Below are 57671 nucleotides of genomic sequence, written 5' to 3' on the forward strand. Positions count from 1 at the left end.
AAGGCGATGGAGGCCGAAAGCCTGATCGCCTGGGAGATGAACGGTAAGCCGATTCCGATGCTCAATGGCTACCCCCTGCGCCTGGTCTTTGGCGGCTATCCGGCCTCGGCTTCCGGAAAGTGGCTCTCCAAAATCGTCATCCGGAACCAGGTACACGACGGTCCGAAGATGACGGGGCAGTCCTATCGGGTGCCCTGTAAACCCGTGGCTCCCGGCACCAAGGTGCCCGACGAGGAGATGTGCATCATCGAGGGGATGCCGGTAAAATCGCTCATTACCTTCCCGAAAACGGGGGCAACACTCCGGCAGCGCCAGGCGCTGCCGATCCGGGGGAAAGCCTGGACTTCGACCGAAAAAATTACCCGGGTGGACTACTCCATTGACTTCGGGGCGACCTGGCAATCCTGCACCCTGGAGCCGGCCGCCAACCGCTATGCCTGGCAGCAGTTTTCGGCCGACATTCGGTTCCCCGAAATAGGCTACTACGAGGTGTGGGCTCGGGCCACCGACGCCAACGGCATCGCCCAGCCGATGCTCCTACCCGGTTGGAATCCCCGCGGATACCTGAACAATGCCTGCCACCGGATCGCCATTAAAGTCACCGCCTGATGAGGGAGCCATTCGATAACTTAAGACCGATTCTGGTCACGCTGAACCTCTCCGTCCTCGTCCTGATCTTCTGCTTTGGCTACCTGCTCATCGGCGATCAGGTCGTTGCGATGTTTGACCAGCCGAAACCGATGGACATGGATGCCTACCGCGCCTCCGCCGCCACGGCGGCCGCGGAAGATGTCGATCGCATCGAAAACGGCATTCACGTACAGAGCGGGCTGATCTACGCCGAGGGCTTCGACATCGTGCGGGGCACCTGCACGGCCTGCCATTCGGCCAAGCTCGTCACCCAGAACCGGGCTACCCGCGAGGGCTGGGAGCAAATGATCCGCTGGATGCAGGAAACCCAGGGCCTCTGGGACCTCGGCAAAAATGAAGACGCCATCCTGAGCTACCTCGCCCAGCATTACGCCCCCGAAGAGGTGGGCCGCCGGGCAAACCTGGACGTGGAAGCCATTGAGTGGTACGTGCTGGACCTGGAGTAGGGAGGAAGAATTAGGATTTAGGCTCAAGGAATTAGGCTTTAGGATTTAGCTTAACAAGGAGGAACTGGAATAGGCTTGCTCCGCAAGCCGGTCTACGCCCAGCCTTATGCCCCAAAGAAGTGGGCCTCCGTAGCGGCAAGACATGTCTTGCCGGAGACTAGGCACCCCATCATCGGAGCGCGATTCCATCGGAATCGCGTGGCTCACCTGCGTAATCAATCGGGGCTACCGGAATAGAAAAAGTTGGATAACAAACTACGGTCGGCGGACTACCCCCTTCGTTCCTCGCGTTTCGGCCGACGACCTCGCCCGCTCCGGCCTGGAAGGCCGTTCCTAGCTGCGGAGCGTGGTCTGCCGCCCGTTCGCAGAACGGCCAGGGCCACGCGACCATAGCGGTGCCCGGTGTGCCCACTATTTCAATAAAATAATTGGAATATTTTCGAGAGGTGCGATATTTAAATATGGCCAAACATGAAGCGAACTTGAGAGTAATACCTTTGAATGCGAGTAATGTATGATTACTAAATTAAATTATGGTCATGGATAGGTTGAAATACTTTTTAATTGGTTTGCTGATCATTGTTCCATCCTTCCTACTTTATTGCCAGAATTATACCGTAAAATCTTTTGATTGTGTAGATGTCGTCGGTGTAGGACAGTCCTATATACAAGCAGGCACGCAAATGGGGGAGGGGAGGTTAGAAAATCTACCTAATAGGTTTTTTAAGCTTGATAAAATAGGTAGGGAAGGTTTTCATTATCTAACCATTAGTGTCGATAGTATTGTTGGTGAAAGTTGCTTGTTTATATCGTTTCCTTTGTCTTCACCAAGGTTGCTTGTATCAGAGTTGATACAAAGTTTGTCAGACAGTCTCAGTATTAGTTATTCAATTAAGGTAGATACTTTTAAAGCTGTCGAATTTTCGAATGAGGAAAATCTTTATAACCTTAATGAAGGAATGGTTAACTGCCTATATGGAGGAACAGATAGAGGAATATTGGGACCAACCCCGGTTTTCTTGCGGATGGTAGAGGATAGGAAACTAAATTTTCGAGTAATTAATAGCGTAATTGAAGCTCTTCACCAAAACTTTACTCCTGCTACTCTCGAGTGGATTTCTAAGGAGTATGCCCTAGTAAAAAGAGAGGTTAAATATAATGTTCTACATGCCCGCTTTTTTAAAAATAGTTGTAGGCAGGAATAATTTGGGATTTCTTGGGTTTAGGCATAATAGATTATCCTTGTAGGTAATTATTGGGACAAAGCTTTAGAAAACTTCATTGAAAGGGAAGTGCACTAGATGCAAAAAGCGGGGCTACGTCAAGACGCACTATGCAATCGTCTTTCCGTAGCCCCGCAGTAATTCCCAATTACGAGCTATATAAAATCGTAGCTTAACAGTTTAAAGTTCGGTGGTTTGCTCCACGTAGTCGGTCCGTTCCAGGTCCGTTTGCTTCAGGGCGTCGAAGCCGCCCTGGATGTTAACCAGGTGCTGGAAGCCCCGGGCCCGCAGGATGGAGGCGGCAATCAGGGAGCGGTAACCACCGGCACAGTGCAGGTAATACTGCTGCGCGGGGTTGAGGTCCTTCATGCTGGCGTTGATGAAGTCAAGCGGAAAGTTGACCGCCCCTACGAGGTGCTCGGCGGCAAACTCACTGGCCTTGCGGACGTCGACCACTTCGGCGTCGCCCAGGGGCATCGTCGCGAACTTCTCCGCGGAAACTTCCTGGATGATGTCAACGTCCTCTCCGGCCGCTTTCCAGGCGTCGAAGCCGCCCTTAAGGAAACCGATGGGGTTGTCGTAACCCACCCGGGCCAGACGCGTAACCACTTCTTCCTCATCGCCTTCGTTAGCGACAAAGAGAATGGGCTGCTTGAGGTCCGGGATGAGGAGGCCGACCCAGGGGGCGAAGGTACCGTCCAGTCCGATGAAGATGGAGCCGGGGATGAATCCCGCACCAAAGTCCTCCTTGGTCCGGGTATCAATCACCAGAGCCTCTTCTTCGGCCCAGGCGGCCTTGAAGGCGCGCACGCTCAGGGCCTGGGTGCCCTGCTTGCGGACGTCCTCAAAGCTGGTGTAGCCCATCTTGTTCATCATGGCATTTTTCGGGAAGTACTGGGGCGGCGCCACCAGACCCGTAAGCACCTCTTTGACGAATTCTGCCTTGGTCATGTCGGCCCGCAGGGCGTAGTTGAACTTCTTCTGGTCGCCCAGGGTGCCTTCGGTTTCCTTGCTCATCTTCTTCCCGCAGGCAGATCCCGCTCCGTGACCAGGGTAAACGATAACGTCATCGGCCAGGGGCATGATCTTGTTGCGGAGGCTTTCAAACAGGAAGCCGGCCAGATCCTCTTCCGTGATTTCGCCCTGCTTGATGGCCAGGTCGGGGCGGCCAACGTCGCCCAGGAAGAGAGTGTCTCCGGTGAAAATGGCGTAATCCTTGCCGTTTTCGTCCCGTAGGAGGAAAGTGCTGGATTCCATGGTGTGGCCAGGAGTGTGGAGCACCACGATGGTCACGTCGCCCACCTTCAGCTCCTCACCGTCTTTGGCAACGTAGGCATCAAAGTTGGGCTCGGCGGTTGGGCCATACACGATGGTTCCGCCAGACTGCTTGGCCAGGTCAAGGTGACCGGAGACAAAATCGGCGTGAAAGTGAGTCTCCAGGATGTACTTGATGGTGGCACCGTCTTCGGCGGCACGCTCCAGATAGGGCGCCGTCTCCCGCAGGGGGTCAATGATCACGGCCTCGCCCTTGCTTTCAATGTAGTAGGCGGCCTCCGCCAGACATCCGGTATAAATTTGTTCGACTTTCATGCTAAAGGTTTTTAAAATATTTAGGGTGGTGGAAGGGGAGAATCCCTCCCGATTACCTTAGCAAAATTAGCCTGCTGACCCGCCCGTGAATGTGTATGCGATCACACAAGGAAGTGATTGAAATCATCTCCGGCAATGACAAATGCCGCAGTTTAATCATGGGACTTAACCAATACTGCTAGACAAATGGCCGTTTCGGTTCCTCTCCAGCGTAGCGAAAGGGAGAGGTCAGGAGAGGGAGAAAACGCATTTGTCTAGCAGTGTTGGGCTTAATCCTATAAGTGATGCTACCGGAATCGGCCCCTCAGGAGCTCCCCGGCGCTGCTTTTGGATTGATGAAAAACCAGAAATAGGCCAGGCCGATGAGGTAGAACGGATAGTCCCAGGGATCGTGTACGAACGCAGGATCCAGGATGGGGAAAATGATTTCTCCCAGTACGATAAAGAATGTTCCGGCTACCAGCGTGAAGGCGGCCGTTAGTCGTGGTCGGCCAAAGAGCCAGCGTAGGTCAATCAGCCAGAGGGTGAGGAGGATGGGCAGAAAGCAGAGCGGGTCGAGATAGTGGTCAAGGAGTGTCCAGTGAAGGCGCAGTAAACGCTCGAGGATCAGGTGGCCGCCAAAGAGCAGGAACGGAATGGCCGCAGCGATGAGGTGTTTTTGATTCATCTACAGCACCGCCAGGAAGGCAACGATCAGGCCCAAGATTAGGAGGGGAGAAAGGATAATCAAAATTAGGATGCCTACGCCCCGGATCAGTAATTTCAGGCCACCGAGCCACCAGGGGTCTTCGGGGTGAAAGGTGGCCAGGTGATCCCACCACTGGTAAGCGGCCTTGGCTTTATCCGCCATCGCTTCGGCGGCGTTCGGTTTTGGGTCTTCGGGTGCTTCGTTGGTCATGGTGGCACGGTGCGGGGGCAGAGAAATGGCTGGTACGATTCAACATTGATACAAAATACATCCACCCGGAGTTTTCTTTCCGATCATCGTTTGGGCACTTTGTTTGGCGTCGGAGCGCAGGTGCAAAGCGGAATATTCAGCTACTGTCGCTGCAGCAGGGAATCGAGCTTTTGCTCTACCGAGTCTAATTTCCGAAGCAAAGGTTCGGGGCTTTCGGGCCTCAAACCCTCCCGGATATACTGAAACAAGTTGCGGATGGTGGAATCCGCGAACATACGCCGTGGATGGACCAGGAGCAGGGTGTCTCCTTCCCGCAGGTAGTCGGCCGCATTTCCGTTCGATAATTCGAGCGCAGTTTCTCCGAGTAGACTAATGGTCTGGGAGGCCATCTGCGCATCCCTGCTAATGTTGACGTCCAGGATAATCTTCAGTTCGGAAACCACCGTCAGGTCGGGCTGCAGGTTTATCTTGTCTAGATACCCGATCTCAATGCCCGAAGCGTAAACACTCATGCCTTCCTTCAGTTGGTGCGCGGTCTCCGATTGTAGATATACCGTCTTTTCGCCCGCATCACAGGAGGTCAGGAGAAAAAGCAACGGGAGCGAAAAAAGGAGGGCGGGTTTCCGGCGCAATGGTTCGGGAAGTACTTACGGCACCAAGATAGGGAAGCTCCGTGAATCACTTTGGCATACTTACCACCCAAAATCCCCGCAGTTCGTTGGCCGCATAGAATAGGGGACGGTGGTTGTAACGACAAAGGTATCCGGGGAAATGAAGTAGTCGCATGACCAGTATCACTCAGGCCGTTGCCGGATAGCTAAATGTTGTATCTACTCCGAAACCGTTATCTTGTATTGGTTATCAATCATCCCACCTATGTATTATCCGTTATTGTTTACCGCTATTTTTGGGGTATTTTCTTCCCCAGGCCCAGAGACTATCTCCCCGCGGCCCGATCGTGATCGAGCGCTTTTTTTTGCGGTCAATGAATACGATAATTTGTCCGATTTGAACTTCCCCATCTCGGACGTAGAAACCATTGCTGGGGAGCTGGAGGAGCATTATGGATTTACGGTGGAGATCGTCCATAATCCTACCCGAAAGCAAATCCGGGATAAAATTCTGGAGTACGACGGAAAGTATGCTTCCGGAGAATACGAACAGGATGGTCAACTGCTAATTTACCTGACGGGGCACGGTATTTCTAACGAGTCATCCGGTAACGGATATTTCGTGCCCAAAAACGGGGATGAGGAAGACCTGGCGGCTACGGCCATCGAGTACGATTGGTTAAGGAGTGAAATTGACCATATTCCTTGCCGCAGAATTCTGGTCACCATTGATGCCTGCTTTTCTAACAGTTTTGACGAGAATTGGCCTTCCAAGAGTAGCCGACGCTTTGGCCGTCGCGGTAGCCAGGATAAGGACCAAATTATGGTGGATTTCGATAATTATCGCACCCGAAGGTACCTGACGTCGGATGCCGAGGATAACGAAACCCCCGACAAGTCTCAACTGGCTAATCGGATAATCGAGGGGCTCCGGTTGTCCAATCCCGCTAACGGATACTTTACCGTGGAGCAATTGCACGCCAATCACCTGCGTAAGGCCGCCCCAACCCCCGGCCTGGGTTCCTTCGGTTCCCACGAACCAGCGGCACGATTCCTCTTTTTTCGGGACGGAAGTGCCCCGCCAATTCAGAAAAGCCCGGAGATGCTGGCCTGGGAGGAAGCTCAATCAGTCAACAGCTGCGAGGCATTTCAAAAGTATTTAGATGAGTTTCCGGAGGGCAATTACAGTATCCTGGCGAAGAAGAAAATGGAGGCCTGCGCCCTGGCTAAAAAAGAGGAAGATGCCTGGGCCATCGCGAAGCAACGGAATAGTTGCCTTTCCTACCTGGCTTTCCGCCAGGCCTACCCCAAAAGTTCCTACGGTGAGGTCGCCGAGGCCAAAGAGGAGGAGCTGGACTGCGCGCGGACTAACCCTAAGAAAAGCCAAATCTACGTGGCGGGCGGAAGCTTTAGGATGGGAGATTTTTCCGGAAACGGAAGTGAGTTCGAGCGGCCAGTGCGCACGGTAAAAGTGAAAACCTTTTACCTCAACCGGACGGAGGTCAGTAATGCGGAGTTCGCGCAATTCCTCAACGAAAAGGGGAATTTGTCAACCGGTGGAGGCCCCTGGTATCTCATTGACAATGCCAGAGCTGCGATTAAGAAGTCCGGAACTAAGTACGTGGTGGACTCCGGAAAGGAGCAGTATCCAGTCAGTGGGGTTAGTTGGTATGCCGCGGTGTATTTCTGTAACTGGAGAAGCGAAAAAGAAGGGTTTACGCCCGTTTATTCCATCATTAAAACTAGGGCCGGAATTGCCGTTAAGCCGAACTGGGCGGCAAATGGATACCGACTACCGACGGAAGCAGAATGGGAGTATGCTTCCCGGGACCGCGGAGAGGACCTCCGCTGGGCTGGCACTTCCTCCCAGGACTCCCTTCACTTTTTTGCCAATTTGACGGGAGGAGCGGACGGTCATCGCTACATCGCCCCCTCCGGCGCGCTCCTCGCTAACGATCTGGGGCTCGCCCATATGAGCGGTAATGTATCGGAATGGTGCTGGGACTATTTCGACGGTAAATATTATCACGAAGCCCCGAGTGACGATCCTCGGGGACCAAGTTCTGGAACTAAACGGTCCTTACGAGGAGGGAGCTACAGCCATGCCGTTAACTACGGACGAACCACCACCCGACAGGGCTGGCAACCCGCCGTACCTAACGGAATGATCGGTTTTCGATTAGCCAGGAACTGGTCTTCAACCCTGAGACGGAGTGATCCCAGAGCTCCAAATGGAGGTCGCCAAAGGGTTGGCGGCAGGGGGGAGTGAATATTTGCCTGGCTGGTGGTATCTGGATAAAATCTTGACGGGGGGACTTGAAAAATGTGCGCAAAAGTTATCGTACCAGGATCAGTTGACTGTCCTGCATGCCCTCCACCCAGTGCTTAATCATTGGCGGTATTTCCTGAAATTCACCCGCCCGAAGTTGAAGGTTTTCGCCTAGTTCAGACCCGTAGATAACTTCCCCGGAAACGCACAATAGCCAGGCCCTGACTTTTGATACGTGTTCCCGCAGCAATTCTCCCTGAAGAATTTGCAGGGAAGTGACAGTAGCCTGATCGGACCTGAATACGGGTTTAGCGGAAACTCCTTTTTCAGTTGAGTGAAATTGGTCAAGGGTCATTGCGGTTCTTTTTTCCGTAGGTACAGCTTTATTTTGGCATCCTCACCACCCAAACTCCCCGGAGTTCGTTGGCCGCATAACCGGTGGCCCGATCATCGGGGTAGCGCTCCTGGAGTACGGCCAGGGTACTGGATAAAACCTGTTCTTCTTTTTTTCCGTGGCACTGCAGGCACATGTCGTTGGTGACGATGGGGTAGTAGCCGAGGTAATGCGTAGTGGTTTCGTCCAGGTAATGTGCCTCCTGATTACCGGCCGCTAATTCCGTCCGGATATTCTCCAGGATGACTTGTTCTTCCTCGGTGGCCGCATTATCGGGGTTGCGGGGACGGTCACTAATTCGGCGGATGTCTACTCCCTGAACGCTGGCCATGCTGTCCGTCAGGGGAATGGCCCGGGTGTTACAGAAATCCACGGCGTAGGCGGCACCGCCCCGCTGGATTGCGCCCAGGAGGTTTTTGCCGAGTTGTGCTTTAGTGGCGAGCGCATACTGCCGCCCACGGGCGGCAGGGGAGAATTGGCCGGTTTCCTGCCCCATGCTTTCCCGTTCCTGCCGCTGGTGTTCCCGCAGCCACTCCGGACTATCCATCTGCGCATAGAACACGTAGGTGGCAATGTCCGCTAGTTGATCGTCAGGCAGGGGAAGGGCGGGCATCAAGCCAAAGCGGCGAATGGCGCCGGGCATCTTGGCGTAGTAGGGGTTGGGTTTTTGGACCGACCGCGTAAACGCCCACGTAAAGCCCTCCAGGGTGGAGGTGTCACTCAGGTAGTGGTCCTTGACCGCCACCATCGGTGGCGCCAACCGGCCGCCCAGCGAGTCGCTGGGGTGGTGGCAACTCTCACAGTTGATCCGCAGTAGTTCCTGGCCCCGGTCCATGGCCGCCAGGATGGCCGGATCGGAGGGAAGCTGGGCTTCTCCGGCGGGATCGGTTTCGGAGCAGGAGAAGAAGACGAGGAACAGGAGAAGGAAGGAGAATAGTTGCTTCAACATGGCTGGGTGGTCATTGTCCGGTAAAGTTACCCGCCTACCGGCGCGCCATCGGTGACCAGGATCACGGACCCATCATCTTTAGAACTTTAGGGTATACTTGAGCAAATCACCTCTTTGCTGCTCATAAATGATTGGGTTCCCGTTGATGAAGTATTGATTTTTTGTCCCCCCGATAATACCCCCCAGAATGGCTCCGGGAAGCACTCCGGTGATGGCACCCCCTGCGGCCAGGAAGTCGGGATCACAAAACCAACCCGTGCATCCTGAAGAAGAAGAGTACCCGAGAATGGCTCCCACCGTGGCCCCCGAAACCGCTCCAATCAATATTCCCCTACCGGTTCTTCCCTTACGTCGGAATTTGAGGTACTCAATATTGCGTACCCGCAAATCATTTGGCTCCAGGTCCAGTCCCGTTCCTATGACGATGATGCTGTCTTCCAGCTGGAGCAAGTAGCCCTGGATACGTGGAGAATCATCCTTTGAATCCACCCAGAGGTTGAAGGGTTTCTCCCTGACCTCGGTGATGGTCTGGGCCATCGAGAAATAGGGCAGGGCGAAAAGTAGCATCAGGGATAAAGTGACCCACTGCTGTTTGGCGTTGATGTGCATGATGACCTAATTAATTTGAATAGTAATGGAGGGACTGACCTAAAACTCGAGGGTATACCGGACCAATTCTCCGCGTACCTGCTCGTATACGGCCGGATTGCCGTGGAGGTGGATCACGGTTTTGGGTTTGCTGATGGCCGTACCCATTGCCGCGCCAAGTGGCGTAGTAATGAGCGGCAGGGCAAGAATCAGGGGGCTAGCTTGATTTACTGGCGTTGCGGCCAACACGGCTAAACTTATGGCCAGCCCGCCGGCGGCTCCTCCCAGCAGGGCAAAACCATTGCCACGTGCTTTTCTGAACTCCAGGTAATCAATATTCAGAACGGGAACGTAGGTCCGGAAGGATTCCTGATCATCCAGAAGAACAAGTCGGTCTTTCTCTGCCTGGAGTAGGAAAGCCTTTCGCATTAAGTGCCCCTCAAATTGCTTGACCCGGACGTGATACTTCACGCCCGGAGGTGCTTTGGTCTCCTGGGCTTTGCCGGGGATCACGCAACCGATGACCAGCAAAAGGCCCAGAAATTTACCCGGAAGTAATTTCATTGCTTACCCTTTTGGTTGCCAAAAAGTAAGCGTGATCAGGGGCGCTCCCGGTGATGAAGGTCATCCCGTAAGAGGAAATTTCGCAGCCTGTCGGCTGAAGGAGGCTGGCTAAAAAGTCTTCCCTACTCCCAAAGCAAAATTCCACGTATGGTAACCATCCCCGAGCCGCTGATCGTAAAAGATGCTGGGCGCCAGGTCAAAGTGTCCGCCGATGGGGATTTCGTACTCTACGCCGAGGCGAAAGAGCGCAAAATTATTTTCCCGCTCCAGTTCAATGCCCGGACCGGCAAGCAAAACTACGCCACTGCGGGTGCGATACAGGGCGTCCAGGGTGATCACCAGTGGATTGATCCGCTCAATTTCTTCCCCTTCTTCGTCGAGAAAAATGAAACTTTCGATTTCAATATCGTTGTGTAGCCCGACCCCCAGGCGGGAAGAAAACCAGTATTCCACGTCCAGTCCCCAGGAGGGCACGAAAACGTGGGCGTCAGCGCTTTCGGTGGGAACGAGCGTATGCCCGATCAGGGCGGCTACCCGAAATCCCCGGTGGTCGTCATCGTGGTGATCAACCGAATGGTGCTGGCCGTGGGCCAGTGAACTGCCGAGCAGGACTAATAGAAAAAGGTAGGGGTACTTCACGGTAGTTCTTTTTGCGTCTGATTAGAGAATGATCACCCAACCCGCGCCCACATAACTGCCCCGTGCAATGGTACCGACGCCCGATTGGAAATAGAAATTGTTGTTGATGTCCTGCGGGCCTACGGCACCCATGCTCCCGTGCCGGTGGGCATAAAAGAGGGAAAGCTTGGTGTTGGGGTTGAAGTAAAGGTTGGCCCCGATATCCAGGCCGCCGTCCCCGCCGGCAAAGGACCGGAGTGCATTGGCGGCCGCCACGTCTTCTGCTTCTTCCGGTCCCCGGAAGTACCAGTAACTCACCACCGGTTCCAGCACGTAGCCCCGGAAGACCGGTAGGTTTTTTCCTGCGCGAACGTAGCCGGTAGCACTGTGGGTGGAGGTGCCCGTCAACCCCGTTCGGTGGAGCTGAAAGTATTCTCCGTCGAGGTGGAACCCATGGGTGTTGTAGAGCCATTCGATGCCGTAGGCGGTGTTCTCCCGAAAGAGGTCAGATTTTCCCTGTCGGGCGGCTGCCACCCCGAGGGTCAGGCCGTGTCGTTTCCCAAAGTAGTTGACGCGGTGGCCAGAGGCATATCCGGCGCTTTCCGGATCCCCGAAGTGGACCGCCATGCGGCCGACCAGTAGGGGGCTATAGGCCGCTCCGGTAGAGTTTCCGGACAGCGATTGGAATACCGGGTTCAATACGGCGGCTTCATACGTCAGGTGCAGCGGGTGCTGTTTTCCGGTGAACTGTCCGGCGAGCATCACCCCCGTAGCCCGACCGGGACCGGTTCCCACCAGGTGGCGGCGCAGGTAATTTTGCGACCAGGCCTTCTCAAAGGAATTGCTGCGCAGGGCCGCCGTGGTGCTCTCCCGGCCGATCGGTGCCGCCATGTAGCCGGCCAGGAGGTTGAGGCGATCGTCTTCTGGCCGGATTTGCCACCGAACGATGGCGTTCCAGAGGCGAAAGCCGGGGGAGGATCCATTGTTCGTGCCACCCTCCGTTGCGGCCAGGAGGTCGTGACCGACGAGGTCCAGGGCCGCGGTGAGCTTAAAGCTCAAGGTTTGGTAGGGTTGACCGGAAATACTCAACCGACTGCGGCGGAGTTGAGGAGTGAAGCGATTGTCTACCGGCAGCAGCTCCCCACTGTCCTCGTCCAGCACGCGCATCCCGTGGGTATAGGTTCCCCACAGTTGGAAGCCCACGCTTGCCCGGATGTTGAAGTCCTCGAGCACTTTGGTAAAGGCAGAAGAATCGGTTTGGGCATAGGAAGGACTGCCCATCAAGATGATGGGAAAAAGGAGAAGTACTACACGAAACATGGTTATTCAGGTTAAACCTGGCACCTGCGCTACGTCGCATTCTATTAGAATCGACGATCCCGACGAGCTGAGTGGAACTCGGGAACGTCGCAATACTTATTGGGCGCAAACGCGCAGGTGCCAAGTTGATTAGTGCGGCAGTTTTGGTCGGAAGACGCCGTAGAGATAGGTGCCGAGTACCGCGCCGAGAATGACGATGCCGATCATCCATACCCCGTGACCGAGGAGGGTGAACATCGGCCCCGGACAGGCACCCGTCATGGCCCAACCCAGGCCGAAAATGGTGCCCCCGAACAGGTAGCGGGGGATACTCATATTCTTAGGGTTGAGCTTGAGTTCATCCCCGGTGATGGCTTTGATCTTGAGTTGCTTGGCGAGAAAAACCCCCAGGGCACCCGTCACGACAGCCGTGCCGATGATGCCGTACATGTGGAAGCTCTCGAAGCGAAACATTTCCTGAATGCGGAACCAGGATACGGCTTCGGATTTGGTCATGATGAAGCCAAATACCGTACCGATAAAGAGATAGAAAAGCGTACGCATGGCTCAGATTATAGTTGAAGGATGAAGGGAAGGATGAACCAACTCATCAGCAGTCCGCCGATGAAAAATCCGATGACGGCAATCAGGGAGGGAAGCTGGAGGTTGGACAGGCCGCTGATGGCGTGTCCACTCGTACATCCACCCGCCCAGCGGGTACCGAAGCCAACCAGTAGGCCGCCGATCAGGGCGTAAAGGATGCCTCCGAGTGAGAAGATTTTCTCGGTGCTAAACAGTTCGGCGGGAACAAAGTCGCTTTCCGCCGTTGGGCCATCAATGCCGATGGAATTCAGGTAGGATACCGTTTCGGTGGATACTTCCGCCGGAGCACTGGCGGGAAGGACCGAGGTGGCCAACCAGCCGCCAATCACGGCACCGCCGATGAACAGCAGATTCCAACGTTGGGCTTTCCAATCGAAGCGGAAAAACTCCACGTTCTTTCCGGCGCCGGCAATACTGCACATCGTACGCAGGTTGCCCGAGACACCAAATTCCTTGCCGGCGTAGAGCAGGACAAACATCACCGTGGCAATGGCGAATCCGCTTACGGACCAGTGCCAGGGTTCTGAAATTAATTCTAGCATAGTTTCTTTTTTGAGGGAAGGGTGGAGGCCGAGGCCTCCACCCCTATGTTGTTGTGTTGTTGAATATGATTAAACAACAGCGGCAAGGGCCTCATCGATGACCTCCTGGGACATCTTGCTGGGGCACAAATAGTCGGTTTTTGACAATTCGGTCTCTTTTAGGCCCTTCCAGCCTTCCCGAATGTTGACCAGGTGCTCAAAACCGCGGGCCCGGAGGATGGAGGCGGCGATCACGGACCGGTATCCACTACCACAGTGCAGGTAGTAGGTTTTGTCCCGGTCCAGTTTATTCATGTTGCTGTTGATGTAGTCCAGAGGGAAGTTGGTGGCATCCGTAAGGTGCTCGGAGAGGAACTCCGTGGGCTTGCGGGTATCGAGGATTTCTCCGTCCAATTCCTGCTGGGCCTTCTCCACGAAGGCTGCGGGATCGATGTTGGCGATGGTGTCGATTTCCTTGCCCGCGGCCCGCCAGGCTTCGATGCCTCCCTTCAGGTACCCGAGGCTGTGGTCGTAGCCCACGCGGCTGAGCCGGGTGACGACCTCTTCGGCACGTCCCTCGGGAGCTACGATCAGAATGGGCTGGCGAATATCAACGATCAGCGCGCCCACCCAGGGAGCGAAGCTACCGTCAATCCCGATGAAAATACTGTTCGGGATGTGGGCCTCGGTGAAGGCCTCGCGGTCGCGGGTGTCCAGAATGAGGGCTTCCTCCGCTTCGGCGATGGTCTCGAATTCTTCGGGACTCAGGGCACGGTCTCCCCGTTGCAGCACCTCAGTGAAGCTGTCGTAGCCGGCCTTATTCATCATGGCGTTTTCGGCGAAGTACTGAGGGGGAGGTAGCAGGCCCGCCGTAACCTCCGCGATAAATTCCTCCCGCGTCATGTTCTCGCGGAGCGCGTAGTTGGTTTGCTTTTGTTCTCCGAGCAGGCCGAAGGTTTCCTTGCTCAGGTTTTTACCGCAGGCAGATCCCGCCCCGTGGGCGGGATAAACGATAACCTCGTCGGCCAGGGGCATGATCTTTTCCCGCAGGCTGTCGAAGAGGTATCCGGCCAGATCTTCTTTGGTCACCGAACCCTGCTTGATGGCCAGGTCGGGGCGACCAACGTCACCCAGGAACAGGGTGTCACCGGTGAAAATGGCGTAATCCTTGCCGTTTTCGTCCTGCAGTAAGAAAGTGCTGGACTCCATGGTGTGACCCGGAGTATGCAGTACTTTGAAACTGATGTTGCCTACTTTAAGAATTTCTCCATCCTTCGCGGAGTGAATATCATAATTGGTTTCGGCCATGGGGCCATACACGATGGTTGCTCCCGTTGCTTTGGCCAGGTCGAGGTGACCGGAGACAAAGTCGGCGTGGAAGTGCGTCTCAAAAATATACTTGAGTTTGGCCCCCGTTTTTTCCAGTTTATCCAGGTAGGGCTTGGTCTCCCGGAGGGGGTCAATGATAACGGCTTCTCCCGCACTTTCAATGTAGTAAGCTCCCTGGGCCAGGCAGCCGGTATAAATTTGTTCAACTTTCATGGTTAGTCATTATTTGATTGAATACTGCAAAATTATGGGTGACGGAATCCGGGAATCGGTGATGCCCGTCACATTAGGCGATCGGATCGGTAATTATTTGATGAATGGGGACTACACTCCCCTTAGAATCACCGAACCGCTACGTGCCTAAAGGTTGGCTTGGGTCGCGTATTGGGGGGGCAGACGGGTTTCGGCAACCTTATCCACGGCGGCACCAACACTGAGGTAGAAGTTCTCCCGACCGACGATGTCCGTCAGGCCGTCGCGGGCGAACAGGTCCCGCACCGGGCCGATCAGCCCGGCAAAAACTACCCGGAAGCCCTTAGCCTTTTGGTCGGAAACGAAGTTGTGCAACTCGTGGAGCGCACTGCTGTCGAGGCTGGAGATGCCCTCCCCGTTGATGATGATGGTGTGCAGGTCATCCTGGCGTTGTTCCACCAGCGCTTTGAGCTGACTCTGGAAGTAGGCAAGGTTGGCGAAGTAGAGACGACCATCAAAGCGGACGATCAACGTCCCGGGAATCTCCCTGGCGTCCGTAAAGCGCGTGACGTTGCGGAAGGCATCCGTTTCTCCGATCCGACCGAGTACGGCCAGGTGAGGACGCATACTGCGGTAGATGTGGACGGCAATGGACAACGCCACCCCCACACCAATGCCCTGTTCAATACCCAGACTGAGGGTGGCCACAAAGGTTACGGCCAGCATCCAGAAATCGGAGCGGTGGACGTGCCAGAGGTGTTTGGCCTCCTTCCAGTCGATGAGGCCGAAGACGGCGACCATGATGACCGACGCCAGAATGGCTTTGGGCAGGTAATAGAACAGGGGAGTGAGGAAGAGCAGGGTCAGTACGATCAGGGCGGCACTGACCAGGCTGGCCAGACCCGTCTTGGCGCCGGCCTGATCGTTGACGGCGGTGCGACTGAAACCACCCGTGACCGGGTAGGATTGAATTACTGCTCCGGCGAGGTTGGCCGCGCCCAGGGCAATGAGCTCCTGGTTGGGGACGACCTCGTAATCTTTATGTTTGTTCTGTACGGCTTTGGCCACGGCAATACTCTCCATGAAGCCCACCAGAGAGATGGTCAGGGCGGTGGGAATGAGGGCCTCGATTTGATCCCAGCTAAAGGTGGGGAAACTAAAGGAAGGCAACCCGCCCGGTACGGAGCCAACAATTTTGACGCCCTGGTCGTACAACCCAAACCCAAAAACGGCCAGAATCCCGAATACTACCGCCAGTAGCGGACCGGGAATTGCCTTGTTTACCTTCTTGATGCCGATGATGAGGCCGATACCGACCAGTCCGATCAGTAGGGTCATGGGATTGGTTTCGGCGATCCGTTCGCCGGCGGCAATCAGAATTTCGTGAATATGGTGGCTACGGGCCAGATCAATACCCAGCAAATGCTTGAGCTGACTCAAGCCGATGATGAGGGCGGCCGCCGAGGTGAAACCACTGATTACGGGGTGGGAAAGTAAATTGACCAAAAAGCCCAGACGCAGCAATCCCAGTAAGAACTGAATGACGCCCACCATGAGGGAAAGGACAATTGCCAGAGTGAGAAAAGCTTCGGTGCCCACCTCGGCAATGGCGCCAACTCCGGTAGCGGTCAGGAGGGAAACCATGGCCACGGGACCAACGGCCAGTTGCCGACTGGTGCCCAAAATGGCATAAATGGCCAGGGGAAGGGTGACCGCATACAAACCGTGGATCGGGGGAAGGCCCGCCAGCATGGCGTAGGCCATGCCCTGTGGAATCAGCATCACACCCACGGTGAGGCCGGCAGAAATGTCTCCCTTTAACCAGGAACGTTGGTAATTTTTGATCCATTCAAGGGCGGGGATCCATCGCGCAACACTATTCATTATTTCTAAGCTTTGCGCAAAGATCAGGCGCCAAACTTCCGCAAATGGTGATCGTAGTCACACTGTAGGACGCGCGTAATTGGGCCAGCCTTGGGAATGATTCCGGATTGCGGTTTGTACCACGGCAACAACAAATGAGGTTAGAATTTTTTTACTCATCCAAAGATTTCTTACTTTGTCAACATTCAAGTAATGTTCGGACACCATTGCACTTGGCTACGCCTTCGCGAAACGGGCTTCCGATCACGGCTTTGCCCTGGTCAGGACAGTGGATTTTTATCACCCTGGTTCAGATGAGCACCGGAGATAACGACTGCCTTCATTCCCGACGAGCTTCCTTGCGAGCGCGTTTTTCCTGCTTCTTAAAGTATCCGCGGAAGAACCAGTTCGATTTGAGCGCTTCCATATTGGTGACAAACTTTTCGGTGCCGACATCCAGGTTAGCGAGGGTGGCGCTGAGGTGGTTGGCGGCGGTAGAGTCACGGAGTAGGGTAGTGATGACCCCTTCCCCGGTATTGATTTCCATCAGTAGGCTTTCCACCTCCTTGCTGGAGGCCAGCAGGGAACGGGAAGTGTGTTCCAGCTCTTCAAGAATGGGTGCCGTGCGTACGCTCACAAGGGTGTCAAGGTTGTTGCTCAACTGGTTTATTTCTGCCTCCAGGGTGTTGCCTTTCAGCAAATACCCCAAATTTCCCCGTCCGTCATTGATGCCGCTAACCAGGGAGGCAAAGTCCCGGGAAACCTGGTTTACCTGCTGCGTACTCTGGCGTAAATTGAGGGTGGTAGTGCTCAATTCCCGAGCCAGCTGACCATCATTCAGAAGAAGGGAAAGCGTGCCCTCCCCTTCGTTCATTTTCTGGGTGATGGCCAGTAGATTTTCGGTGATGGCGGCAATTTTTTCGTTGGTGGCGTCCAACTCGTCCAGCATGCCCGCAATGGCCATCCGGGGTTTATGAACCAGAAGGTCTCCGGCCTCAACCGCCGCCGCTTCGCCCTCGGCCGGACTAATGGAAACAATCATGTTCCCCACCAGGCCGTCGGTGGCGATGTCGACCGTGGCATTTTTGCGCAGGTATTCCTTCACTTTGGCGTCGAGTTCCAGTTGAACCCGAATGGTGCGTTCGTCCCGAATCACAATGTCCTTCACCTCCCCGACACCGATGCCGGCGAAGCGGACGTTGTTCCCCACCTGCAAGCCCTTGACGTCCTGAAAGTGAACGTAAACGGGAATGGTTCTGCCAAAAAGGTCAAACCCCTCGCTGATGCGTAGCAGGCCATAGATGAAGAGTACGGTGGCGATGGTGACGAAGATGCCCAGCTTGACGTTGTTTGCTTTAGCCATGTAGTCGTTCGTTGATGTCTTTGAAAAATGCCCGGACCTTCGGGTCCTGCGACCGGGAAAGTTCATCGTAGGTGCCCTCGGCGTAGTTGATGCCATCAAAGAGAATGATGACCCGGTTGGAGATTACCCGGGCGCAGTCCATGTCGTGGGTGATGATCAGGGAAGTAGTACCCAATTCCTTCTGCAATTGCAGGATGAGTTGGATGATTTCGTTGGAGGTGATGGGGTCCAAACCGGTGGTGGGCTCATCGTAAAGAATGATTTTAGGGCGAAGAATCAGCGTCCTGGCCAGGGCCACCCGGCGCTTCATGCCCCCCGATAATTCGGCGGGCATCAGGTCGATGGCGTCCTCCAGTCCTACACTGCGCAGGGTTTGGTGGATCAGTTCTTCCTCCTCCTGTCCCCGCTTCCGTTCCGGGTGCCGTCGCAGGGGGAAGCGTAGATTTTCTCGTACCGTCATCGAATCGTAAAGGGCACTTCCCTGGAAGAGGAAACCCACCTCGGTACGCACCTGGTCGAGGGTTTTCTGATCCAGGTGGATGACGGACTTGCCCAGGATGGTAATTTCTCCACTATCCGGCTCCATGAGGCGGATCAGGCACTTGATTAAGACGGATTTGCCCGACCCGGACTTCCCGAGAATTACGACGTTTTCACCCGGAAAAAGCTGCAGGTTGAATCCGCACAACACCTGATTATTACCGAAGGACTTGGTGAGTTCCCGGATCTCAATCAGGGGTTTCTGGCCGGAGCTATGTTCGTTGGCTTCCATCATATGGCGTAGAAAATGTCCGCGGCAAGTACGGCGATGAAATCCACCAGGAAGAGCAGCAGGCTGGAAATGACTACGGCGGAGTTGGCGGCCGAACCGACGCCGGCGGTTCCCTTGCTGGAAAAGTACCCCTTGTAGCAACCGACGATTCCGATCACCAGTCCGAAGAAGAAAGTTTTTATCGTGGCGGGAACCAGGTCCCCGACGGCCATCGCGTGGAAAGCCCGGTTGAAGTAGAGGGCCAGGGTGACTTCTCCCCGGGTGGATTCAATGAAGTAGGAGCCCAGCATGCCGACGGCATCGGCGGCAATGACCAGCAACGGAATCATGATGATGCAGGCCCACACCCGGGTGACGACGAGGAACTTGAAGGGGTTGGTCCCCGATACCTCCATCGCGTCGATTTGTTCGGTCACCTTCATGGACCCCAGTTCGGCGCCGATGCCCGAGCCGATTTTACCGGCACAGATCAGTGCCGTAACTACCGGACCGATCTCCCGCACAAAAGCAATGCTTACCATGTCCGGCATGTAGGCCGAGGCCCCGAAGTCAATCATGGTTGGTCGGAGCTGGAGGGTGAGCACCAGTCCCATGATGAAGCCGGTAGCCAGTACCAGGAAGAGGGATTTGTAACCGATCTCGTAGCACTGCCGGATCAGCTCCTTCCACTCGAAGGGGCGGCTGAAGGCCGCCCCAAAGAACCTTCCCGTAAAGGAGGATAACTTTCCTACTTCCTCAAAAATCCCCAACAAGGAATACCGAATCTTCTCCATATGGTGGTATGCTAACGCTACAATAATGGGTGGGAAAAGGAAAAGGAAGGGTGATGATTGTCACCGCTACGGCTGATCTGTCTCCGCCCGGCGGCCGAAAGTCTGGCATTGGGACTACTATTTTGGCGGATGGTGGAAGGGAGATGCCTCCCTCCATGCGTTATCTGCATATCCAACCTACCGACGCTTATGACCAGATTCTCATTCGCTCTTTCCCTGTTCCTCCTGGCGGGATGTACGGCTTCCCCCGATGAAGTTCCCACGGTTGCTCCGCAGACTGCGGAGGTCTACCCCCGCTACTCCCTGGGGCAATGGTCCTTCCACCGGGAACTCTTCTCCGGGGAAATGACCAGCATCGATTTTGTGGAAGCGGCGGCGGAATTGGGCTTCGACGGCGTAGAGTACGTCAATCAATTCTTTCTGGACCGGGTGGAAGACCATGCTTTCCTGGACAGCCTGGCGGCCGCCGCCGCGGCGGCGGATATTGCGGGCGTGATGCTGCTGGTGGACAATGCCGGCAACCTGGGCGCCTCCGATCCGGGAGAACGACAACGGGCCATCGAGCAACACCTGGCCTGGGTGGGCGCAGCCCGCCAGCTTGGTTGTCCGATCATGCGCGTCAACGCCCACGGAGACGGAACGCCCGACGAAATTATGGCGGCCTGCGAAGCCGCCATCCGCCCCCTGGCGGTGGCCGCCGGTAGGGAAGGAGTGCAGATCGTGATCGAGAATCACGGTGGAATATCGAACGATGGGGAGTGGTTGGCGGAACTCGTCGGCCGCCTGGCGGACGTTGGTGTGGGAAGCCTGGCCGATTTTGACAACTGGTGCGTAGAACGGGAAAACGGACAGCTGTGGGGAGCTCCCTGTACCAATCGCTACGATCGGTATCGGGGAATGATGGACCTCATGCCAACCGCCGTTGGCGTGAGCGTGAAGGCCTTCAATTTTGATGCGGCGGGAGAGGAGCCCGACATCGATTTTGGCACCATGTTCGACATCATTCACGCCCACGACTACCGGGGATTCCTCGGCATCGAATACGAAGGAGACGCCTTACCGGCCAGGGAGGGCATCGCGGCCACCCTGGCACTGGCGAAGCAATCGTGGAAGCGGCGACCGGTAGTGGACGCTGCGGCCGTTTCACGTCTGGACAGCACCCTGGCGCGATTTGTCGAAACGGGCGGCGTGGCCGGGGTCTCTTCCCTAATCTACGAGAAGGGAGAGGAGGTGTACTTCAAGGCCGTGGGAATGGCCGACCGCGAACGGTCGGTACCGATGGATCGCAACACCATCGTGCAGATATATTCCATGACCAAACCGATTGCCGGAGTGGCCCTGATGCAACTCTACGAAGCGGGAAAGTTTAGTTTGGACGACCCGGTGGATAAATACGTACCCGAACTGGCGGACGTCCGGGTGTTTGACGGACTTGACGCCTCCGGAAAGGTGAAGACGGTGGCTCCGGCCCGGCCGATGACGATCCGGGACCTGACCCGGCACACGGCGGGTTTCTACAACGGCAGTGACGTTCCGGGCTTACGGGAAGTTTGGGCGGCGGCGGACGTCCGCAACCCGGACGTTACCCTCACCGGACTGGCCGAGAAACTGGGAAAAATTCCCCTCTTGTTCCATCCGGGGGAGCAATGGGAATACGGCATCAGTGTGGATATGCAGGCTCTGGTCGTGGAACGTATTTCGGGTCAACCCTTTGGAGAATACCTGCGGGAGCACGTGCTCGATCCCCTGGGGCTTGAGGACACCCGGTACTTCGTTCCCGAGGAAGATCGGGGGCGGATGTCGGGAGCATACCGTCGGCAGGAGGATGGCTCCCTGGTGCAGTTGCCGTCGGCGGAAGCTCACGCCTTCAACGTCAACCCACAGACCTATACGCCGGGAGGATTCGGGCTAACGTCGACGCTGGGCGATTACGCCCGTTTCGGACGGATGTTGGCCGCCGGCGGAAAACTGGAGGGCGTACGAATCCTCGAACCGGAAACCGTTCGACGGATGGCGACGAATCACCTCAGCAGCGAGGTGACGGAGCGCTTGTGGCTCCCCTCCAAGGGACAGGTGGGCTTTGGGGTTGACTTCGCCGTGCGCCTGCGGCCCCCCGTTTCGGCGGAGGAAAACCCTGGCACCGTAGGTGAATTCTTCTGGGATGGGGCGGCCAGCACCCTCTTCTGGGTCGATCCCGCCAATGATCTCGTGGCCGTGTTTTTTGTACAGCTTTTCCCCTACGACCCCATCGGCTTGCACCACGGTTTCCGACGGGCGGTGTACGGGCCGTTTAAACCGATCGAATAACTAAGAGCTTGTTTGGCCACACCCGGGGCAAGGCACCTGCGCTTTTGCGCCCTCCTGATCGGCTTCCTTCTGATGGCGTGACCGCAGGTGCCGAGAATGACCCAGGACGGCCGTGGTCTTCAGATGCTTAAGGATACTTATCTTGTTGGCAACAAAGCGTCTCAGGTGTTTAGAAAAATTTTTCTGTTTGCGGCCATCATCTTTTGTCCTGGTTGGTCTCTGCTGGTGGCCCAGAACGTGCTGCGGGTTCCGGCCGGCGAAACCCACAACCTGAAGGGGGAATATCATGCGATTGACACGCTTTATCTGGGAGCTGGGGCTACCCTGGCACTTGATCAACCGACAGTGAGGCTGCTCATTGAAGTTGCCTATCTGGAAGGAGATGCTACCATCGACGGTCGGGGGGAACCCGGAGTAGACGGAAAGGATGGTCAACGCGGCAGGGATGGCACCGCTGAAACGCCGGCGACGAACGGTGAAAAAGGGGAAAGTGGTGGATCGGGTGGTCGAGGAACCAACCTGGATCTTTACGTCTCCTTTGCTTCCGTGGCGGGTCAATTAACGATTGACCTCAGCGGCGGATCGGCTGGCAGCGGCGGCAATGGTGGTGACGGCGGTGATGCCTACGTTTTCTGCGGGCAATATATCCGGGGGACTTCTGGAGGAGATGCCGGAGCGGCCGGATCGTCTGGAGTTCCCGGAAATCTGCGATTAATCGTCACCAGTGAGCTGGGGCGTGACAGTATCGTCCACCAAAAAAGGTATGGATGGCTGGGAGAGGAGGGGGAAGCCGGCCAGCCCGGCGGTTTCCTGCCGTACAACTGCAATAAGGATGACGGTCAACCGGATCTCGTGTACGGCCAACCGGGAGAGGTTTCGGGTAGCTTCCCCTCTATTGGGCCAGAATCAAATCTCCCCGACGATCATCTGAATTTCGGCACCTTTCCGGAAAACCCACCGGCCGCTTCCGACCGATTGGCCAATTTGCCCATGGGGTTGCCCCGCGGGGCAACTTTTGGTGACGTCTACCGCAGGATTATGTCGGCTCTCGAGTACGGGCGGTATCGCCCACCCAGCGTTCAGCGCTGGCGGGATGGTTTTGCGCTCATCACCCAACTGGAGCAAATTTATCCCGACGGCCGGCCGCTGGATGGCCGGGAGCGGTGGAGCCAAAGTATCAAAGTGGCCCATTCGCCCTCCATTCTCAGTTACCTGAAGTCGCTCATTTTTGCCCGCCGGGGATACTTTCGGGTCATGGTCTTCCTCGTGGGAAAACGGGACGGACTGCTGACTACCTCCCGACCGGTGAGCAGGGAGGAGGCCCTGGCGTGGTTCAAGACGAGTGTTGGAGAATTGCCTTCGGATCTGCAGAGTAAAAGCTTTGGCCCGGATCATCGCGTATCCGTCCTGGTTTACGAGTTTGTCAAGCGGGAAAACTACGAAGAAGCCTATATTACCGAGCCGGTGCGCCTGCCGGTAACGGATCACCTGGAACGGTCTTACTTACTGGAACGACTCCGAAAATCAGAATAGGAATGGCCAGAAACATTAGCCTGGGTATCTTGGGATTGTTGCTGATTTTTCTGCTCCTGCAACTTATCGGAAGCAAATATAATCCGCAACCCTTCTGGGGCGTGGCGTGGATTGTGCTGGCCATTGCTCCCGTTTTCCTTTCGGTGCTGTTGGAGCGACGGTATTTTTCGGCCCGCTACCTGTTGTTCTACGCTTTGTTGCTGCTCGTAACCATGATCGCTCAGGGACCCCTTTACCAGTTGCAGGGCCTGGATGCGCTGCCGTACCTCAAGATGTCCTTCGCCTGGGTGCTTCCCGCCCAGGGGCTGCTCTGGTTTGCCGGAAGGGACCTTGGACGTAAGCGGCCGGCCACGGCCCGGCCGGCTCCCCTGGACCCGGAGGTGGTCCGCACCATCCACGAAGAATTGCTTCCGCAGGATTTGACCGAGGAAGCCCTTAAACTCCTGGCCGCAGAGGATGGCCTGTTCCCGGACGAACGGAAGACCCTGAAACTCATCCAGGCCCGGAACTCGGCCCTGCAGCAAAAGATCATCAAGAACCTGATTGAGCCCTCCGAAGCGGGAAGGGAACGGGCCAAGATCAATGACGCCCTGCTCACCTTGATTGAGCACATGGGGTAGGGAGTGGGCGCGGGGGTTCCCTAGAAGCGTCAGGTCCTGGCCCTGCACTACCAATGAAATAAAGAACCTGAAGGGTGGAGAGACCGTACGTAATCCACATCACAGGAAGGGGAGGTTCATGGCGGTAGTTTTGCACTTGAAAATGATTTCATCATACAATTCAAGTAATATGCAAACGACCATTGAAACCGCCATCACTATGCCCCGCATTGGGGACCAGGCGCCGGACTTTACCGCGGTAACCACCACGGGTAAGTTGACCTTCTCGGATTACGCCAAGGATAGCTGGGTGGTGATGTTCTCTCACCCCGCAGATTTCACGCCGGTGTGCACCACCGAAATGAGTGCCTTTGCGAAGGAAGCCGATTGGTTTGCCGAACGGGGGACGAAGCTGATGGGCCTGAGTATCGATAGCGTACACTCTCACCTGGCCTGGGTGAACAACGTCCGGGAGAAAACCGGCGTATATATGGAGTTCCCGATCATTGCCGATATTGACATGAAGGTGTCGAAGCTCTACGGTATGCTCCATCCCGGAGAAAGTGCTACGGCGGCCGTACGGGCGGTGTTCTTTATCGACCCCAAGGGCGTTATTCGCCTGATCATGTACTACCCCATGAACGTCGGCCGCAATATGCACGAAATCAAGCGCGCGCTGGTGGCCCTGCAGACGTCCGATGAATCCAAGTGTGCCATGCCGATCGATTGGCGCCCCGGTGACAAGGCCATCGTTCCTCCCCCCAAGACCCTCCGGGAAATGGACGAACGCATCGCCAATACGGAATACGAGAAGATCGACTTTTACCTGGCGAAGAAGGATATCTAATCGCCGCAATCACACTCCCCTCTACGGAGTGGAGCCAATAACAATCGTGTCCTGATCGGCGTGAGCCACCAGGTTCCGTGCCGATCAGGACCTTTTTCCGGTGACGTTGGGTATACCAACGCACCTTTCATCAAGCCATTCAATCAACATTTATCATGATCGATTACATCAATAAATTACTCGGATTTTCTGGCCCGGACATCACCGCCGAGCAAGTAGCCCAGGGCACCATCGTGGACGTAAGAACCCGCGGGGAATACGCTCAGGGACACGTGGCGGGTAGCATCAATATTCCGCTGCAGGAGCTGGACCGATCCGTTGGTAAGTATCGTAAAATGAGTCAACCCATCATCACCTGTTGTGCCTCCGGCAATCGGAGCGGAGTCGTGGCGGGTAAGCTGAACTCCCTCGGGATGGAAGCCATCAATGGCGGGGGCTGGCAAGGATTAAATCGAAAGCTACGGGAACTGGAAAGGAAAGGATAAGTGAAGAGGTGAATTTATCATTGAAGAAAGCTTTTTCGTGGGCTGCGAGACCTGGTCTCGTAGCCCATTTTGGTGGTGGGGGTAAGATGATGCTGCTTCCCGCTACAACGAATCCCGATACAATATCGAAAAGGGGTTCTTGACCCGTTCCAACCGCTTCTCCCCGAGGAGCTCGGCAGTTTTGCGGCCCATTTCCACGAAATCAGTGGATACGGTGGTGATGCCCAGTAAGTCCTTCAGGGGCGTTTCGTTGTAGGAAATGATGCCGATGTCTTTGCCCGGTTGGAGGCCCTGGTCGCGGGCGCTGCGGACCAGGTTGACGAGGTCCGCTTCGGGGATCGTCAGGTAGAGCGTGCCTTTTTCCAATACCATGTCCTCTCCGAATTCTTCAATGACCTCAAAGGGAAGTTTGGCCTCAACGCAGAATTTCCGGAAGCCGTGAAGTATCCGTCGGGGATAAGGATAAACGGAGCGCGACGGATAGGCAATGACGAGCTTCCGGTAGCGGGCAACCCGCTCATGTCCCTCCTTGAGGGCTCCGTAAATGTCTTCCTTGAAGTCCTGGTACACTTCGGCGTACTCGCCGGTCAGGTCGAACAATTGATTGTCTAGGATGAGCAACTTGTGCCGGGGGATGGTGTTCAGGGCCAGCATGACCTCCTCCGTGGCACTGCTGTGACGGAGTGAAGACGTTTTGAAGTGAGGCATGATGACGTAGTAATCGTACGCTTTACCACCCTCATCGAGAAAACTCAGAAACAGGGATTCATCACAGTGATAGACCTGAAGATTGGTGTGGGCGCGCTCCCCAATGGTATTCAGAAAGGAATTGTAGATTCTCATCTTGTAGGCACTCAGCTTATTGATGAGGAAGAGAATCTTTAGTCGGGAGCTGGTGGGCGTTTTGGTCACGTAATAGCCCTTTCCCTTCACCGAAGTGATGATCCCCCGTTCTTTAAGGATGTTGTAGGCTTTTTCGATGGTGTCCCGGGAAAGATCGAGCTCTTCGCTGAGCAAGTTGATCGAGGGAACGCGGTCGTTGAGCTTGAGCTTGCCGGCCAGGATGATGTCAATTATTCCATCAGCTACCTGGCGATACTTGGGGTTCCGGGAACCTTCGTCAACGTCGATGTGGGCCGATAATTTCATCTGAGGGGGAAAAGCTTGCGTGATTAACCGGGATGAGCATAAGCTTCCGGCGGATAAATGTAGGGAAGCAGCCGGGAAAACGGTCCCGCCAAAATTACAACCCCGGCCAGATAAGTTTCCGCCAAAACGAGGAAATGGTTCCTGCGGTTCGGACCGCTCCGGAGCTAAGCACCGCCGTGAAGAAGAAATTGAAGGTAGTACGGATTAAATTTGGCATATGCGGGATGGTGCAGGACACCAACGCTCGACAGTCTCCCTAACTTAGGGGCCACAATAGCACGAATACCACTTGAGCTTGCGGTCAGGCGATCTTATCGGCATTCCAGGACAATCGATTTCCCAAACGATTGGCTAACGAATATCGCTACGGGATCCTGCAACCTTACCATCCATCAAATTTTCCAGCATCAATCATGACCCCCGCAACCACCTTCCAACACGTAGACTACCTCTGGGACACTGATCACGCCGCTACCCTGGGCGACGATCAGGTCGCCCTGTTTTTGTATCGATCCAATATTCTGGGGGCCGACCTCCGCATCACCAATTACGGAGGGGGGAATACCAGCTGTAAAACCGTAGAGCGTGACCCCATCACCGGAGAGGATACGGAGGTTATGTGGATCAAGGGCTCGGGCGGAGACATTGGTACCCTCACCCGCAAGGGGATTGCGGGCCTCTACACGGAGCGCCTCCGCAACCTCAAGCAGGTATATCGCGGACTGGAGGACGAAGACCGGATGGTCGGGCTGTTTAACCACTGTATTTTCGACCTGGATTCGCGCGCGCCTTCCATCGATACGCCCCTACACGGACTGTTGCCCTTCGCCCACATCGATCACCTGCACCCCGATGCGTTGATTGCCGTGGCCGCAGCGAAGGACAGTGAAAAAATCACCCGGGAAATCTGGGGGGATACGATGGGGTGGGTACCCTGGCAGCGTCCGGGCTTTGACCTGGGGCTCCAGCTCAGGAAGTGTCTTGCCGAAAATCCCGGTATCCGGGGTATCGTGCTGGGTAGCCACGGACTTTTCACCTGGGGAGACACCAGCTATGAATGTTACATGAACAGCCTGGAGGTGATCGAAATGGCCAGCGCCTACATCGAAGAGCGGGTAAAGGCGCAGGGAGATCAGGTGTTTGGTGGCCAGCGGGTCGCCAGCCTCCCTCCGGCTGAACGCCGGCAGCGGGCCGCCCAACTGATGCCCATTTTGCGCGGGCTGACCAGCTCCGAAATTCCCCAGGTGGGCACCTTTCAGGACACGGAGGTGGTCATGCAGTTCATCAACTCCCACGATCTTGATCGCCTTGCGCCGATGGGTACCTCCTGTCCCGACCACTTCCTGCGGACCAAAATTCAGCCCCTGGTATTGGATCTGGCCCCCGATGAGGACCTGTCCGACTCCGCTGCGGTGCGGGAGAAACTTGACGGCGCCTTTGCTGATTACCGGGCGGCCTACCACCAGTATTACGAAGCGCACAAGCACCCCAACAGTCCGGCGGTGCGGGACCCTAATCCGGTGATCATTCTTTATCCGGGCGTAGGGCTTTTCAGCTTCGCCAAGAACAAACAGACCAGCCGGGTAGCTTCGGAATTTTACATCAACGCCATCAACGTGATGCGTGGGGCGGAGGCCATTTCGGAATATACCGCCCTTCCCCGGCAGGAAGCCTTCGACATTGAGTACTGGTTGCTCGAAGAGGCCAAGCTGCAGCGGATGCCGAAGGAGAAAACCCTGAGCCGCAAGGTGGCGCTGGTCACCGGAGCGGCGGGCGGCATCGGCAAGGCCATCGCCGATAAACTGGTGGCTGAAGGTGCGGTGGTGGTGCTCACGGACCTGAGCGAGGACAACCTCCGCGAAGCTCATGGTACCTTCAAACGAGATGAATCAACCTACGTGGTCTGCGACGTCACCGATCCGGCTTCCATCAGTCAGGCATTTGATCACGCCGCCCTCACTTTTGGTGGTGTGGACATCGTCGTGCACAGCGCCGGACTGGCCATCTCCAAGCCCCTCGATCAGCACACCGAGCAGGACTGGGACCTGCTCCAGAATGTCCTCGTCAAGGGGCAATTTATGCTCGCCCAGCGCGCCGTGGCCACCATGCGTGACCAGGGAATGGGGGGAGATTTTGTCGCCATCGCCTCCAAAAACGGCCTGGTTTCTGGTCCCAACAACGTCGGCTACGGCACGGCCAAGGCGGCCCAGCAGCACATGACGCGCCTCCTGGCCGCCGAACTCGGTGGGGACCGCATTCGGGTCAACACCGTCAACCCGGACGGGGTCATCATTGGCTCCAAAATCTGGGAAGGGAAGTGGGCGGAAGGCCGCGCCAAAGCCTACGGCATCTCCGTGGAAGAACTGCCGGCGCACTACGCCAAACGCAACCTGCTGCAGGAAATCATCCGCCCCGAAGACATTGCCGACGGGGTCTTTGCCTGCGTTGGCGTATTGTCCAAAACGACGGGCAACATCATCAACGTGGACGGCGGTATGGCCAATGCCTTCGTCCGATAGCGGGTGCATCACCCCTGGTGCTGGGAAGCACTTTTTTTGGCCCCGGCGGGCGGGTGCCGTGCCAATACGGAGGGAGCCAGATGGGTGGGTAATCGTCCATTCAAATCCCTGGCTGGTTAGGAATTACCCGGCACCTGCGGTGACGCCCAAGTCCTTAATATTTAGATCATGCAACTGAACAAAGAGCAAATAATCGCCGTAAACGGCAGCCTGGAAGAGCACGAAACCGATTTTGATCACCTGGCGGATAAACTGACGCGTCGGGGCGTTGACGTAGGCGAAGTGGTAGCTCAGCTGGCGGCCTTTCAGGTGGCCATTCCCAGTTGGGCGCTCGGTGCCGGAGGGACCCGCTTCGGGCGCTTTAGTTTTGAAGGGGAACCCGGAAGCCTGGAACAGAAAATGGAAGACATTGGCGTACTGCACGCCCTGACCCAAACCGCCGGTGCGGTCTCCCTCCACATTCCCTGGGATACCCCGACGGACTACGCCGCCGTCCGCGACATCGCCAAACAGAACGGCATCGTTTTTGATGCGGTAAACTCCAATACCTTTCAGGATCAACCCGACAATCAATTCAGCTACAAGCACGGCTCGCTGGCCAACACCGACGAGCGTATCCGCGCCCAGGCCGTAGCCCATAACCTGGAGGTGGTGCGCATCGGTGAACAACTCGGCTCCAAAAGCCTGACCGTCTGGCTGGCCGATGGCACCAGCTTCCCCGGGCAACGCTCCTTTCAAAAGGCCCTCAGCCAGACGGAGAAAAGTTGTCTGGAAATCTACCGGGGGCTCCCCGAGGACTGGAGCCTCCTGATTGAATACAAGCCCTACGAACCCAATTTCTACAGTACCGTCATCATGGATTGGGGAACCAGCTTCCTGCTGGCTAATGCCTGCGGTAAGCGTGCCTACACCCTCGTTGACCTCGGCCATCACCTGCCCAACGCCAACATCGAACAGGTCGTGGCTACCCTCATGTCCAAGGGGAAACTGGGGGGCTTCCACTTCAACGACAGCAAATACGGAGACGATGACCTGACGGTGGGGAGCATCAAACCCTACGCCCTGTTCCTGATTTTCAACGAGCTCGTTTACGGCATGGCCAACAATCCCCAGAACCCCGAGTTGGCCTGGATGATTGATGCGAGCCACAACATCAAGGACCCGCTGGAAGATTTGCTTCAGAGCCTCGAAGCCATTCTGGAAGCCTACGCCAAGGCGCTGCTGATTGATCAGGAGGCGCTCAGTACGGCCCAACTCGAGCACGACGTGGTGCGCTGCCAGGAAATTTTGCAGGGCGCCTTCCGCACCGACGTGCGTCCCCTGCTCCAGCGCGCCCGCCTGCAGGGCGGGGCGGCCCTGGATCCCCTCAGCGCCTACCGCAAGCTCGGCGTGCGGAAACGACTGGTGGACGAACGCGGCAAGCACACGGTAGCGACCGGACTTTAAGCGCCAAAATGATTGAGTGAAATGCTGCCCGTCACCGCCATATTCGACATCGGACGTACGAACAAAAAGTTCTTCCTCTTTGATGACTCCTTCCGGGAAGTACATCGGGAGTACGTCAGCCTGCCCATGATCGAAGACGAGGACGGCTACCCCTGCGAGGACATCGATAACCTCGTGGACTGGATGCGATCGGTTTTTCATCGGGTGATGACCGAGGGGGAGTATGCCGTCAAGGCGCTGAACTTTTCCAGCTACGGCGCCAGCCTCGTCCACCTTGACGTCCACGGAAGGGTAGTGGCCCCACTCTACAATTACACCAAGCCACTACCGGCGGGATTGACCGAAGACTTTTTCAATACGTACGGCCCGCGGGAAGACTTCCTAGTCCGGACGGCTTCGGACGACGCCGGAATGCTGAACTCGGGGATGCAACTCTACTGGCTCAAACACCGTAAGCCGGAGGTCTTCTCCCGCATTCGGTATTCGCTTCACCTGCCCCAGTTTCTCAGCTATCGCTTTACGGGAATTCCGGTCAGTGAATACACCAGCATCGGCTGTCATACCTTCTTGTGGGATTATCCCAGCCAGGACTACCACCCCTGGGTATACGCGGAAGGACTGGACAAATTGTTTCCGAAGACTGTCCCGGCGGATACCACCATTACCGGGGAATTTTACGGCAAGCGGGTGACCGTTGGGGTCGGTATTCACGATAGTTCGGCGGCGCTTTTGCCCTACCTGAAAACGGCCGATGAACCGTTCATGCTCCTCTCCACGGGGACCTGGAGTGTGGCCCTGAATCCCTTCATCAGCGGGAAACTCGAAGCCCGCGACATGGCCGCCGGATGTATCAACTACCTGCGGCCAGACGGCCAACCGGTCCGGGCGGCACGACTGTTTCTCGGCGAAGAATACAAGCGACAAACCCGGAAACTGGCCGACCATTTTGGCGACGAGGCGCCCGCTCCGGACCGGGTCTTCTTCAATACCCAGGTTTTCCGGAGGCTCAAGAATGATTTTAGTCCCTGGTTTGGGTGGGAAGTCCTTTCCGGCGGCACTTCTCCTTCCCTCAACCTTCCTCCGGAAACCAGCTACGTGGAGGCCTACCATCACCTCATGATGGAATTAGCTACCCTGCAGGCGGCGAGCATCCGGGCGGCCATTGGGGAGGAACAAATCGGTAAGCTCTTCATTGATGGAGGTTTCAGTGATAATGAAGTGTTCGTGAACCTACTGGCCCATGATTTTCGGGGGATGAAAATCCGGACTACGGATGCCTCCTTGGGGTCCGCCCTGGGGGCGGCCATCAGTATCGCCGAGGGTGACTTGCCCGACGATTTCTTAACCAATAATTATGGGCTTCGAGAGCACCAGCCGTTTCCGTCGGCCCCGAACCGCCGACCGTAGGTTTCCTTACCTTTCACACCCACAACCTATATCCGCAGCGCTATGGCAAACTATTTTAATGGGCAATATCCTTCCGTGGAAGACCTCCGATCCCGGGCCCGGAAACGCATTCCGCGTTTTGCCTTCGAGTATTTGGACGGGGGGTGCAACGAAGACGTCAACCTGCACAAAAACACGGCGGAGCTGCGCGAGGTAGAGCTCATCCCACACTATCTGCGGGACTTCTGGGGATCTTCCACAAAAACCAGCCTCTTCGGGGTAGAATACGACGCCCCGGTCGGGGTGGCCCCGGTCGGTTTGCAGGGATTGATGTGGCCCAAGGCCCCGGAAATCCTCGCCCGGGCGGCCGTAGAGCACAACCTGCCGTTTTGCCTCAGCACGGTTACGACCAGCAGCATCGAAACCATCGGGGAGATCACGGAGGGCCGAGCCTGGTTTCAGCTGTACCACCCAACGGAAGATAGCCTCCGAGACGATATCCTGCGCCGGTGCCGGGAGTCGGGGTACCAAACCCTGATCATTCTCTGCGACGTGCCCACCTTCGGCTACCGGCCCCGAGACATTCGCAACGGGCTGGCCATGCCCCCGAAAATGACCCTTTCCAATATGATGCAGATCCTCGGTCGACCTAACTGGGCGTTGCGCACGCTGCTACACGGTCAACCTACCTTCAAGACCCTGACGCCCTACATCCCGAAGGGGCTCGACATGGCCCAACTGGGTAAGTTTATGGACCAGACCTTCAGTGGTCGCCTTAACGCGGAAAAAATCAAGCCCATCCGTGACCAGTGGAAGGGGAAGCTGGTCCTGAAGGGCGTAGCCAACGAATCGGACGCGGCGGAAGCCATCCGCCTGGGGCTGGACGGTATCATCGTCAGCAACCACGGTGGCCGCCAGCTCGACGCGGGGGAGTCCAGTATCAAACCCCTCACCCGGATCGCCAAAAAGTACGGCGAGGAGATTGTGGTGATGCAGGACAGTGGACTGCGCTCCGGGCCCGACATTGCCCGCTCCATCGCTTCGGGGGCTAAGTTCACCTGGATGGGGCGATCCTTCATGTACGGTACCGCCGCCCTCGGCGATCGTGGCGGAGACCACACCATGACGATGCTTAAAAAGCAGCTGCAGCAAGTCATGGAGCAACTCTGCTGCGAGCGGGTCGAAGATTTGCCGAAACACTTAGTCGAAAAAACGGCCCACTAGCGCGCCCTTCAAATTACGCACATGCTACAGAACGTCACCGAAGAAGAATACATCGAAGACCTCGCCGGAGGTGAATTTGAACGAGAACCCGTTCCGCAGTCCCAGCTCAAGGGGTGGCGAAGCTTCCTGGGCATGTACGCCGGTGAACACGCCGCGGGTACGGAATTCATGATTGGTCCGCTGTTCCTGACGGCCGGCGTAAGCGCCTTTGACCTCATCGTTGGCCTGCTGCTCGGCAACTTGTTGGCGGTGCTGAGTTGGCGTTTTCTGACGGCGGAAATCGCGGTAAAGAACCGACTGACGCTCTACTTTCAGTTGGAAAAAATCAGTGGTCCGACCCTGGTCAAATTTTACAACGTGGCCAACGGGGTGCTCTTTTGTTTTCTGGCGGGTTCCATGATTACCGTTTCCGCTACGGCCATCGGGGTGCCGCTGAACATGGAAATGCCGACGCTGGAAGACACCCTGCCTAACGGACCTACCTACATCGCCGTGGTGCTGGTGGTGGGGGCCGTCATCGCCCTGGTGGCCTCCCGGGGCTACGACATGGTTTCCCGGGCCGCCAACTGGATGTCTCCCGTCATTGTCCTGGCCTTTCTGGCCTGTGGCGTGGTGGCCCTGAATCAGTTGGGCGTGAGTAGCTTCGGCGAGTTCTGGGAGCTGTGGGGCTCGGGCAGCGAGCCCTTCCCCGGGCAAATCAAATATACCTTCTGGCACGTGGTGATCTGGAGCTGGTTCGCCAACGCGGCCATGCACATCGGGATGTCCGATCTTTCCGTTTTCCGGTTCGCCAAGCGGGCCAGTTCGGGCTGGACGACCGCCGCCGGGATGTACGTGGGTCACTATATGGCCTGGATTGCGGCGGCCCTGCTCTATGCCGTTTTCCTCGAAACGCCCGCGGCCCAGGCGATGCTGGCCGGAGGGGAAGCTCCCCCCGTTGCTCCCGGCCCCCTGGCCTACAACGCCATCGGGTGGTTCGGGATCATTGCCGTGGTATTGGCGGGTTGGACGACCGCCAACCCAACGATATACCGCGCCGGACTGGCCTTCCAGACCCTGATGCCAAAGGTGTCTACCTTCTGGGTGACCATCCTGGCGGGTAGCCTGGCCACCGTGGCCGGTTTGTTCCCCGCTTTTGCCATGAAACTGCTTGGCTTCGTAGCCTTTTACGGCTTCGTCCTGGCCCCCTTCGGTGCCGTAATCGTCTTCGAACATTTCTATCACCGGCAGACCGGTATCCGGAAAAACTACGCCGAGTTCGCGGGCATTCAGTTCAATCCCGCCGTGTTCTGGGCCTGGGTCGTCAGCTTCGGCCTGTTCTACTTCCTCTCCTGGCAATTCGACATCTTCCTGAGCTTCGTCACGCTGCCCGCCTGGTTGCTTTGTGGTGTTCTATTCCTGGCCTTCAGCCGGCGCTGGCAGAAGGAAGCCTGACGGAAGTAACGTATGACTGGGGCCCGGGGGGCAGGTGCCAGGATTTACCCGGCGGCCGTGGACTTAGGGACGGCGACTGACGACCACCCTGGCCGCCCCCCGATAGCTCGCTGAACTGGAACGCACCAGGTAGGTCCCGTCGGGCAGATTCGTAGTCGGTATCCGGACGGACTGCCGACCCGACGAGAAACTGGTGGGGGCTTGCCGCCAAATGACCTTTCCCTGGAGATCGAGTAACTCCAATAATAAGGTTTCCCGCTCCGGCATATCCCAGGTTACCGTGAGGGGGCCCGTGGCCGGGTTGGGGTAAACCGTCAGGGGCAGGGTAGTTACCGCCCGGGGGGAGGTAGTGCTGATCAGGTAGTCCGGAGACAGCGCGGCGTACGTACGGGCCAGGATCAGGTTGTCATAGTCTACCAACAGTGGGGGAGTACCCTCATTCTTGAGCTGCACCCCGTCAATTCCGATGTTGAGTCTCAGGGCCGGGGAGGAAGTCCGGGTGATGGTCAGGTCGGCCGACGCATCGGTGGGCTCCCCGTTGGCGTCGAACTCGTCGGGGTCCACCCACAGCCAGGCTTCCTCGTTGTCGGTATCGCCGCTGAACCGAATCCGGAGCACCAGTCGGCGGAGTCCCTCCGCGTCCACGTCGGTATTGTAGTTGGTGGCGTTGTGAAAGACGAGACCAATCTTGCGATTCCCGAATTTACGTCCGATGGCGATGGCTTGGCTGCCGGCCCGGGTCAGGGTCAGGTTGGCTACGTTATTGGCGGCCGAACCCGGGCGGAAATCCATGTCTACGGCGACCCATAGGTCGTTTCCGTCGTCCTGAATCCGGGTAATGGGCCGGTTGTAACGAATTCCCGCCCGGATGAATTCCAACGTGGCGCGGTTTCCCAGATCCGTAGCTGCTCCCGTTTCCCCCAGGCTTCCCCGCAGGATGATGGCGTCATCGCCGATCTCCCGGGTCCAGGGGCCCAGGAATCCATCCGTGGTGTCTCCCAGGCAAAACATGGGGTTTAGGGCTGCGTAATCGAACACCTCCCGCACGAGTTGCTCGGATTGCCCGGTGAGCACCAGTGTCTGAACTAATAAACCGTAGAGCAATAGAAGACGGGGATAGTACATAATGCAAATGTTGTGGGGCGGATGAAAACCTCTATTCACAGGCTTCTCCGGAGAAATTGGGGTTGGGTACCATGTAGCGCGCTCCAAGGCTGTCGCGCCAGGCCTGCAATTTGTTGGCCAGCTCCCTCGTCCGGTCGTTCATGAAGTCACGTTGTTCGATTTCTTCGCTGATGTCTTCGTTGAGCTGGAAATAGTAGGTGGAATCCACGTCCGAATACCATTCGATGTACTTGTCGCCGTCCTCAATGATGGCTCCGGCGGGAATACCCCGTTGGGGGCTGTAGTGCGGGAAGTGCCAGTAGAGCGCCCGGTCGGTTTCGGGGGCGCCGGTCAGACTGGGAATCGGCTGTCCATCCGGAGTGGTTTCGGCCGTACCCGCCAGGGCGGTAATCGTGGGATAGTAATCGGTATTGACGTTCGGGTAATCCTCGACGCTGGGCGCAAACATGGCCGGACAGTACACGATGAGTGGCACCCGCAGGCCGCCCTCAAAGATCTGGCCCTTCCCGCCCCGCAGCGGGAAACTGGTGGTGGGTGGGGTGTGGGCATCGAAGCCCGGCACTTCCTTCACGGTCAGGGCACCGTGATCCGAGGTAAACATGATGATGGTGTTTTCCAGAAGTCCGCGGGCCTCCAGACTATCGACGATCCGGCCCACCATCTGATCGATGCGCTCCACCATGGCGGCGTAATGGGGGCGGGGTAGGGCGTTGGGGTCATCTCCGATGATGCCTTCGTACTTCTCCACCAGATCGGGAGGCCCGGCGATGGGCACGTGCGGACTGTAGAAATTGACGTCCATGAAAAACGGTTTCCCGTCCGTGGGCAGGGCATTGATGGCCAGGGTTGCGATGGCGTCGGTCAGGTAGTCGTCTTCTCCGGCGATGGAGTTTAATTCTGGATAGGGATTCCCGTTGAAAAAAGGTCGGAAGAAGGAGCGCGGAAGACCCTGAGGGCCAGCGGCGTAGCTCTGGTCGTATCCATGATTGGTGGGGCCGTAATTCTGGCCGCCGAGGTGCCATTTGCCCACGAAGATGGTTTCGTAGTCCTGTTCCTGCAGGGCTTCGCCGATGGTGCGGTAGGAATAGGCGAGACGGCCGGCATTTTTGGGAGCAATGAGGGGCTGGCAATCGCGGGGCCGCGGGGTTCCGCGGAGGTGTTCGGTCATGCCGATCCGGACGGGATGCAGGCCCGTTTGGATGGCCGCCCGGCTGGGCGAGCAAATGGGGGCGGCGCAGTAGGCCGCCGTGTAGCGAATGCCACCCTCCGCCAGGGCGTCAATCCGGGGCGTTTCGATGATTTCATTCCCGTAGCAGCCAAGATCATTCAGGCCAAGATCGTCGGCCACAACCAGCATGATGTTCGGGGTGGTCAGTGACTTGGTCCGGACTTTTGCCTCTCCCTTTTCGGTGGTTTGGGAAGTGGTACAAGCGGAAAGTACCACGAGGAGTACCAGCGGCCATAGTTTTTGCATGATTTGTGCTTTGTAATGTCCTGCTAATTTCTTGATGGTTAGATGTTTAAGTGGCAATTGACTCTGCATGGCACCTGCGCGCCAGCGCCCGGTTTATTGTCACCATCGATACCTGAAAATGACAGGGGGTCAACGTCATCTGAACCGAAGGTAAGTGGAATCTTCCTGCCCGGAAACAGGATACTACAGGACGCTAATGCGCCCCGGTTACCGGTTCCTTTATTAGCAGAATTCAGCAAAACTCACCTTTGCTCTTCTTTGATTTTTACTCACTACGTGTTAAACGAAATCACGATCATGCAAAAAGTTATACCGATATCCGTGGCCCTGTTTATGTGTCTTCTTTCGGCCACCGGTTTTGCCCAACGGGTCATCACCGGCAACGTCACGGACACGGACCGAGAGGCCCTCATCGGAGTCAGTATCTACGTCGATGGCAATACGACCATTGGTACGGTTTCTGACCTGGACGGTAACTATGAGCTGACCGTCCCCGAGGGTGCCAAACGCCTGGCCTTTTCCTACACCGGATACAAGCGTAAGGTGGTTACTCTGGGAAATCGTACCCGACTGAACGTGGTCATGGAACCCGACACAGAAATTCTTGATGAAGTGGTCGTGATTGCCTACGGTGAGGAAAAGAAGGCAGACGTGATCGGTGCCACGGACAACATTACCAGCCGCCAACTGGAGAACCTTCCGGTGCCCAGCTTTGACCAGGCGCTGGCCGGCCAAATTCCCGGCCTGCAGGTAAGGACCGGATCGGGGCGCCCCGATGCGGGCTCAGAATTACTGATCCGGGGAATCGGAACCACGGGGAACAACGCCCCCCTGATCGTGGTGGACGGCGTGCCCTACGGGACCTACAACAACTCGGAGCAGGACAACTTCCTGTCACTCTTCAACCCCAACGATATCGAATCCATCTCGGTCGTCCGCGACGCTTCCGGTAAGGCGCTCTACGGCGCCCGGGCGGGCAACGGCCTGATCCTGATTACGACCAAGAAGGGTAGAGCGGGTAAACCACAAATCAACGTCAACACCTACACCGGTGTGTCCTCCATCATGGAGCGGGAAAAGCCGGATATCCTCACGGCCGCCGAGCTCGCCCAGTTCCAGCGGGAACGAATAGAAGACGCCGCCGCGGCGGCGGGCAACGAGCCCGTAATTCCGGATAACCTGCAGAATCCGGAAAGCTACGGTCGGGGTACCGACTGGTATGACCTGATCACCCAGGATGCGGCCGCCTTTAACCTGGACCTCAGCATCCGGGGCGGAACCGAAAAAACGAAGTACAACATCTCGGCCGGTTACTTCAACACCGAAGGGGTCATCAAGACTACTGGACTGGAGCGCTATACCCTGCGGGCAAATCTGGATAGTGACATTACGGACTGGCTGCGGATCGGCATGATGCTGGCACCCTCCATGACGGTGAATGAGTCCGGCAACACCGACCCGACGCAGGGACAATTCCAGGCTTACCACGTGCTGCAGGTTGCCCGCTGGGCCGACCCTTCCGCACCGGCCTTCGACGAAAACGGAAACCTGACCGAAACGACCAAGGGAGATTTGCTGCCCTTCTTCCAGGCTAACCCGCTGTACAAGCTGCAAAATCAGAAAAACCTCTCGGTCAACCGACAGATTCAGAGCCAGGTTACGCTAACCGCTAAATTCCTGAAGCACTTCACCTTCACCCAAAAGGCAGCCGCTAACCTGATTTTCAACCGGGGAAGAACCTTCACGCCAGGGTCCGTAGTCGGTGCCGGGCTTACGCCGGCCAATACCAATCCACCCAGCAACAGTGGCGTCAATACCCGCCGGAGAGAAGAACTCCGGCTGCTCTCCGAATCTATCTTACGGTTCAACCGGACCTTCGGAAAGCATAAGGTAGAGGTGCTGGCGGGCTACAACGCCGAGTACTACCAGCTGGACCGCTTCAGCATCGGGAATAACTTCCTGATCAACGAAGATTTTCAGTTGTTCAACACGAATAATGTCTGGCTGATTAACCCCGAAGATCTCCAGAACCCCACCATTGAAGATCCCATCAACCGGTATTATATCAACGGTAATGAGGAGGTTCGCCAGCGCGCCCTGATTGGCATCATCGGTCGGGTACGCTACGATTTTGACGATCGCTACGCCATCACCGGCTCCGTTCGCAGAGACGCTTCCAGCCGGTTTAGCCCCGATCGCCGAAACGCAATTTTCCCGGCAATCGGACTGGGCTGGCGGGCATCCAACGAACCCTGGTTCCCGAAGTCTGGCATCATCAACAATCTACGCTTTGAACTTTCCGTAGGGCAAACGGGAAGTCAGCAGGTAGACGAATCCTTCTACCAGGGGCAGGTCGGACGAAACGACTACGTTTTCGGCGGACAAAACGCCGTCGGCTTCCAGGTCAACCGACTACCGAACGCCCAGCTTCAGTGGGAGACCATCAAGCAGATTGACTTCGGCGTGGACATCGGTTTGTTTAACGACCGGATGGACATTGAGGCCACGGTCTACCGCGCCCGGAACACGGACCTACTCTTCGGTAACCCTCAGCCACAGGTTTCAGGTTTTGGCGTCCAAATTAGTAACCGCGGAGAGATCAAAAACGAGGGCATTGAACTGTCCATTGGCGGAACGCCCATTCGGAAGTCTGATTTCGTCCTGCAGTTCAAGGTCAACGGAGCGGTTAACCGCAACGAGATCGTGCAGATCGGAACGGCCAACGCGCCGATCTTCCTTACGCCCGGTGGGAATGGGGTACGGGTCAGCAGAACCTTCGTGGGTGGCCCGGTGGGCCAGTACTACGGTCTTCAGCTACTCGGGCTCTACACACCAGAAATGATTGCCGACCCCGAAGTGCCCAAGTACAGTGGTGCTACGGTGGGATCACCCTTCTACCTGGACGGCGACGGTGACGGCCGACTGGAAGTTGGTGAGGACTACGTGTTCCTGGGGAACCCCCTTCCGGATCTGACCTACGGTTTCAGCACCTTTGTTACCTACAAAGACTGGAAGCTCCGCATCAACGCCAACGGTGAACTGGGTGGCCTGATTTACGACCTTCGCCGGGAGATCGAGCTGAACACCGATGGCGTGTTCAACATGCGACGCGAAGTTCTGAACCGCTACCGGTTCGGTTCGGAGGATTACAGCCTGCGTGCCCCCACCACCACTACGGCGGCCTCCAGCCAGCGCTACCGGACGCCCACGAGTGCGGGGGTGGTGAGTGGCGACTTCCTGAGAATCAGCAACATTACGTTGAGCTATGATTTCCGGGAGTTGCTTAAACGGCAAAATTTGCTCAAAACCCTCACGGTATCCCTTGGGGTCCAGAACGCCCTCATCCTGAGTGAATTCCAGGGTAACCCCGAGGTGAAACGTCAGGGTAATCCCTTTGAGCGAAACATCGCCTACAGTTCTTACCCCATCACCCGGACCTTCACCTTCGGGCTTAAGACGAGTTTGTAGATGTCCCGGCAGCATTGCCCGAAATCCGGCCCGACGCTTCGTGCGGGCTTGGCCATCGGGACGATTCCACCTTTACCAAAAAGAAAATCCGCTTTCATGCGTACCATTAATAAGTTCTTTGTTCTGTTCTCGGCCCTGACCACCTTGCTGACCGTAGGATGCAACGAGGACGAATTTCTCAATTACCAGCCGCAGGGCCGGTATTCCGTGGAAAACTTCTTCCAGACCGAAGAACAAGCCCTGGGGGCCGTCAACGGAGCCTACGTTCAGCTGCGTGAATTATACAACGTGGCCCTGTACCGCACCGTAGAGATGCGGTCCGACAACACCACCTTCATCCCCAATCCCAACGACCGGGGTTCCCTGGCCGTAGAGGAGATCGACTATTTTGCGTTAACGGCCTCCAGTGGTATTCACGGAAATATCTGGGGGCCCGCCTACCGGGGAATCTCCAAAACAAATTATATCCTGGAGCTGATTGACCCCATTCCCTTCTCCGACGAAGCGGATAAGGTGGCCATCAAGGGCCAGGCGGCATTTCTTCGTGCCTTTTACTACTACATCCTGACCCAGACTTTTGGCGACGTCGTGCCGGTAACGAACATCATCGAAAGTGAAGACCAAGCTGCGGAAATCCTGGCGCTGCGCCGGGCCCCGCGGGAAGAGATCATCAGCCAGATTATCATTCCGGATCTGGAACTGGCCATCAACTCCCTGCCCGAAGTGTGGGGGAACATTGATCGCGGACGGGCCACCAGGGCGGCGGCCCAGATGCTCCTGGCCAAGGTGTATTTCGCCGACCGGAATTATACGGCGGCCATCCCCCTGCTGCAGGCCATCATTGACTCAGGCCTGTACAGCATCGAGCCGAATTTCCGCGACGTCTTCGGTCCGGGCAACCAGGAGAGTACCGAAATCATTTTTGCCAACCAATTCAGCGTGGCGGCCAGCCAGGGAGCTGGGTTCTTCATTAACTGGTTACCGTACCAGTCGGGACAAACCCTGACCCAGGGGATTTTTGTCAGTCCCAGCGCCGCCAGTAAGAATATGCCCACCAAGGACTTAATTGCGGCCTTCGAACCCAATGACCGCCGCTTTGCGGGCAGTATCGGCTATTACGACGAGGATCCTAATGATCCCGACAACGAACTCATTGCCTATTCCACCAAATACTTTTTCCCACCGGTAACGCAGGGAGGAAGTGATCAGAATTATCCCGTTTTCCGCTACGCTGACGTGATCCTCATGCAGGCCGAGGCCCTGCTGGAAACGGAGGGTGGAATCCCCAACCAGGTATTTGAATACGTGAACCTTATCCGTACCCGGGCCGGACTTCCGCTCTACTTCCCCGGCAACCCGGTGCCGGAACTTGACATCAGCACGGAAGAGGATCTGCGTCAGGCCATTCGTCGGGAAAGACGGGTGGAGCTGGCCTTCGAGAATCACCGCTGGTGGGATTTGCAGCGCTACGGCAACCTTTTGGAGGTAATGACGGCCCATGGTGCGGAGCAGCGTGCCTGTCAGGACTACCTCGATCCCTTCGCCGACGCCTACCAGAACATTCGCATCCTCTACGCGATCCCCTTCAATGAAGTAGAACGATACGGCTACACCCAAAATCCGGGCTGGGAATAGTAATTCACTGTCCCGGCCAACAAGCACTCCTCAACCTAAAAATCACCGATTATGCACAAAAAAATAACCTTTCTTCTTTTGACCCTCCTGACCGGAGCGGGGCTGTGGGCGCAAGCGGCCTCCGACGGTTTCGATTATCCGGCCTCCGCTACGCTGGCCGGAAACGGAGCCGCCGGCGATGGCTGGTCCTCCGGCTGGGTGGCCACCAGTGATGCGGATACCTCCCTGGTCGCTACCGGTGGGGTGCTCAACGAAACGCTGCTGGCCCGGACGTCGAATAACCGGGCCGTAATTGTTTCCACGGGGCCGCAGAATCGGTACCAGCGGTACTTTACCGCTCCGATTACGTCGGCCACGGGTGATTTCTGGTTTAGTGTGCATCTCGCCGTTGAGGGCACCTCCCTGGCGAATGCTGCCACGCTCTCCCTGGTGGATACGACGGACAACTCCGAGCGCGTAACCTTTGGTAAGCGCTTCGGTAATCGTAACGTTTTTGCGACGGGCGCGGGCGCAGGTGCCACGAATTCCGGACTACAGTTCCAGGGCACCGACGCGCGTTGGCTCGTGGGCCACATGACCTTCGATACGGACAACGACCAGTGGCTCCTTGATCTTTGGGTCGATACCGATCCGGCCGCTGAGCCCCAAGAAGCCGACGCTCAAATCATGAATAAAGCCTACGCCAACCGGCCCTTTCACGCCATCCAGCTGAAAGCAGAAGGGGGCGCCGGCGTAGACCTAAGCGTGGATGATCTCTACTTCGGCAGCACCTTCGCTGAAGTGGTGCCCTCCGACTTGATCTCCATCGGTGAATTCTCACCGGGAGCCACGGAAAAGTTTGCCTACGAAGTGGGTGACAGTCTGACGCAAGTTGGCGCTGGCGGCACCGGCTGGGACGGCGACTGGATGCTGCGGGCCGGATTGAGCCCGGTGATGGAAGCTACCGGCATTACCAGCGACATTCTGCAGCGCCAGACCAGCGGTACCAACGCTACGGTGTCCACGAGCACCCGGGTGGTTCGCCGCCTGGACGGCCAGTACGGCGACGTTGGCCGGACCTTCTGGATCGGATATTGGTTTCAGACGGTAAACGCCGGAGGTAATGTCTCTCACTTTGTCCTCGCCGATGAGGCCGCCCTGGCGGACTCCGGTGGCGGTGGCCGACTGGCCCAGATCGGTAGTGGGTTTAATAACCCTAATATTGCCATCGTCCAGGGGGGACCCCAATCCGGCACGGGCATCAGCTCGGCGGAAGCACGCTTCGTGGTGCTGGAGGTCGTAACCAACGGCACGGCCGCCAACGACGAAATTTACGTATACATTGATCCCGATCTGGACGCTCCCCCGAGTCGGGAAGACGCCAACGCCGTTGGCCTGCGCAACCTTTCCGACTGGAACGCCATTGCCCTGCTCCAGGAAGGTGGCCCCGGCGTAACCTCCCGCTGGGATGACATTTTGGTCGGCGATGCCTTCGCTGACGTCGTCCCCGACGACCTGATCGATACGTCCATTCCCCAGACGGCCATTGCCTTCGAGCAGTTTAACTACGCCACCGGTGATGAAGTTGTCGGTTCCGGTGAAGCGGAAGATGGCTGGGCCGGTGCCTGGGATACCATTGCGACCGATACCACCTTTGCGGTAATCAATTCCGGAGGACTGGTCAACGAAAACCTGTTGGCCCGCACCAGTTCCAACTCCTACGCTGCCACCTCCGCCGGGGAACCCAATCGCGTGATTCGATACCTGGAAACGCCGATAACGCAGGAGAACAACGGCACCGTTTGGTTTTCCACGCACATGGCCGTCTCGGGCAACGTGGGTAATAACGTGGGAACCCTGGTATTTGCGGATACCACCCAGGACAACTACGAACGCATCATTATCGGTAAGCGCTTTGGCAACCGCAACCTCTTCGCCACGGGCGGTGGCGTCGGGGCCAATAATTCCGGTGCCCTGTTTGAGGGGAATTCCGCCCGCTGGGTGGTAGGCCGCCTGGTGGCCAGCGATACTTCCGATCAATGGATACTTAACGTTTGGGTTGATCCGTCTCCGGCAGAAATGCCCGCGGACACCAACGCCAACATCGCCAATAAGCTGTATCCTACCGCCACCATTCATGGGGTATCCCTGAAGGCGGAAGGCGCTGCCGGACTGATCTTCACGGCGGACGATATCTTCATCGGCCAGACCTTTGCCGACGTCGTGCCGGCAGATTTTGAAGTTGTACCCGAAGCTCCCGCGGGAGCGATGGAAACCTTTGATTACGCCATGGTGGACAGCATCAACGGTCAAACCGGCGGCTCCGGCTGGGACGGTGCCTGGACCCTGGTGGCCGACGGCAACCAACCGATCACCGAGGGTGGGGTAGAGAACTTCAACCTGCTCAAACAAACCAGCGGCAACAAAGTAAGCTTTACCGCCAACGGAGTGGTGGCCAGAAGGCTCGCCGGAACCTACGGCGACCAGGGACGGACCACCTGGGTCGGCTTCTGGTTCGATTCCGAAAACGGCGGCCCCAACGTAACCAACCTCGTCCTGGCCGATTTCGACCAGCTGCCGGTAGGTGCTCCCGGAGAACTGCTGCAGGTGGGCCGCTCCTTCAATGGTTCCAACCTGCGGATCATCGGGCAGGGTACCAGCGACGCCAGTGCTTCCGAAGGCCACTTCGTGGTCCTCGAACTGGATACCGACGGTACTTCGGCCAATGATGCCGTTTACATGTGGGTGGATCCCGACCTCAACGCCGCCCCCAGCCGGGACACGGCTGACGTAGTGGGCTCCGCCAACCTCACCAATTGGGATGCCATTGCCCTGAAGGTGGCCGGGAACCCCGGCGTAACCGCCGTATGGGACGACATTTACCTGGGGGCTTCCTTCGCGGACATCGTTCCCAATGACCTCCTGGACATTCAGAACCCCACGGAACCCGTGGTGGCCACCGAGCCCTTCGATTATCCCGCCGGGGAAGACCTCAACGAACAGAATGGCGGCACCGGATGGCTCTCTGGATGGGAGCAAATCGACGGCAGCATAACGCTGGCCGAAGGATCGATTGCTTCGGACCGGGTAGACGCCACCGGCAATAAGGCGTCCGTTTCCCAGGTGGGCGACGCAGTAACCTACGAGCGTCCCTACTTTGCTCGCTTTGCCGAAGATTCTCCCGCAAAATCCACCGTTTGGATGACCTTCCTTACCGACGTCACCGAAAGTGGCATTGGTAACAACGGCGGCATCAGCCTGGTGGACGGAGATACTCCCGTGCTGACCATCGGACGGACCGGAGGGACCACAAACCTGGCGGTGACCTATAACGGTGCCTCCCAGGCTTCCCCCGTACAGACCTTCAACGGAACGAACTGGGTCGTGGTGCAGTTGGACATCTACGGCGCGGGCGTTGCCGATACCGCCCGGATCTGGGTTAATCCGCTTTCGGACGTCCTTCCCGACCCCGAGGAAGCGGTATTCACCCTCACCGATCTGGCCATCGAAAATGGCTTTGATCGCCTGCGGATCTCCGCGGCCGGGGCCACGCAACTGGACTTCTTTGCCGACGAGATTTACACCGGCTTCAGTTTCCGGGACGTTTCCCCCAACTTCGGGTCCGATGATCCGGCCCTGCTGGCCTACGAGCCCTTCAACTACGATGCGGGCCTGAGCCTGTTTGGCACGGGAGGGATCAATGCCTTCTGGGATGGTGTTTGGACCGACGCGTCCGGCGCCGGAGAAGTTAACGAAGTGACCATCACCGAAGGAAGCATCGACCTGCCCGATCTCGAAGAGGTAGGCAATAAGGTAGAGTTTGGCTTCTTCGAATCGGGACGGAACATTCGTGCGGACCGCAAACTGGCCTTCCCGCTGCTGAGCGACGGCCGGACCTACTGGATGACCTTCCTGATGAACACCCTGGAGCCGGACGCGCTGGATAACGTAGCCAACGTGACCTTCCGCAGCTCGGGCATTGCGGCCAACGGCGGCCAACGCCTCTCGGTGGGTCGGCAGTTTGGTGATGGCCTACTGGGCTTCGTGACGCCTCCCTCCGGCAACTCCCGTCGTTCTGAAGTAATGGACGAAGGCCTGCACTGGCTGGTGTTCCGCGTACAGACGGCCGCCGATGGTGCTCCCGATAGCGTGGCCATGTGGATTGATCCGCCCCTCAACGTGGAGCCCGATACGTCTACGGCCTTCAACTACGGCCTGACGACGGTTTTCGACGGTGCGCCCATCGATATCATCCGTATTCGGGTCGACGGTGATGGAGCCAATCAGACGCCCTACGTCACCACCTTCGACGAGCTGCGAATCGCCACCGAATGGCAATCCGCCCGCCTGACGACCAACGTGATTGAACCGGAAGAGGATGACGTATTCTACCTCGGGGCTTATCCCAACCCCTTCGGTGAAGAACTTAACGTCACCTTCCAGGCGCCCCGGTCCGGCCGCTACGATCTGCAATTGTTTGACCTGAATGGCCGCGAGGTCTCCCGGATTTTCTCCGGGGAACTCCCGGTGGGAGAGCAACAGCTCCGGTGGAACAATACCGGCCTGGCCAACGGTGTCTACTTCCTGCGAATTGTACACGGTAACCAGTCGACCGTCAGAAAATTGATTCTGTATCGTTAAGATGTGCATGATCAATGCGCTGCGGAATGCCTGATGAGCGCCGCTACGCAATTGAATTGATGGAGGGCCCGGTTGGCAAGTGTCGGCCGGGTCCTCATTTTTGGTTTGTTTCCCTCCGGCTTCAGGTGGATGGTCCACCTTAGACCTAATTTGTCTTACTATGCGTTTTTTGCTTTACTTAATCCTCGTCGGTTACTTGCTATCCTGCTCGGTGGGGGAGCAAATCACTCGGGAACCCAATACCCCTTCGGCGCAGTGGATCACGGTGCCAGCATTTCGGGACAGTTCCCTGGCCAACAGCTGGCTAGTCTTCGAGAAAAACTTTGATTGGTCGGGCGCCGACGCGCAGGTGCCCGGTAATCGGTCGGAGCAGCGGAGGCCCGTGATGGCGCAAATTGCCGCAGATTCAAAATACTGGCTCTGGGTGAACGACTCCCTGGTCATTCGGGAAGGAGGACTGAAGTGGGGGCCGGTGCCGGGAGGGTATTACGTGGATTCAGTGGACCTCAGCGAGCACCTCCGACCGGGACGAAACCGCGTGTCCGTCCTGGTGTGGTACTTTGGCAAAGACGGCTTTTCTCACCAGAACAGTGGCCGGGCCGGGTTATGGTTTCAAGCCCCACGGTTAGGGCTCGTATCGGATACCTCCTGGATGGCGGGGCTTCACGAGGCCTTCTCAAGAAATTCGGGGCCTCCCTACCCAAACTACCGTTTGCCCGAGTCCAACGTGGCCTTTTCGGCCCAAAACGCCAGTCCGCTGTATCGGGCAGATCAAACCCTCTACGGCTATGCGGGAGACCTGAAGCCGGCCATCAGCTTTTCCCGCGACGGCCGGGCCGTCGCACGGCCCATCCCCCAGTGGAAAGATTTTGGCCTCCAGGCTTACGCCAACGCGCCGACCTTCCCCTTCACCAGTGACGGCACTCCGCTGGAGCTCCAGCTTCCCTACAACGCTCAGGTAACGGCCATGATGACCATTACTCCTCCGGCGAATGCTGCGGTGGATACCCTTGACGTGCGCACGGACAATTACCGGGGGGGTGGCCCGCCCAACGTCCGCACTATTTACTTGCCCAGACCCGGCATTAAGCAGACTTTTGAAAGTCCCGGATGGTTTAACGGCCACCACGTGATCTACACCATTCCGGCCGGTACGGTCGTACACGATCTGCGGTTCCGGGAAACGGGTTACGCCACCGAATTTACCGGGGCCTTTTCCGCCGACGATCCCTTCTACAACCGCTTGTGGGACAAGGCTCGCCGAACGCTTTACGTAACCATGCGGGATAATTACATGGATTGCCCCGACCGCGAACGGGCCCAGTGGTGGGGTGACGTCGTGCTGGAAAGCGGCGAAACCTTCTACGCCCTGGACCGGAGCAGCGATGCCCTGACCCGAAAGGCCATCCGAGAACTCATGGACTGGCAGCGGCCGGACAGCACCATCTACAGTCCGGTGCCGGCGGGCAACTGGGACGGCGAATTGCCCACCCAGATGTTGGCCAGCGTGGGCCTCTTCGGCATCTGGAATTATTACCAGCATACCGGTGATGCCGACCTGATCCGGGAGGTATACCCCGCCGTGAAGCGCTATTTGGCCATCTGGCAGCAGGACGAGACGGGACTCGTCGTACCCCGCAAGGGAGGCTGGACCTGGGGTGACTGGGGAGACAACAAGGACATGCCCCTGATCTTTAACGGTTGGTATTACCTGGCCCTGCGGGGCCTGGAGGATATGGCCCAGCTGGTGGGCGATCAGGAAACCCACACCCAAAGCCTTGCCAAAATGAAACGACTGAAAAAGGCCTTCAACGAGCAGTTTTGGACCGGCGAGGCCTACCGGAGCCCGGCCCACCAGGGCCCGCCGGACGACCGGGGAGCTTCCCTGGCGGTGGTAGCGGGGATCGCTCCGAAGGAGTATTTCCCGGCTCTGAGGCGAGTGTTTGCCGAGCAGCGCCACGCCAGCCCCTACTTTGAGAAGTACGTCGAGGAAGCCCTCTTTCAGATGGGGTATCCCGAAGATGCCCTTACGCGCATGAAGGAACGATTCGGGCCGATGGTCAATGGCCCCGGAACTACTCTGTGGGAAGGCTGGGAGATCGGCTCGGCGAAGTACGGCGGCGGTACCGATAACCACGCCTGGAGTGGGGGAGGACTGACCCTGCTGTCTCAGTACGTCGCCGGAGTTGCTCCTCTGGAACCGGGATATCGTCGGGTGCGGATACGCCCACAACTCGGACCGTTGCAACGAGTGGAAGCTACCGTAGATACACCACTTGGGCTCCTACGAGTAGAGGTACAGCGGAAGGGGGAAGAACTACTGATCGAATACGACGCTCCGAAAGGGATGGCGGTGGAGGTAGTAGAGTAGCGGCACTCCACCGTAAGTGTCCTGTGGTATCCTGAGCGATTATTGGGCCGCAGCACTTAGTTTTCGGGTTATGATCCGAACCTTCACTCTGCTCTTTGCTGCACTCCTTGGCACCTGCGCGCTGGCGCCCTCCTGTTCCTCCGGCGAAGCCACCCAGGGCCCACCGGAAGCGGGTAAAACCGTGACCATCTCCAACCTGGAGCCCCGCCGGACCACCGACGGAAACATCGTCGATGCCCACGATGGTAGGGTGATCGAATTTGGGGGGACTTACTACTGGTACGGCACCCAGTACGGGAAGACGAATGGCTTCACCAAGGCCAATGAATACCACGTGTACCGCAGTGACGACCTGGTGACCTGGGAGCACCTGGGACCGGCGCTGATTGACCCTCCTTCGGGGGTGTATTACCGGCCGCACGTGATTTTTCACGAGGCCAGCGGACAGTACGTTTTCTGGTACAACTGGTATCCGGAACTCTGGGATGGACACTTTGGCGTAGCTGTTTCGGATTCGCCCGGCGGACCGTTCACCATCCAGAACCCCGACGTCAAGGTGGCGCACTCCGAGCTGGGGGTGGGGGATTTCGGTCTGTTCGTCGACGACGACCAGACGGCCTACATCAGCTACAATACCATCCAGGGGCACCGGGTATCCGTAGAAAAGCTTAATCCGGATTATACCTCTTCCAGTCTGGAGAACGGCGGCTACATTGCCCAGTACTGTGAGGCGGGCTCCATGTTTAAGCGCAAGGATATTTATTATTTACTCACCGACTACACCTGTTGTTTTTGCAACCAGGGAGCCGGGGCCCGCGTGTACGTGGCCGACGATCCCCTGGGGGAATGGACCCTGACGAATAACATCAACCGCCTTCCCGGCCGGCGGGCCCACAAGCTTACGGACGGCACGTATTTCACCACCGACTACACCGCTCTGAACCGGATCGATTCTACCTTTGAATCCCTGATCCTGGATGTTCCCGATGAGGGAGACCGACTGACGCTCCATCACTTCACCGGGGACCGTTCGGGGCAGTGTGGACAGGTAGACAACCCCCAGGTCCATCAGCTCATTGAGCTACCGGGCTTCAGCGTGGAGTTCTACGACCACGGTTGGCGGCCCGCCGGGGAGCTGGCCCCGGAGGTGACCCAAAAGAATATGCTGCAGGTGCTGGAGTTTGACGTTTCATCACTCGCCGGAAAGCGGATCCGGATGCGACCCCGGTCGGACTTTCCGTACGCCGTGCGGCTCACGGAAATTATTGGAAGTGAAGGGGAGATTTATGTTTCCAATGACCGTCCCGGCCCCGTCATCATTCCCGCCCAGCAGACTTACGTGATGTCGCTGCAAACGGAGGGGAAGACCGAATTTATCTGGATGGGGGACCTGTGGGGCTCGGCGTCCGATAACGTGAAGGGCCACGATTTTCAGTACTGGAGCAGTCCCCTGCAGTTTGATTCGCTGGGTTGGATTGCTCCGCTGTCGTTGGAGGAGGAATGGCGGACAACTTTGCCATAATTTTACTCATCCAAAATTTTCTTCTTTCCAGTTGTCTGGCTAATCGCTGTTCTAAGACATCCAGAATTACCCCTTCTCCGGGGCCTGGCTACGGGGAAACAACAGGAACGTCCAGGGGCGAACACTAATTTCCAGTAATAGGCGGCCCAGCAGGCTAAAGGTTCTGCCGAAAGTGATGCTGCGGGAGCGCAGGGCGATGTAGAGGGTGATGCCGAAGCTGACGACGAAGTTGGTTGCTCCGATGATGAGGATACTCAGGGATGCGAGCAGCAGGGTAGGGAGGGTAAGATCGATGGTGGCCAGGGCAAAGCCAAAGTTGGCCGAGCTGAAGGCAATATGTCGGATGTCAATGGGCAGGCCAGTGAGGTAGCCCAGGTAGCCGGCCATGCCGAGGAAGAAACCCAGGCTGACGTTGCCACTCAAGCCTCCCAGGTTTTTACAGAGGTAGGCCGCAAAATTTTTCCGGGTCTCTTCGGGAAGCAGCCACCGTAGGAGCGGGTGGTGATTGAGTCGGGTTTCCATTTCACTGGCCACCACTTTGTTGTCGAGGTAGCCGGAGATCAGGCCAGCGAAGGCCAGGAAAACGCCGGCGATGGCCGCGAATCCTAGTCCGTTTCCGGCGAAGGGCCAGAGGTCGTGGACCAATTTTTCTGCCTTTTCCGTAGTGACAAAACTGATGCCGTTGACGTAGAAGGATGCCCTGGCAATCAGGACCGCCAGCGGAAGTGCCGCGAAGATATTACCCACAAAAGAGATAAACTGACTCCGACTGGCCTGTTTGATCAAAGAAACAATTTCTTCGATTGCGCCCAATTTCAGGTCATTATTCTGATCAATTTTTTTGATGATCGTCGAGGCGACCATGGCGGGCTGCTTGGTGGCAATGGTGCCCCCAAAGACTTTGACCAGCACGAAACACATGGCGTAATTGATGCTGAAGAGCAGCGATTGTGGTAGCTTATCCGTGGGTAACTCGTACAGGCCAACCTTTACTGCCGCGAAAATGGCAATCAGCAAGCCCCCCAAAAGGCTACCCCGTAACATGCCATAATATTCGGACCGATTCTCCGCAATGTACTTCTCGCCGGAACGGGCCGTACGCTTTACAATTTCTAACGCCAGCAGGTCCAGGTTTTCGTTAATGAAGCGACCGATGTGCATCCGGTGAACTTCCCCGCCCGCAGCCGTTTCAAATACCCGCAGCCAGTTACTTTTTTCATTGGGCGCGGCGCGCAGGTGCAGGAGCTCTTCGAGAATGGCCAGGCTATCCAGTGCCTTTTTGCTTTCGAAGGTGAGCTTGAGCGTGGTGCCGATCTCGTTCTTCCGCAGCCGCAAGCTGATGATGTTGGCCCGTACGGCCTTCAGTAGCCGAAATATACTTTCGGTATCCTCCGGGGGCGCTGGATCCGAGACCACTTCCTGAAGCCGGGCAAACGGCCGGGTGTCTAGGTCGAGCCGCCGGAAGAGCTGCCGCACCCGGTGGTCCAGTCCGAAACCACCAATCTTCACCCCAAGCGACTGAATGGATAAATTCAGTTGCTCCTCCACCCGTCGGGTATCCAGTTGCACCTGGTCCGGGCCAAAAAGCCGGTCAAGACCGTCCGCGGGCAGCTGTCTGATCCAGGGGAGGTCCTCCTTTAGCCGGAATACCGTCAGTAAGAAGTGCTGGATGTCCGTTTCGGGAGGAACCCGGGGAATCACCCGGTTCTTAATCCGCGCCCAGATTCCGAGGAGGAAGCTACTCTGGTCCAGGAAGGAGTACTGGGTGAAAAAGGAGAAAAAGTCGTAGTGCTGCAGGACGTAATTCATCCACTTCAGCAGCCCTTCCCGAAATTTCGGTTCGGTCTTCAGGGCCTGTTCCAGCTCCAGGAAGACGCCGTCAATTTTACCCGTTTCCCGGTAATTATTGCGGAATATATCCACCAATTCAGTCATTACCTCCAGGCGGCCGGGAGGTGCATCGGACATACGTAACAAAATCCTTTCGAGGGAGCTGGGCAAAGTTGCTGGGGGGATTTGTGGGCTAACAGTTGATGGCCGCGAATGGTTTGTTCGTTCTTATGGATGTCCGGAGTAAAACTATTTGGTTTACTACCTTGCTTCGCCGAAAAAAACAGCCTTTGGTCCCACGTCAGTTTCTTTTGTGGTTACACGTATTGTGGTGTGCTCCCTACTTCCTGGGGGCCCAGGGCCCCCTGCCTACTCCCCGGATTCACCATTTTGCCGGAGAGAATTTCGTGGGCGGCGTACAAAACTGGGACGTCACTCAGGATGAGGCGGGCTTCGTATACGTGGCCAATGCCGTCGGCGTTTTGCGCTACGATGGAGGAGGGTGGCAGACCCTTCCCCTGCCCAACAAGCCCACCGTGCGGGCGGTGGCGGCCTCGGGAACCAAGGTATACGCTGGTGGCTTTGGGGAACTGGGGTACTTCGCGGAGGCTGCCGGTCTGAGCCCGCAGTGGCGGTCCTTATCCGGGCAGTTGATGCCGGAAGATAAGGACGAAGAGATCTGGCACATCGAAGTTTTGCCGGACGGGCGGGTGGTCTTCCAGTCCTTCGGACGACTGTTCATCTACGACGGAGAGAACATGGAAACCGTTCTTCCCCCCGGAGTCATGATGTTTGCTACCGTGGTGAACGGCGAGTTGCTCGTGCCGGTTACCGGAAGTGGCGTCTACCGCTGGGAGGGCGGTGATCATTTTGTCTTGCTGCCCGGAACGGAAGGTCTCGGAGAAGGGGAAGTGATCGGCCTGACCGAAATAGATGGCGTACTCCTCATCGGCACCGCCGATGCGGTTTACCAACTTGATGGCGGCCAGCTGCTCCCCTGGTGGGAAGCCGTGAATGAATTGCTGGCCGAAACCCAGGCCAACCGCCTGTGCCGCTTGCGCGACGGTCGTCTGGCCATCGGAACCATCAATGGGGGAGTCTTTTTTGTTGACCCGCAGGAGGGATTGATCACCAGGCTGAACGAACGATCGGGCCTGGCCAATAATACCGTATTGGCGATGCGGGAAAGCCGCTTTGGTAATCTTTGGCTGGGGCTGGACCGTGGCCTGGACATGGTGGACCGTTCCCGGGCGGTGCGGTACCACCAGGGAGAAGACCGTCCGCCCGGAACGGTTTATGCCGCCGCCAATTTCGGGGAACTTACCTACTTCGGAACCAACCAGGGCCTGTACTGGTGGTCGCCCCGACAGAAACAATACCGACTGGTACCGGGTACGGCTGGTCAGGTCTGGGAACTGCGTCCCCTGGAGGAGGGGTTGCTTTGTGGCCACAACGAAGGAACTTTTCTGGTGCAGGACTCTACGGCCAGGCTGATATCCGATCGCTCCGGCGGATGGTGCACCCTGCCCGTCGCGGATAAGCCCGGCCAATTGCTGCAGGCCACCTACACCGGACTCCAGCTCCTCGAAATCGGGGAAGCCGGAGTTAGTACCCTCAGCATCGATGGATTCTCTCAGCCCATCCGTTACCTGGCCCAAACGGGGAGGCGAGAATACCTGGCGCTGCATGGCTCTCGGGGAGGCTTTCACTTTTCCCTGAGCGAAGATTGCCGGACGCTGGTCAGTCTTGACACGCTGCCGGCAGCCAAGCTGGTCAAGGCCAGCCTCACTACTTTCGGGGACACGCTGCTGGTCCAAAATGCGGAAGGGGTATGGCAGTTTTCGGAAGGAGAACTCCGGGAGTTAGAATCGTTTCGTGGCGTCCCGCTGAAACCGGGAAATTACTGTTTGAACGGTCGTTCGGAAGGCACCTGGTTCCTCTACCAGACCGACCGGATCGGAGTCTACCGGGGAAGCAATAAGATCATAGAGCTACCCATTCGCTTGCGGTTCCCCTTCCCGGAAATCATCCCCTGGAATGAGGAGGAATTTCTTTTTCTGCTCACGGACGGCTACGCACAGGTCAGCATTGCGCCGGAAATCAACGATAACGCCCCGCTGCGGGTGAGCGGCCGTTACGGAACGCCAAAGGCTCGGCGGGAACTACGGGTAACGGAGGAACCCGCTGTGCTCGACTACGTAAACAACGATTTGGTCTTCCGTTACAGCTTGCCGGTGTACGACCGGCCGGTAAACTACCGGACCCGACTGGTGGGGTATTCGACCGGGCAGTGGTCTAGCTGGTCTCCCGTGGGGACCAGATCCTTTACGAGTTTGCCGGCCGGCAAGTATTGCTTTGAGGTGGAGGCCAACTGGTTCGAACGGAGCGCCAGGGTTTGTTTTGAGATTCTTCCACCCTGGTACCTTTCCGTTTGGGCCTACGCAATTTATACCACCCTCTTTCTTGTCCTGCTGATTCTACTGTATCGGTGGCACCTGGCGCGCTTGCGGCGGCAGGCCCGGCGGATGGAGGTACAACGACAGCGGGAAGTACAGCGAGAACGGATTCAGGCCCGTAACCGGGAGCTCCGGGCAGACGTCCGCCGCAAGAGTGAGGAACTGGCCAATACCACCCTCACGCTGGCGAAGAAAAACGAGATGCTCATCGTGCTGAAGGAAGAAATCGCGAAGGCACGAAAACGTCCCGAAGGCACGATTGACTACCGCAAAATGGAGCACCTGATCGAGCGCAACCTCAACCACGAGGAAGACTGGGCGATTTTTGAATCCCACTTTAATGAAGTACACGAGGCATTCCTGGCGCGCCTGAGGAAGGCCTACCCAAAGCTCACCACCGGTGACCTCCGACTGGCAGCCTATTTGAAGATGGACCTGAGCTCCAAGGAAATCGCTCCACTCCTCCATATTTCCTTGCGTGGGGTAGAAAATAAGCGGTACCGGTTAAGGAAGAAATTGGCGCTGGACGCTACCGATGACCTGAATCGATTCCTGCTGGACTTTTAGGCTGGAAAAATTGATTGGTGAGGTGCTTTGTGGTAGCTTCCGTTTCGTTTTTCGTGTGCCTTAGTAGATAAATGGTTGAAATTTAACTATTTGTGATATTGTCTGGACAAGTGTTTTTTGGACTGAAATGCAAAATGGCGTAGTGGTGGTGAGGTGATTTATTAGGAAAATCATGGCGTGATTGCCGAAATTGGCCATCAGTTGATCATGGGAATGATTCCCCCGCTTGGGCAATCATTTTGAACGAAGCACAATTGATGGATCGCTACGAAAAAGTATTCTTTCCGGTATTCCTGTTGTTATTCTCGGCCGCGCTGTGGTCTCAACCAGCGGCGGTAACCGGGGTGTCGGCCACGGCCTACGATCACCACATCGAGGTTTTTTGGAATCCATCCCCTAATCCCTCGGTCAATAATGTGCGCATATTCGGCTCCCATGACGGAGGCCCCTTTGAATTACTGGGCAGCGTCAATAACGTCACGGGAAATTACGTGGACTTCGTGGGCGACTTCAACGTCAAGGGGCGCTACTTCATCCGGGCCATAGGCTCGGGCGGACAGTTGGGAGAACCTTCGGATACCGTATCGGCCACCACTTTCGAAATGACCGATTCCATGTTGTTGGACATGGTGCAGGCCTATACCTTCCGCTATTTCTACGACTTTGGCCACCCCACCTCCGGCATGGCCCGGGAACGCAATACCACCGCTACCGTTACCACGGGGGGAAGTGGATTTGGTGTCATGGCCCTCATCGTCGGGGCGGAGCGAGGGTTTATCACCTACGAGCAGGCGCTGGATCGGACGACGAAAATTGTGAATTTCCTCGGGACGGTTCCTCGCTTTCGGGGAGCTTTTTCTCACTGGATGAACGGCACTACCGGGGCGGTAATTCCCTTCAGTGCGCTCGATGACGGTGGGGACCTGGTCGAGACGGCTTTTCTCATCCAGGGCTTACTTACGGCCCGGGTGTATTATTCCGGGGATAGTCCCGAAGAAATCGCCTTGCGGGAAAACATCACCGAATTATGGGAGGGCGTCGACTGGAGTTGGTACCGCAGAAATAACGAAGATTTACTCTACTGGCACTGGTCTCCTCAGCATGAGTTTGCCATCAGTTTACCGGTGCGTGGTTTTAACGAAACGCACATCATCTACCTGCTGGCGTTGGGAGCACCCAACCCCGACTACGCCATTCCGCCCTCGCTTTACCACACCGGCTGGGCGGGAGGTGCCTACGAAAACTCCCTGAGCTATTACGGCATCCCACTACTGCTGGGACGCGGGAAGGGAGGCCCGCTTTTCTTTACGCACTACAGCTACCTGGGCTTTGATCCGCGCGGAAAGCGCGATCAGTATGCCAACTACTTTGAGGTGGGCCGTAACCACAGCCTGATCGATTACGAGCACTGCATCGATAATCCCTACAACCACGAAGGCTACGGTCCGGAATGTTGGGGGCTGACGGCCAGTGATGACCCCGATGGCTACCTGGCCCACGCTCCGGATAACCGGAGCACGGACAACGGCACCATTACGCCCACCGCGGCCCTGAGCAGTATGCCCTACACCCCCGAAGAGAGCATGGCTGCCCTGAAGCACTTTTACCGGGAGATGGGCGATCAGCTCTGGGGTCCCTACGGCTTCTACGATGCCTTCAACGAAAGCCGGAACTGGTACGCCCGCAGCTACCTGGCCATCGACCAGGGACCGATCATCTGTATGATCGAAAATCACCGGAGCGGATTGCTCTGGGATTTGTTCATGCAAAATCCGGAGGTGGACGTGATGCTGGAGGCCGCCGGATTCGTGGCGGACACCACGCCCGTCAGCGTACCGGAACTGCCCGGATTCCTGGCCGCCGCGCCCCGGGTTTTCCCCAATCCCGCCAGCGACGTGACTACTCTGGAACTGCAGTTGGCGCAGTCGGCGACGGTGAGTGTGGAGCTGCTTTCGCTCGATGGCCGTAGCGTCCATCAGCTCCAGTCGGCTACCCGGTTCAACCCCGGCCTTAACCAAATAAGTTTGCACCTGCGCTCCGGCGCCCAGCGTACTAACACAGGGCTTCCGGGGGGATATTACCTGCTAAAAATTAACGGCCCGGGTGGCGTGACCACCCTGCCAATTTTGCTCGATGAACGATGAGCACCTATTTCGCT

41 protein-coding genes (1 of these 41 running past the window's edge) are annotated in these 57671 nt (G+C 57.0%); 21 read left to right on the plus strand and 20 right to left on the minus strand.

Annotated elements, in window-relative coordinates; translation table 11 throughout:
* The 3 genes from E1J53_RS05075 to E1J53_RS05085 all read left to right on the plus strand — a co-directional run.
* Positions 1 to 609: the final stretch of a sulfite oxidase gene (locus E1J53_RS05075; RefSeq protein ID WP_134271866.1), read on the plus strand. Its footprint begins 711 nt before the window's first position; 609 of the gene's 1320 nt are visible here — the last part of the coding sequence; its start codon lies off the left edge, out of view; it ends in the stop codon at positions 607 to 609.
* Positions 609 to 1097: a hypothetical protein gene (locus E1J53_RS05080; RefSeq protein ID WP_134271867.1), complete on the plus strand. Its 489-nt coding sequence runs from the start codon at positions 609 to 611 to the stop codon at positions 1095 to 1097. Before E1J53_RS05075 ends, E1J53_RS05080 begins: the two co-directional genes overlap by 1 nt.
* 539 nt (positions 1098 to 1636) lie before the next feature.
* On the plus strand, positions 1637 to 2302 hold the full coding sequence (locus E1J53_RS05085) for a hypothetical protein (protein ID WP_134271868.1): 666 nt from the start codon (positions 1637 to 1639) through the stop codon (positions 2300 to 2302).
* Between the two features lie 198 nt (positions 2303 to 2500).
* Here E1J53_RS05085 and E1J53_RS05090 read toward each other — a convergent pair whose 3' ends face one another.
* The 4 genes from E1J53_RS05090 to E1J53_RS05105 all read right to left on the minus strand — a co-directional run bounded on the left by E1J53_RS05090 (position 2501) and on the right by E1J53_RS05105 (position 5440).
* Complete coding sequence (locus E1J53_RS05090) at positions 2501 to 3910, minus strand: rhodanese-like domain-containing protein (protein ID WP_134271869.1); 1410 nt, start codon at positions 3908 to 3910, stop codon at positions 2501 to 2503.
* A gap of 304 nt (positions 3911 to 4214) precedes the next feature.
* A complete protein-coding gene (locus E1J53_RS05095) occupies positions 4215 to 4577 on the minus strand; it encodes a hypothetical protein (RefSeq protein ID WP_134271870.1) in 363 nt (120 codons plus the stop codon).
* Entirely contained in the window at positions 4578 to 4808 is a 231-nt protein-coding gene (locus E1J53_RS05100) for a hypothetical protein (RefSeq protein WP_134271871.1), read from the minus strand. It lies immediately after the preceding gene.
* Positions 4809 to 4948: 140 nt separating this feature from the next.
* A complete protein-coding gene (locus E1J53_RS05105) occupies positions 4949 to 5440 on the minus strand; it encodes an MlaD family protein (protein WP_134271872.1) in 492 nt (163 codons plus the stop codon).
* Positions 5441 to 5684: 244 nt separating this feature from the next.
* Between E1J53_RS05105 and E1J53_RS05110 the strand changes: the two genes are divergently transcribed.
* Positions 5685 to 7688, plus strand: coding sequence for an SUMF1/EgtB/PvdO family nonheme iron enzyme (locus tag E1J53_RS05110; RefSeq protein WP_134271873.1), 2004 nt, complete (start codon positions 5685 to 5687; stop codon positions 7686 to 7688).
* Positions 7689 to 8071: 383 nt separating this feature from the next.
* Here the strand turns inward: E1J53_RS05110 and E1J53_RS05115 are convergent, their stop codons facing one another.
* From E1J53_RS05115 to E1J53_RS05170, 12 genes are all read right to left on the minus strand, one after another.
* Entirely contained in the window at positions 8072 to 9031 is a 960-nt protein-coding gene (locus E1J53_RS05115) for a DUF3365 domain-containing protein (RefSeq protein ID WP_134271874.1), read from the minus strand.
* Between the two features lie 78 nt (positions 9032 to 9109).
* Positions 9110 to 9640 (minus strand): glycine zipper family protein, encoded by a 531-nt coding sequence (locus E1J53_RS05120; RefSeq protein WP_134271875.1) that lies wholly within the window; start codon positions 9638 to 9640, stop codon positions 9110 to 9112.
* Positions 9641 to 9679: 39 nt separating this feature from the next.
* Positions 9680 to 10183 (minus strand): hypothetical protein, encoded by a 504-nt coding sequence (locus E1J53_RS05125; protein ID WP_134271876.1) that lies wholly within the window; start codon positions 10181 to 10183, stop codon positions 9680 to 9682.
* A gap of 108 nt (positions 10184 to 10291) precedes the next feature.
* A complete protein-coding gene (locus tag E1J53_RS05130; RefSeq protein ID WP_134271877.1) occupies positions 10292 to 10822 on the minus strand; it encodes a hypothetical protein in 531 nt (176 codons plus the stop codon).
* 21 nt (positions 10823 to 10843) lie between these two features.
* Complete coding sequence (locus tag E1J53_RS05135; protein WP_134271878.1) at positions 10844 to 12121, minus strand: porin; 1278 nt, start codon at positions 12119 to 12121, stop codon at positions 10844 to 10846.
* A gap of 129 nt (positions 12122 to 12250) precedes the next feature.
* On the minus strand, positions 12251 to 12664 hold the full coding sequence (locus E1J53_RS05140) for a DUF6691 family protein (protein ID WP_134271879.1): 414 nt from the start codon (positions 12662 to 12664) through the stop codon (positions 12251 to 12253).
* 8 nt (positions 12665 to 12672) lie between these two features.
* Positions 12673 to 13245, minus strand: coding sequence for a YeeE/YedE family protein (locus E1J53_RS05145; protein WP_134271880.1), 573 nt, complete (start codon positions 13243 to 13245; stop codon positions 12673 to 12675).
* 69 nt (positions 13246 to 13314) lie between these two features.
* A complete protein-coding gene (locus E1J53_RS05150) occupies positions 13315 to 14766 on the minus strand; it encodes a rhodanese-like domain-containing protein (RefSeq protein ID WP_134271881.1) in 1452 nt (483 codons plus the stop codon).
* Between the two features lie 147 nt (positions 14767 to 14913).
* Complete coding sequence (locus E1J53_RS05155; RefSeq protein WP_134271882.1) at positions 14914 to 16629, minus strand: SulP family inorganic anion transporter; 1716 nt, start codon at positions 16627 to 16629, stop codon at positions 14914 to 14916.
* A gap of 319 nt (positions 16630 to 16948) precedes the next feature.
* Complete coding sequence (locus tag E1J53_RS05160; RefSeq protein WP_173021369.1) at positions 16949 to 17971, minus strand: MlaD family protein; 1023 nt, start codon at positions 17969 to 17971, stop codon at positions 16949 to 16951.
* Positions 17964 to 18743 (minus strand): ATP-binding cassette domain-containing protein, encoded by a 780-nt coding sequence (locus E1J53_RS05165; protein WP_134272037.1) that lies wholly within the window; start codon positions 18741 to 18743, stop codon positions 17964 to 17966. The genes E1J53_RS05160 and E1J53_RS05165 overlap by 8 nt, the downstream gene beginning before the upstream one ends.
* Positions 18743 to 19516, minus strand: a complete 774-nt coding sequence (locus E1J53_RS05170) for an ABC transporter permease (protein ID WP_134271884.1) — start codon at positions 19514 to 19516, stop codon at positions 18743 to 18745. The genes E1J53_RS05165 and E1J53_RS05170 overlap by 1 nt, the downstream gene beginning before the upstream one ends.
* A 189-nt stretch (positions 19517 to 19705) precedes the next feature.
* Here E1J53_RS05170 and E1J53_RS05175 point away from each other — a divergent pair, with 189 nt between their 5' ends.
* The 5 genes from E1J53_RS05175 (at position 19706) to E1J53_RS05195 (ending at position 25287) form a co-directional block, all read left to right on the plus strand.
* Positions 19706 to 21823 carry a serine hydrolase gene (locus tag E1J53_RS05175; protein ID WP_173021370.1) on the plus strand — a complete coding sequence of 706 codons (2118 nt, stop codon included), beginning with the start codon at positions 19706 to 19708 and terminating at the stop codon, positions 21821 to 21823.
* A 165-nt stretch (positions 21824 to 21988) separates the two neighbouring features.
* A complete protein-coding gene (locus tag E1J53_RS05180) occupies positions 21989 to 23356 on the plus strand; it encodes a hypothetical protein (RefSeq protein ID WP_134271886.1) in 1368 nt (455 codons plus the stop codon).
* A 2-nt stretch (positions 23357 to 23358) separates the two neighbouring features.
* On the plus strand, positions 23359 to 23976 hold the full coding sequence (locus E1J53_RS05185) for a hypothetical protein (protein ID WP_134271887.1): 618 nt from the start codon (positions 23359 to 23361) through the stop codon (positions 23974 to 23976).
* Between the two features lie 169 nt (positions 23977 to 24145).
* Positions 24146 to 24802 carry a peroxiredoxin gene (locus tag E1J53_RS05190; protein ID WP_216650006.1) on the plus strand — a complete coding sequence of 219 codons (657 nt, stop codon included), beginning with the start codon at positions 24146 to 24148 and terminating at the stop codon, positions 24800 to 24802.
* 155 nt (positions 24803 to 24957) lie between these two features.
* Positions 24958 to 25287, plus strand: a complete 330-nt coding sequence (locus tag E1J53_RS05195; RefSeq protein ID WP_134271888.1) for a rhodanese-like domain-containing protein — start codon at positions 24958 to 24960, stop codon at positions 25285 to 25287.
* A gap of 102 nt (positions 25288 to 25389) precedes the next feature.
* Here the strand turns inward: E1J53_RS05195 and E1J53_RS05200 are convergent, their stop codons facing one another.
* On the minus strand, positions 25390 to 26436 hold the full coding sequence (locus tag E1J53_RS05200; protein ID WP_134271889.1) for a GntR family transcriptional regulator: 1047 nt from the start codon (positions 26434 to 26436) through the stop codon (positions 25390 to 25392).
* Positions 26437 to 26849: 413 nt separating this feature from the next.
* Between E1J53_RS05200 and E1J53_RS05205 the strand changes: the two genes are divergently transcribed.
* The 5 genes from E1J53_RS05205 (at position 26850) to E1J53_RS05225 (ending at position 34445) form a co-directional block, all read left to right on the plus strand.
* A complete protein-coding gene (locus E1J53_RS05205; protein ID WP_134271890.1) occupies positions 26850 to 28955 on the plus strand; it encodes a bifunctional aldolase/short-chain dehydrogenase in 2106 nt (701 codons plus the stop codon).
* Positions 28956 to 29123: 168 nt separating this feature from the next.
* Positions 29124 to 30401 (plus strand): sugar isomerase, encoded by a 1278-nt coding sequence (locus tag E1J53_RS05210; protein WP_134271891.1) that lies wholly within the window; start codon positions 29124 to 29126, stop codon positions 30399 to 30401.
* A 21-nt stretch (positions 30402 to 30422) separates the two neighbouring features.
* Positions 30423 to 31808, plus strand: a complete 1386-nt coding sequence (locus E1J53_RS05215; protein WP_134271892.1) for an FGGY-family carbohydrate kinase — start codon at positions 30423 to 30425, stop codon at positions 31806 to 31808.
* 42 nt (positions 31809 to 31850) lie between these two features.
* Positions 31851 to 33011, plus strand: a complete 1161-nt coding sequence (locus E1J53_RS05220; RefSeq protein ID WP_134271893.1) for an alpha-hydroxy acid oxidase — start codon at positions 31851 to 31853, stop codon at positions 33009 to 33011.
* Between the two features lie 21 nt (positions 33012 to 33032).
* Entirely contained in the window at positions 33033 to 34445 is a 1413-nt protein-coding gene (locus E1J53_RS05225; protein ID WP_134271894.1) for a cytosine permease, read from the plus strand.
* Between the two features lie 63 nt (positions 34446 to 34508).
* Here the strand turns inward: E1J53_RS05225 and E1J53_RS05230 are convergent, their stop codons facing one another.
* Together E1J53_RS05230 and E1J53_RS05235 are read right to left on the minus strand one after the other, a co-directional pair.
* A complete protein-coding gene (locus tag E1J53_RS05230; protein ID WP_134271895.1) occupies positions 34509 to 35570 on the minus strand; it encodes a T9SS type A sorting domain-containing protein in 1062 nt (353 codons plus the stop codon).
* A 31-nt stretch (positions 35571 to 35601) separates the two neighbouring features.
* Positions 35602 to 37044, minus strand: coding sequence for a sulfatase (locus E1J53_RS05235; RefSeq protein WP_173021371.1), 1443 nt, complete (start codon positions 37042 to 37044; stop codon positions 35602 to 35604).
* A gap of 297 nt (positions 37045 to 37341) precedes the next feature.
* Here E1J53_RS05235 and E1J53_RS05240 point away from each other — a divergent pair, with 297 nt between their 5' ends.
* The 5 genes from E1J53_RS05240 to E1J53_RS05260 all read left to right on the plus strand — a co-directional run bounded on the left by E1J53_RS05240 (position 37342) and on the right by E1J53_RS05260 (position 50660).
* Positions 37342 to 40512 (plus strand): SusC/RagA family TonB-linked outer membrane protein, encoded by a 3171-nt coding sequence (locus E1J53_RS05240; RefSeq protein ID WP_173021372.1) that lies wholly within the window; start codon positions 37342 to 37344, stop codon positions 40510 to 40512.
* A 96-nt stretch (positions 40513 to 40608) separates the two neighbouring features.
* On the plus strand, positions 40609 to 42147 hold the full coding sequence (locus tag E1J53_RS05245) for a RagB/SusD family nutrient uptake outer membrane protein (RefSeq protein ID WP_173021373.1): 1539 nt from the start codon (positions 40609 to 40611) through the stop codon (positions 42145 to 42147).
* A 51-nt stretch (positions 42148 to 42198) separates the two neighbouring features.
* Positions 42199 to 46767 (plus strand): T9SS type A sorting domain-containing protein, encoded by a 4569-nt coding sequence (locus E1J53_RS05250; RefSeq protein ID WP_134271899.1) that lies wholly within the window; start codon positions 42199 to 42201, stop codon positions 46765 to 46767.
* 160 nt (positions 46768 to 46927) lie between these two features.
* The gene (locus E1J53_RS05255) at positions 46928 to 49138 is read left to right on the plus strand and encodes an alpha-L-rhamnosidase C-terminal domain-containing protein (RefSeq protein WP_134271900.1); all 2211 of its coding nucleotides are present in this window, start codon (positions 46928 to 46930) and stop codon (positions 49136 to 49138) included.
* Positions 49139 to 49208: 70 nt separating this feature from the next.
* Entirely contained in the window at positions 49209 to 50660 is a 1452-nt protein-coding gene (locus tag E1J53_RS05260; protein WP_134271901.1) for a family 43 glycosylhydrolase, read from the plus strand.
* Between the two features lie 66 nt (positions 50661 to 50726).
* Here E1J53_RS05260 and E1J53_RS05265 read toward each other — a convergent pair whose 3' ends face one another.
* Entirely contained in the window at positions 50727 to 52628 is a 1902-nt protein-coding gene (locus tag E1J53_RS05265; protein ID WP_134271902.1) for a hypothetical protein, read from the minus strand.
* Between the two features lie 152 nt (positions 52629 to 52780).
* Here E1J53_RS05265 and E1J53_RS05270 point away from each other — a divergent pair, with 152 nt between their 5' ends.
* Complete coding sequence (locus E1J53_RS05270) at positions 52781 to 55513, plus strand: hypothetical protein (RefSeq protein WP_134271903.1); 2733 nt, start codon at positions 52781 to 52783, stop codon at positions 55511 to 55513.
* Positions 55514 to 55770: 257 nt separating this feature from the next.
* The gene (locus E1J53_RS05275) at positions 55771 to 57657 is read left to right on the plus strand and encodes a glucoamylase family protein (RefSeq protein WP_145913023.1); all 1887 of its coding nucleotides are present in this window, start codon (positions 55771 to 55773) and stop codon (positions 57655 to 57657) included.
* The last annotated feature ends 14 nt before the right edge of the window (positions 57658 to 57671 follow it).

Source organism: Lewinella sp. W8, assembly GCF_004375085.3.
GTDB lineage: Bacteria > Bacteroidota > Bacteroidia > Chitinophagales > Saprospiraceae > Neolewinella.

What these genes read in the sequence shown, in the direction of transcription:
- E1J53_RS05080 (WP_134271867.1), top strand. Translation starts at nt 609, where the DNA reads ATGAGGGAGCCATTCGATAACTTAAGACCGATTCTGGTCACGCTGAAC.
- E1J53_RS05085 (WP_134271868.1), top strand. Translation starts at nt 1,637, where the DNA reads ATGGATAGGTTGAAATACTTTTTAATTGGTTTGCTGATCATTGTTCCA.
- E1J53_RS05090 (WP_134271869.1), bottom strand. Translation starts at nt 3,910, where the DNA reads ATGAAAGTCGAACAAATTTATACCGGATGTCTGGCGGAGGCCGCCTAC.
- E1J53_RS05095 (WP_134271870.1), bottom strand. Translation starts at nt 4,577, where the DNA reads ATGAATCAAAAACACCTCATCGCTGCGGCCATTCCGTTCCTGCTCTTT.
- E1J53_RS05100 (WP_134271871.1), bottom strand. Translation starts at nt 4,808, where the DNA reads ATGACCAACGAAGCACCCGAAGACCCAAAACCGAACGCCGCCGAAGCG.
- E1J53_RS05110 (WP_134271873.1), top strand. Translation starts at nt 5,685, where the DNA reads ATGTATTATCCGTTATTGTTTACCGCTATTTTTGGGGTATTTTCTTCC.
- E1J53_RS05115 (WP_134271874.1), bottom strand. Translation starts at nt 9,031, where the DNA reads ATGTTGAAGCAACTATTCTCCTTCCTTCTCCTGTTCCTCGTCTTCTTC.
- E1J53_RS05120 (WP_134271875.1), bottom strand. Translation starts at nt 9,640, where the DNA reads ATGCACATCAACGCCAAACAGCAGTGGGTCACTTTATCCCTGATGCTA.
- E1J53_RS05125 (WP_134271876.1), bottom strand. Translation starts at nt 10,183, where the DNA reads ATGAAATTACTTCCGGGTAAATTTCTGGGCCTTTTGCTGGTCATCGGT.
- E1J53_RS05135 (WP_134271878.1), bottom strand. Translation starts at nt 12,121, where the DNA reads ATGTTTCGTGTAGTACTTCTCCTTTTTCCCATCATCTTGATGGGCAGT.
- E1J53_RS05140 (WP_134271879.1), bottom strand. Translation starts at nt 12,664, where the DNA reads ATGCGTACGCTTTTCTATCTCTTTATCGGTACGGTATTTGGCTTCATC.
- E1J53_RS05145 (WP_134271880.1), bottom strand. Translation starts at nt 13,245, where the DNA reads ATGCTAGAATTAATTTCAGAACCCTGGCACTGGTCCGTAAGCGGATTC.
- E1J53_RS05150 (WP_134271881.1), bottom strand. Translation starts at nt 14,766, where the DNA reads ATGAAAGTTGAACAAATTTATACCGGCTGCCTGGCCCAGGGAGCTTAC.
- E1J53_RS05155 (WP_134271882.1), bottom strand. Translation starts at nt 16,629, where the DNA reads ATGAATAGTGTTGCGCGATGGATCCCCGCCCTTGAATGGATCAAAAAT.
- E1J53_RS05160 (WP_173021369.1), bottom strand. Translation starts at nt 17,971, where the DNA reads ATGGCTAAAGCAAACAACGTCAAGCTGGGCATCTTCGTCACCATCGCC.
- E1J53_RS05165 (WP_134272037.1), bottom strand. Translation starts at nt 18,743, where the DNA reads ATGGAAGCCAACGAACATAGCTCCGGCCAGAAACCCCTGATTGAGATC.
- E1J53_RS05170 (WP_134271884.1), bottom strand. Translation starts at nt 19,516, where the DNA reads ATGGAGAAGATTCGGTATTCCTTGTTGGGGATTTTTGAGGAAGTAGGA.
- E1J53_RS05175 (WP_173021370.1), top strand. Translation starts at nt 19,706, where the DNA reads ATGACCAGATTCTCATTCGCTCTTTCCCTGTTCCTCCTGGCGGGATGT.
- E1J53_RS05185 (WP_134271887.1), top strand. Translation starts at nt 23,359, where the DNA reads ATGGCCAGAAACATTAGCCTGGGTATCTTGGGATTGTTGCTGATTTTT.
- E1J53_RS05190 (WP_216650006.1), top strand. Translation starts at nt 24,146, where the DNA reads ATGCAAACGACCATTGAAACCGCCATCACTATGCCCCGCATTGGGGAC.
- E1J53_RS05195 (WP_134271888.1), top strand. Translation starts at nt 24,958, where the DNA reads ATGATCGATTACATCAATAAATTACTCGGATTTTCTGGCCCGGACATC.
- E1J53_RS05200 (WP_134271889.1), bottom strand. Translation starts at nt 26,436, where the DNA reads ATGAAATTATCGGCCCACATCGACGTTGACGAAGGTTCCCGGAACCCC.
- E1J53_RS05205 (WP_134271890.1), top strand. Translation starts at nt 26,850, where the DNA reads ATGACCCCCGCAACCACCTTCCAACACGTAGACTACCTCTGGGACACT.
- E1J53_RS05210 (WP_134271891.1), top strand. Translation starts at nt 29,124, where the DNA reads ATGCAACTGAACAAAGAGCAAATAATCGCCGTAAACGGCAGCCTGGAA.
- E1J53_RS05215 (WP_134271892.1), top strand. Translation starts at nt 30,423, where the DNA reads ATGCTGCCCGTCACCGCCATATTCGACATCGGACGTACGAACAAAAAG.
- E1J53_RS05220 (WP_134271893.1), top strand. Translation starts at nt 31,851, where the DNA reads ATGGCAAACTATTTTAATGGGCAATATCCTTCCGTGGAAGACCTCCGA.
- E1J53_RS05225 (WP_134271894.1), top strand. Translation starts at nt 33,033, where the DNA reads ATGCTACAGAACGTCACCGAAGAAGAATACATCGAAGACCTCGCCGGA.
- E1J53_RS05230 (WP_134271895.1), bottom strand. Translation starts at nt 35,570, where the DNA reads ATGTACTATCCCCGTCTTCTATTGCTCTACGGTTTATTAGTTCAGACA.
- E1J53_RS05235 (WP_173021371.1), bottom strand. Translation starts at nt 37,044, where the DNA reads ATGCAAAAACTATGGCCGCTGGTACTCCTCGTGGTACTTTCCGCTTGT.
- E1J53_RS05240 (WP_173021372.1), top strand. Translation starts at nt 37,342, where the DNA reads ATGCAAAAAGTTATACCGATATCCGTGGCCCTGTTTATGTGTCTTCTT.
- E1J53_RS05245 (WP_173021373.1), top strand. Translation starts at nt 40,609, where the DNA reads ATGCGTACCATTAATAAGTTCTTTGTTCTGTTCTCGGCCCTGACCACC.
- E1J53_RS05250 (WP_134271899.1), top strand. Translation starts at nt 42,199, where the DNA reads ATGCACAAAAAAATAACCTTTCTTCTTTTGACCCTCCTGACCGGAGCG.
- E1J53_RS05255 (WP_134271900.1), top strand. Translation starts at nt 46,928, where the DNA reads ATGCGTTTTTTGCTTTACTTAATCCTCGTCGGTTACTTGCTATCCTGC.
- E1J53_RS05260 (WP_134271901.1), top strand. Translation starts at nt 49,209, where the DNA reads ATGATCCGAACCTTCACTCTGCTCTTTGCTGCACTCCTTGGCACCTGC.
- E1J53_RS05265 (WP_134271902.1), bottom strand. Translation starts at nt 52,628, where the DNA reads ATGTCCGATGCACCTCCCGGCCGCCTGGAGGTAATGACTGAATTGGTG.
- E1J53_RS05275 (WP_145913023.1), top strand. Translation starts at nt 55,771, where the DNA reads ATGGATCGCTACGAAAAAGTATTCTTTCCGGTATTCCTGTTGTTATTC.